The sequence below is a fragment of the Micromonospora sp. IBSANI012 genome (assembly GCF_052814045.1).
Genome location: NZ_CP199933.1, coordinates 5103259 through 5160165 on the forward strand (window position 1 = coordinate 5103259; position 56907 = coordinate 5160165).

General features: G+C 72.7%; 53 protein-coding genes and 1 riboswitch (2 of these 54 cut by a window edge). Of the genes, 24 read left to right on the forward strand and 29 right to left on the reverse strand.

Features of this window, described 5'->3' with window-relative positions; translation table 11 throughout:
* From ACTWM8_RS23505 to ACTWM8_RS23520, 4 genes are all read right to left on the reverse strand, one after another.
* A protein-coding gene (locus ACTWM8_RS23505; RefSeq protein WP_446210926.1) for an ABC transporter permease crosses the window boundary here: on the reverse strand, window positions 1-739 show its 5' portion. It extends 71 nt beyond the left edge of the window; 739 of the gene's 810 nt are visible here — the first part of the coding sequence; the start codon lies at window positions 737-739; the stop codon falls past the left edge of the window.
* Window positions 740-748: 9 nt separating this feature from the next.
* Window positions 749-1537, reverse strand: a complete 789-nt coding sequence (locus ACTWM8_RS23510; RefSeq protein WP_446210927.1) for an ABC transporter permease — start codon at window positions 1535-1537, stop codon at window positions 749-751.
* A gap of 136 nt (window positions 1538-1673) precedes the next feature.
* Window positions 1674-2210 (reverse strand): hypothetical protein, encoded by a 537-nt coding sequence (locus ACTWM8_RS23515; protein ID WP_446210928.1) that lies wholly within the window; start codon window positions 2208-2210, stop codon window positions 1674-1676.
* Between the two features lie 65 nt (window positions 2211-2275).
* A complete protein-coding gene (locus ACTWM8_RS23520; RefSeq protein ID WP_088960835.1) occupies window positions 2276-3208 on the reverse strand; it encodes an ABC transporter ATP-binding protein in 933 nt (310 codons plus the stop codon).
* A 362-nt stretch (window positions 3209-3570) separates the two neighbouring features.
* Between ACTWM8_RS23520 and ACTWM8_RS23525 the strand changes: the two genes are divergently transcribed.
* The 5 genes from ACTWM8_RS23525 (at window position 3571) to ACTWM8_RS23545 (ending at window position 10639) form a co-directional block, all read left to right on the forward strand.
* Window positions 3571-5910 (forward strand): TRAP transporter permease, encoded by a 2340-nt coding sequence (locus ACTWM8_RS23525; protein WP_446210929.1) that lies wholly within the window; start codon window positions 3571-3573, stop codon window positions 5908-5910.
* A complete protein-coding gene (locus tag ACTWM8_RS23530) occupies window positions 5804-6790 on the forward strand; it encodes a TAXI family TRAP transporter solute-binding subunit (protein WP_446214643.1) in 987 nt (328 codons plus the stop codon). The genes ACTWM8_RS23525 and ACTWM8_RS23530 overlap by 107 nt, the downstream gene beginning before the upstream one ends.
* A 65-nt stretch (window positions 6791-6855) precedes the next feature.
* Complete coding sequence (locus ACTWM8_RS23535) at window positions 6856-9285, forward strand: nitrate- and nitrite sensing domain-containing protein (RefSeq protein WP_446210930.1); 2430 nt, start codon at window positions 6856-6858, stop codon at window positions 9283-9285.
* Window positions 9282-9674: a roadblock/LC7 domain-containing protein gene (locus tag ACTWM8_RS23540; protein ID WP_154942541.1), complete on the forward strand. Its 393-nt coding sequence runs from the start codon at window positions 9282-9284 to the stop codon at window positions 9672-9674. The genes ACTWM8_RS23535 and ACTWM8_RS23540 overlap by 4 nt, the downstream gene beginning before the upstream one ends.
* Window positions 9671-10639 carry a TAXI family TRAP transporter solute-binding subunit gene (locus tag ACTWM8_RS23545; RefSeq protein ID WP_446210931.1) on the forward strand — a complete coding sequence of 323 codons (969 nt, stop codon included), beginning with the start codon at window positions 9671-9673 and terminating at the stop codon, window positions 10637-10639. The genes ACTWM8_RS23540 and ACTWM8_RS23545 overlap by 4 nt, the downstream gene beginning before the upstream one ends.
* A 7-nt stretch (window positions 10640-10646) precedes the next feature.
* Here the strand turns inward: ACTWM8_RS23545 and ACTWM8_RS23550 are convergent, their stop codons facing one another.
* The 5 genes from ACTWM8_RS23550 to ACTWM8_RS23570 form a co-directional block, all read right to left on the reverse strand.
* On the reverse strand, window positions 10647-11183 hold the full coding sequence (locus ACTWM8_RS23550) for a hypothetical protein (protein ID WP_446210932.1): 537 nt from the start codon (window positions 11181-11183) through the stop codon (window positions 10647-10649).
* Complete coding sequence (gene dnaG, locus ACTWM8_RS23555; protein WP_446210933.1) at window positions 11183-13057, reverse strand: DNA primase; 1875 nt, start codon at window positions 13055-13057, stop codon at window positions 11183-11185. Before dnaG ends, ACTWM8_RS23550 begins: the two co-directional genes overlap by 1 nt.
* 94 nt (window positions 13058-13151) lie before the next feature.
* Window positions 13152-14801, reverse strand: a complete 1650-nt coding sequence (locus ACTWM8_RS23560) for a BCCT family transporter (protein ID WP_446210934.1) — start codon at window positions 14799-14801, stop codon at window positions 13152-13154.
* A 153-nt stretch (window positions 14802-14954) separates the two neighbouring features.
* Window positions 14955-15788, reverse strand: coding sequence for a siderophore-interacting protein (locus ACTWM8_RS23565; RefSeq protein ID WP_446210935.1), 834 nt, complete (start codon window positions 15786-15788; stop codon window positions 14955-14957).
* 10 nt (window positions 15789-15798) lie between these two features.
* Entirely contained in the window at window positions 15799-19245 is a 3447-nt protein-coding gene (locus ACTWM8_RS23570) for a BTAD domain-containing putative transcriptional regulator (protein WP_446210936.1), read from the reverse strand.
* Window positions 19246-19481: 236 nt separating this feature from the next.
* Between ACTWM8_RS23570 and ACTWM8_RS23575 the strand changes: the two genes are divergently transcribed.
* The 3 genes from ACTWM8_RS23575 to ACTWM8_RS23585 all read left to right on the forward strand — a co-directional run bounded on the left by ACTWM8_RS23575 (window position 19482) and on the right by ACTWM8_RS23585 (window position 24235).
* Complete coding sequence (locus ACTWM8_RS23575) at window positions 19482-20903, forward strand: FG-GAP-like repeat-containing protein (RefSeq protein WP_446210937.1); 1422 nt, start codon at window positions 19482-19484, stop codon at window positions 20901-20903.
* Window positions 20904-21342: 439 nt separating this feature from the next.
* Window positions 21343-22770 carry an FG-GAP-like repeat-containing protein gene (locus ACTWM8_RS23580; RefSeq protein WP_446210938.1) on the forward strand — a complete coding sequence of 476 codons (1428 nt, stop codon included), beginning with the start codon at window positions 21343-21345 and terminating at the stop codon, window positions 22768-22770.
* 58 nt (window positions 22771-22828) lie between these two features.
* On the forward strand, window positions 22829-24235 hold the full coding sequence (locus ACTWM8_RS23585) for an FG-GAP-like repeat-containing protein (RefSeq protein ID WP_446210939.1): 1407 nt from the start codon (window positions 22829-22831) through the stop codon (window positions 24233-24235).
* A 91-nt stretch (window positions 24236-24326) separates the two neighbouring features.
* Here the strand turns inward: ACTWM8_RS23585 and ACTWM8_RS23590 are convergent, their stop codons facing one another.
* Both ACTWM8_RS23590 and ACTWM8_RS23595 read right to left on the reverse strand, forming a co-directional pair.
* Window positions 24327-25607, reverse strand: coding sequence for a deoxyguanosinetriphosphate triphosphohydrolase (locus ACTWM8_RS23590; protein WP_446210940.1), 1281 nt, complete (start codon window positions 25605-25607; stop codon window positions 24327-24329).
* A gap of 3 nt (window positions 25608-25610) precedes the next feature.
* Window positions 25611-25961 (reverse strand): VOC family protein, encoded by a 351-nt coding sequence (locus ACTWM8_RS23595; protein ID WP_210777301.1) that lies wholly within the window; start codon window positions 25959-25961, stop codon window positions 25611-25613.
* Between the two features lie 252 nt (window positions 25962-26213).
* Here ACTWM8_RS23595 and ACTWM8_RS23600 point away from each other — a divergent pair, with 252 nt between their 5' ends.
* A complete protein-coding gene (locus tag ACTWM8_RS23600; protein ID WP_446214644.1) occupies window positions 26214-26684 on the forward strand; it encodes a roadblock/LC7 domain-containing protein in 471 nt (156 codons plus the stop codon).
* A gap of 82 nt (window positions 26685-26766) precedes the next feature.
* Here ACTWM8_RS23600 and ppdK read toward each other — a convergent pair whose 3' ends face one another.
* A complete protein-coding gene (gene ppdK, locus ACTWM8_RS23605) occupies window positions 26767-29475 on the reverse strand; it encodes a pyruvate, phosphate dikinase (protein WP_446210941.1) in 2709 nt (902 codons plus the stop codon).
* A gap of 426 nt (window positions 29476-29901) precedes the next feature.
* Here ppdK and ACTWM8_RS23610 point away from each other — a divergent pair, with 426 nt between their 5' ends.
* Together ACTWM8_RS23610 and ACTWM8_RS23615 are read left to right on the forward strand one after the other, a co-directional pair.
* Window positions 29902-31707 carry a family 20 glycosylhydrolase gene (locus ACTWM8_RS23610; RefSeq protein WP_446214645.1) on the forward strand — a complete coding sequence of 602 codons (1806 nt, stop codon included), beginning with the start codon at window positions 29902-29904 and terminating at the stop codon, window positions 31705-31707.
* Window positions 31708-32401: 694 nt separating this feature from the next.
* A complete protein-coding gene (locus tag ACTWM8_RS23615) occupies window positions 32402-33064 on the forward strand; it encodes a C39 family peptidase (RefSeq protein ID WP_446210942.1) in 663 nt (220 codons plus the stop codon).
* A 90-nt stretch (window positions 33065-33154) separates the two neighbouring features.
* Here the strand turns inward: ACTWM8_RS23615 and dusB are convergent, their stop codons facing one another.
* The 7 genes from dusB to ACTWM8_RS23650 all read right to left on the reverse strand — a co-directional run bounded on the left by dusB (window position 33155) and on the right by ACTWM8_RS23650 (window position 39623).
* Window positions 33155-34246, reverse strand: coding sequence for a tRNA dihydrouridine synthase DusB (dusB, locus tag ACTWM8_RS23620; RefSeq protein WP_446214646.1), 1092 nt, complete (start codon window positions 34244-34246; stop codon window positions 33155-33157).
* Window positions 34247-34433: 187 nt separating this feature from the next.
* Complete coding sequence (locus ACTWM8_RS23625) at window positions 34434-34916, reverse strand: hypothetical protein (RefSeq protein ID WP_446210943.1); 483 nt, start codon at window positions 34914-34916, stop codon at window positions 34434-34436.
* Window positions 34917-35253: 337 nt separating this feature from the next.
* On the reverse strand, window positions 35254-36036 hold the full coding sequence (locus tag ACTWM8_RS23630; RefSeq protein ID WP_446210944.1) for a hypothetical protein: 783 nt from the start codon (window positions 36034-36036) through the stop codon (window positions 35254-35256).
* A gap of 198 nt (window positions 36037-36234) precedes the next feature.
* The gene (locus ACTWM8_RS23635; RefSeq protein ID WP_446210945.1) at window positions 36235-37062 is read right to left on the reverse strand and encodes a hypothetical protein; all 828 of its coding nucleotides are present in this window, start codon (window positions 37060-37062) and stop codon (window positions 36235-36237) included.
* Window positions 37063-37211: 149 nt separating this feature from the next.
* Complete coding sequence (locus ACTWM8_RS23640; protein WP_446210946.1) at window positions 37212-38591, reverse strand: glycine--tRNA ligase; 1380 nt, start codon at window positions 38589-38591, stop codon at window positions 37212-37214.
* A gap of 114 nt (window positions 38592-38705) precedes the next feature.
* Window positions 38706-39179: a hypothetical protein gene (locus ACTWM8_RS23645; protein ID WP_446214647.1), complete on the reverse strand. Its 474-nt coding sequence runs from the start codon at window positions 39177-39179 to the stop codon at window positions 38706-38708.
* 105 nt (window positions 39180-39284) lie between these two features.
* Window positions 39285-39623 (reverse strand): antibiotic biosynthesis monooxygenase family protein, encoded by a 339-nt coding sequence (locus ACTWM8_RS23650; protein WP_446210947.1) that lies wholly within the window; start codon window positions 39621-39623, stop codon window positions 39285-39287.
* 27 nt (window positions 39624-39650) lie between these two features.
* On the opposite strand from ACTWM8_RS23650, the gene ACTWM8_RS23655 reads away from it, so the two are divergent.
* The 8 genes from ACTWM8_RS23655 to ACTWM8_RS23690 are packed head-to-tail and all read left to right on the forward strand — an operon-like array spanning window position 39651 to window position 44099.
* Window positions 39651-39908 carry a DUF6703 family protein gene (locus tag ACTWM8_RS23655; RefSeq protein WP_446210948.1) on the forward strand — a complete coding sequence of 86 codons (258 nt, stop codon included), beginning with the start codon at window positions 39651-39653 and terminating at the stop codon, window positions 39906-39908.
* A 54-nt stretch (window positions 39909-39962) separates the two neighbouring features.
* On the forward strand, window positions 39963-40907 hold the full coding sequence (locus tag ACTWM8_RS23660; RefSeq protein WP_446210949.1) for a metal ABC transporter substrate-binding protein: 945 nt from the start codon (window positions 39963-39965) through the stop codon (window positions 40905-40907).
* On the forward strand, window positions 40904-41665 hold the full coding sequence (locus tag ACTWM8_RS23665) for a metal ABC transporter ATP-binding protein (RefSeq protein ID WP_446210950.1): 762 nt from the start codon (window positions 40904-40906) through the stop codon (window positions 41663-41665). Before ACTWM8_RS23660 ends, ACTWM8_RS23665 begins: the two co-directional genes overlap by 4 nt.
* A gap of 2 nt (window positions 41666-41667) precedes the next feature.
* Window positions 41668-42534 (forward strand): metal ABC transporter permease, encoded by an 867-nt coding sequence (locus tag ACTWM8_RS23670; protein ID WP_446210951.1) that lies wholly within the window; start codon window positions 41668-41670, stop codon window positions 42532-42534.
* A 43-nt stretch (window positions 42535-42577) separates the two neighbouring features.
* Window positions 42578-42877, forward strand: a complete 300-nt coding sequence (locus ACTWM8_RS23675) for an ArsR/SmtB family transcription factor (RefSeq protein WP_154942519.1) — start codon at window positions 42578-42580, stop codon at window positions 42875-42877.
* Window positions 42874-43266 carry a Fur family transcriptional regulator gene (locus tag ACTWM8_RS23680; RefSeq protein WP_088960811.1) on the forward strand — a complete coding sequence of 131 codons (393 nt, stop codon included), beginning with the start codon at window positions 42874-42876 and terminating at the stop codon, window positions 43264-43266. The genes ACTWM8_RS23675 and ACTWM8_RS23680 overlap by 4 nt, the downstream gene beginning before the upstream one ends.
* A gap of 50 nt (window positions 43267-43316) precedes the next feature.
* Window positions 43317-43922, forward strand: a complete 606-nt coding sequence (locus ACTWM8_RS23685; RefSeq protein WP_154942517.1) for a hypothetical protein — start codon at window positions 43317-43319, stop codon at window positions 43920-43922.
* A gap of 9 nt (window positions 43923-43931) precedes the next feature.
* Window positions 43932-44099, forward strand: coding sequence for a hypothetical protein (locus ACTWM8_RS23690; RefSeq protein ID WP_436679981.1), 168 nt, complete (start codon window positions 43932-43934; stop codon window positions 44097-44099).
* A gap of 24 nt (window positions 44100-44123) precedes the next feature.
* Here the strand turns inward: ACTWM8_RS23690 and ACTWM8_RS23695 are convergent, their stop codons facing one another.
* The 4 genes from ACTWM8_RS23695 to ACTWM8_RS23710 all read right to left on the reverse strand — a co-directional run bounded on the left by ACTWM8_RS23695 (window position 44124) and on the right by ACTWM8_RS23710 (window position 48505).
* A complete protein-coding gene (locus ACTWM8_RS23695) occupies window positions 44124-46097 on the reverse strand; it encodes an acyl-CoA dehydrogenase family protein (RefSeq protein WP_446210952.1) in 1974 nt (657 codons plus the stop codon).
* A 120-nt stretch (window positions 46098-46217) separates the two neighbouring features.
* Window positions 46218-46721 carry a DUF6328 family protein gene (locus tag ACTWM8_RS23700; RefSeq protein ID WP_446210953.1) on the reverse strand — a complete coding sequence of 168 codons (504 nt, stop codon included), beginning with the start codon at window positions 46719-46721 and terminating at the stop codon, window positions 46218-46220.
* A 150-nt stretch (window positions 46722-46871) separates the two neighbouring features.
* The gene (locus tag ACTWM8_RS23705) at window positions 46872-47621 is read right to left on the reverse strand and encodes an SIS domain-containing protein (RefSeq protein WP_334570237.1); all 750 of its coding nucleotides are present in this window, start codon (window positions 47619-47621) and stop codon (window positions 46872-46874) included.
* A 53-nt stretch (window positions 47622-47674) separates the two neighbouring features.
* Window positions 47675-48505, reverse strand: a complete 831-nt coding sequence (locus ACTWM8_RS23710) for an alpha/beta fold hydrolase (protein ID WP_446210954.1) — start codon at window positions 48503-48505, stop codon at window positions 47675-47677.
* 84 nt (window positions 48506-48589) lie between these two features.
* Window positions 48590-48695, forward strand: a riboswitch (TPP riboswitch).
* A gap of 75 nt (window positions 48696-48770) precedes the next feature.
* On the opposite strand from ACTWM8_RS23710, the gene ACTWM8_RS23715 reads away from it, so the two are divergent.
* The 3 genes from ACTWM8_RS23715 to ACTWM8_RS23725 all read left to right on the forward strand — a co-directional run bounded on the left by ACTWM8_RS23715 (window position 48771) and on the right by ACTWM8_RS23725 (window position 51717).
* Window positions 48771-49355, forward strand: coding sequence for an ECF transporter S component (locus ACTWM8_RS23715; protein WP_446210955.1), 585 nt, complete (start codon window positions 48771-48773; stop codon window positions 49353-49355).
* A gap of 113 nt (window positions 49356-49468) precedes the next feature.
* Window positions 49469-50920 (forward strand): ABC transporter ATP-binding protein, encoded by a 1452-nt coding sequence (locus tag ACTWM8_RS23720; RefSeq protein ID WP_446210956.1) that lies wholly within the window; start codon window positions 49469-49471, stop codon window positions 50918-50920.
* Window positions 50917-51717, forward strand: coding sequence for an energy-coupling factor transporter transmembrane component T family protein (locus ACTWM8_RS23725; RefSeq protein WP_446210957.1), 801 nt, complete (start codon window positions 50917-50919; stop codon window positions 51715-51717). The genes ACTWM8_RS23720 and ACTWM8_RS23725 overlap by 4 nt, the downstream gene beginning before the upstream one ends.
* Window positions 51718-52204: 487 nt before the next feature.
* Here the strand turns inward: ACTWM8_RS23725 and ACTWM8_RS23730 are convergent, their stop codons facing one another.
* Window positions 52205-52453, reverse strand: a complete 249-nt coding sequence (locus tag ACTWM8_RS23730) for a hypothetical protein (protein WP_446210958.1) — start codon at window positions 52451-52453, stop codon at window positions 52205-52207.
* A gap of 252 nt (window positions 52454-52705) precedes the next feature.
* Between ACTWM8_RS23730 and ACTWM8_RS23735 the strand changes: the two genes are divergently transcribed.
* Both ACTWM8_RS23735 and gndA read left to right on the forward strand, forming a co-directional pair.
* On the forward strand, window positions 52706-53002 hold the full coding sequence (locus tag ACTWM8_RS23735) for an MTH1187 family thiamine-binding protein (RefSeq protein WP_154942508.1): 297 nt from the start codon (window positions 52706-52708) through the stop codon (window positions 53000-53002).
* 141 nt (window positions 53003-53143) lie between these two features.
* The gene (gene gndA / locus ACTWM8_RS23740) at window positions 53144-54586 is read left to right on the forward strand and encodes an NADP-dependent phosphogluconate dehydrogenase (RefSeq protein WP_446210959.1); all 1443 of its coding nucleotides are present in this window, start codon (window positions 53144-53146) and stop codon (window positions 54584-54586) included.
* Window positions 54587-54636: 50 nt separating this feature from the next.
* Here the strand turns inward: gndA and ACTWM8_RS23745 are convergent, their stop codons facing one another.
* The 5 genes from ACTWM8_RS23745 to recO form a co-directional block, all read right to left on the reverse strand.
* Entirely contained in the window at window positions 54637-55404 is a 768-nt protein-coding gene (locus ACTWM8_RS23745) for a pirin family protein (RefSeq protein WP_446210960.1), read from the reverse strand.
* Window positions 55401-55622, reverse strand: coding sequence for a thioredoxin reductase (locus ACTWM8_RS23750; protein ID WP_446210961.1), 222 nt, complete (start codon window positions 55620-55622; stop codon window positions 55401-55403). The genes ACTWM8_RS23745 and ACTWM8_RS23750 overlap by 4 nt, the downstream gene beginning before the upstream one ends.
* 193 nt (window positions 55623-55815) lie before the next feature.
* On the reverse strand, window positions 55816-56001 hold the full coding sequence (locus tag ACTWM8_RS23755) for a hypothetical protein (RefSeq protein WP_088960799.1): 186 nt from the start codon (window positions 55999-56001) through the stop codon (window positions 55816-55818).
* An 80-nt stretch (window positions 56002-56081) separates the two neighbouring features.
* Window positions 56082-56858: an isoprenyl transferase gene (locus ACTWM8_RS23760; RefSeq protein WP_210778233.1), complete on the reverse strand. Its 777-nt coding sequence runs from the start codon at window positions 56856-56858 to the stop codon at window positions 56082-56084.
* A 32-nt stretch (window positions 56859-56890) separates the two neighbouring features.
* Window positions 56891-56907: the 3' portion of a DNA repair protein RecO gene (gene recO / locus ACTWM8_RS23765; RefSeq protein ID WP_377610522.1), read on the reverse strand. 859 nt of this gene lie beyond the right edge of the window; the window shows 17 of its 876 coding nt (coding positions 860-876); its start codon lies off the right edge, out of view; it ends in the stop codon at window positions 56891-56893.

The following is a 56907-nucleotide window of genomic DNA, read 5'->3' on the forward strand; positions in this document are numbered from 1 at the left end:
AGAGCAGGTCCAGCAACCACAGCCAACCGGACCCGCCGACACAGATGTCCCGGATCAGGTGCACCGAGCGGTAGAGCGGGGTCACCTCCACCACCCAGCGCAGCAGCGCCGGGTAGTCCTCGGCCGGCACGAAGGTGCCCGAGAAGAGGAAGAGGGTGAACTGCGCCGAGCCCATCAGGTCGAAGTCCTGCCAGCTGCGCATGAAGGTGGCCAGCGCCATGCCGATCGCGCCGAAGGTGAAGCCGACCAGCACCGCCGCCGGGAACGCCAGCAGCGCCCGCCCCACGGAGGTCAGCTCCATCGCCACCATCACCGCGAGGAAGGCCGCCGAGTAGGCCGAGCCGCGTACCATCGCCCACCCCAGCTCCCCGAGCGCGATCTCGAAGGGCCGCACCGGGGTGGCGATGATCCCGTCGTAGAGCTTGAGGTACTTCATCTTGCCGAAGAAGTTGAAGGTGGTCTCGGCCAGCGCCCCGGTCATCGCCGAGGAGGCGAGCATGGCCGGGGCGACGAACGCGGCGTACTCCACCACCCGGCCGTCGGGCAGGGTGAGCCCGTCGATCAACTGGCCCACCCCGACCCCGATGGAGAACAGGTAGAGCACCGGCTCGACGAACCCGGAGAGCAGCAACAGCCAGTAGACCGACTTGAGCGCCGCCACGTTGCGCTCGACCACCGAGGCCGACCGGCGCGACGTGCCGGAGACGTCGAGCAGCCGGGGCAGGACGAGAGTGACCACGCGAGCCTCCTAGACCACGAGCCGGCGACGGAAGAGCCGGGCGGCCAGCAGCCAGCCGCCCAGCGCCCAGGCCGCGAGGTAGAGCAGGTGGCCGACGACGGACCACTGCGGGGCCACGCCGAGCGTCGCCGCGCGGCACAGGTCGACGGCGTGCCAGAGCGGCGTCGCGTACGCCAGCCAGCGCAGCACGCCGGGCAGCGACTCGACCGGGAAGAAGATCCCGGCGAAGAGCGTCATCGGGATCACCGCGAACCGGAACAGCATGGCCAGCCAGCTGTCGCTGTCCACCACCGCCGCGTACGCGAAGGTCGGCGCGGCGACCGCCAGGCAGAGCAGCGCCACCACCGGCAGGGTGGCCACCGCCCAGCCCGAGCGCAGCGCCCCGAACAGCGCCGTCACCAGCAGGAACGCGACGCTGGCGGTGAGCGCCCGGAACAGCACGAAGGCCAGGTGGCCGGCGAGGATGTCGCGGATCCGCAGCGGCGCCGCGGTCTGCGCGGAGTAGGTCTTGATCCACTGGAAGTTGCTGAACACCGGCCAGGTCGATTCGCCGATGGTCACCTGGAGCGCGGTCGAGGCGAGCAGCCCGGGCACGATCCAGTCGAGGTAGCGCACCCCGTCGACGCCCTGGTCGACATACGCGCCCACGCCCAGGCCGAAGCCGACCACGGTCAGTGTCGGCAGCAGGAAGGACGAGAAGACCCCGGCCCGCCAGGTGCGGCGGTAGCCGGTCAGGTAGTGCGCCAGCACCGCCAGCGCCGGCACCCTGGGCAACGGGGGCCGTTGCGCCACGCTCACCCGGACCTCCTCTCACCCGCCGTCCACCACGGCCTTCCTACCCCGGGGGTACGACAGGCCGCGGCAACCCTACGGCCGGCCGCCCCGCGTGTCGCGCCCTTTACCCGGTGCGGCGGTGGAACGTCGTGGGCGCCGCTCAGGCGGTGCGGGTCCTGGCGAGCAACGCGAGCGCGGCGTAGCCCCAGAGCAGCAGCCCGGCGCCGGTGCCGACGACCAGGCCGGCCTGGACCGACGAGGTGAGCGCGACGACCAGCCCGGCCAGCGCCACCAGGCACAGCGCGCCGCCGAGCGGCACCAGCAGCCGGTCACGCAGCACCGGGGCCAGCGGCACGAAGTGCAGCCCGACCACCGCGCAGACCAGGACCGGAACGAACTCCGACCAGCCGAGCCCGACCAGGGCGAGGGCGCCGAGCACCGCCACGGCGAACTCGACGGCGACGATGACGCCGTACCGGCGGTCGGCGGCCCGGTCGCGGGGCAGGGCGGCGGCTGCGCGCCCGGTCCGGACCACGATGACCGCCCCGAGCAGCGCGGTGAGCAGGGCCAGGCCGCTGGCCACCACGAGCGCGGTGCGCAGCGGCGGGTCGGCCGCCGGCACGCTGAACCAGATTGTGGCGAACACGCCAAGGTAGAGCGCGGTCAACCCGGCCTGGCGTCTCGATCCGGCATCCATGGTGGACTCCTCCCCCGTCGACCGCCGATGCTACGCAGTGGCCGGGGCCGCCCCGGCCACGGCCGTCAGTCGACCAGGGTGCGGCCGGTGAGGTGCAGGAAGACGTCCTCCAGGCTGCTGCGCCGGACCAGGACGCTGGCCGGCGTCAGGCCCCGCGCCTCCACCTGGCCGACAGCGGCGTCCCCGTCGGTGACGTAGAGCAGGATCCGGTCGGGCAGCACCTCGACCCGCTCCCCCAGCCCGTCGAGCTTGCCGGCGAACGCCTCCTGCGACTCGGCCGCGAAGCGCAGCTCCACCACCTCGCGGGTGGAGTGCCGCTCGATCAGCGCCCGGGGCGAGCCCTCGGCGACGATCCGCCCGCCGTCCATCACCACGAGGCGGTCGCAGAGCTGCTCGGCCTCGTCCATGTAGTGGGTGGTCAGCACCAGCGTCACCCCCTGCTGCTTGAGCCGGAACAGCCGCTCCCAGACCAGGTGCCGGGCCTGCGGGTCGAGCCCGGTGGTCGGCTCGTCGAGCAGCACGATCTCGGGCTCGTTGACCAGCGCGCGGGCGATGGTCAGCCGGCGCTTCATGCCGCCGGAGAGCGGCTCGACCTTGCTGTCGGCCCGCTCGGTGAGTTGCACGAAGTCGAGCAGCTCGGCGGCGCGCGCCCGGGCCACCGCGCGGGGCACGCCGAAGTAGCGGGCGTAGGTGGTGAGGTTCTCCCGGACGGTCAGCTCGGGGTCGAGATTGTCGAGCTGGGGGCAGACGCCGAGCCGCGCCCGGATGGCGGGGCCGTCGCGCACCGGGTCCATGCCGAGGATGCGCAGCTCGCCGCCGCTGGGCGGGGAGATGCAGCCGATCATGCGCATGGTGGAGGACTTGCCGGCGCCGTTCGGCCCGAGGAAGCCGAACGCCTCGCCGGGGCGCACCTCGACGTCGATGCCGTCGACGGCGGTGAAGTCGCCGAACCGCTTCACCAGCCCCCGAGCCTGGATGAGTGGTTGAGCAGTGGTCACCGGCCGACCCTACCGGCGACGTCCGACACCCTCGACGGGTTTCCGGCCCCGCCACAGTCGGCTCGGAACCGGCAACGCAGAGTAGTTGACACTACGGACAGTCACCGCCCGGTACGCTCCCGTGCATCTGACCGTCGAGCCGTCGACGCGGCCCGCCAGCGGGGCGATGCGGGCCATAATGGACAGAATCCTTTTCGGACGCCCCCCACCCCCCGGCGCCTGTCAACAGTTCAGCTCCATCAATTTGTTAAATCCTTCTTTACTCAGATTCCGCTGCGTGATTGAAATAGATCGCCATTACCGACCGCAATGACAATAGGCAATGTTCCATGGCGTAGATAATTGGCGTATCGTGCCCCCTCGTGTCGTCCGTACGTTTCTCCGACAATCCCGCCCCACCGGTGCCGCACACCGGCTCCAGGGGTGCGGGAGCCGCCCTCAAGGACCCTCCGGCACCCCTGCCCCCGCAGGTCACGGCGGGTGCACCACCCCGCGGCACGGTGCCGGACACCCGCGAACTCGCCGCGCAATTCGAGGACGAGAAACCGGGGCGCTCGCTCACCGGCCCGGTCCGTCTTCTGGTCACCGGCACGACGGTGGGGATCGCGCTGCTGGCACTTGTCCAGGTCTTTCAACCACTTACGCAGGGCAGCAAGTACTACCTGATCCTTTTCCTGGCCGGCGTGCTGCCGACGGTGTTCCTGGCGTACCCGGCGGGCCTTTCGATCCCCTGGCGGCCGGGCCGCCCGCCCGTCGCCGGCGACGGGCCGGACCCGGCCGGGCCGACCCGGTCGGACTGGCTGCTGGCCGCCGCGGCCCTGGTCGCCTGCCTCTACCCGGTGCTGCCGTTCACCGTCGGCGGCGGGGGCGGCGGATACGACGCCTTCCTCGACCGGCAGGGCCTGCTCGTCGGGCTCGACGTCGCGATGGGCACCGTGCTGCTGCTCCTGCTGCTGGAGGCCTGCCGACGCACCACCGGCTGGATCCTGCCCGCCGTCTGCCTGCTGTTCCTGGCCTACGGCTACTACGGCGGGCTGCTGCCGCAGTCCTGGCCGGTGGCGCACGCCGGGCTCGACTTCGGCCAGCTCGTGGACGCGTTCTACAACTCCGACAGCGGGTTCTACGGCACCCCGCTCGACGTGGCGGCCTCGTACATCGTGCTGTTCACCATCTACGGCGCGGTGCTGGACCTCTCCGGGGCCGGGCGGTTCTTCGTGGAACTCTCCGCCGCCGCCTTCGGGCGCTCCCGGACGGCCGCCGGGCGCACGGCGGTCGCCTCCGGCTTCCTGCTCGGCACGGTCTCCGGATCGGGCGCGGCGACGACCGTCAGCATCGGCGCGGTGACCTGGCCGGTGCTGCGCCGGGCCGGCTACCCGGCCGAGCGTGCGGGCGGGATGCTCGCCGCCGCCGGCGTCGGGGCGATCCTGTCCCCGCCCACCCTCGGCGCGGCCGCCTTCATCATCGCCGAGTACCTGGGCGTGTCGTACCTGCAGGTGCTGGGCTGGGCGACCATCCCGACGGTGCTGTACTACCTCGGCATCCTGCTCGCGGTCGAGATCGACGCCCGGCGCTCGGGCGTGCGACCGGTGGTCGTCCACACCGACTCGCCCTGGCGGCTGCTGGGCCGCTTCGGCTACCACTTCCTGTCCCTGCTGGTGATCACCGGCCTGCTCGCCCTGGGCGTCTCGGCGACGAAGGCGGTGGTGGGGGCGACGGTGCTGGCCGCCGCGCTGTCGTTCCTGGACCGCCGGCACCGGCTCACCCCGGCCCGGCTGGTCGAGGCGCTGGGCACCGGCGCGCGCGGCGTGCTCGCGGTGAGCGCGGTCTGCGCCGCGGCCGGCATCATCACGGCGACCACCACCAAGACCGGGCTCGGCCCGCAGGCGGCGGCACTGCTGGTCTCCGGCGCGCAGGCGGTCTCGTCCGACCCGGCCGTGGTGCTGGCGCTCACCGCCGTGCTGGCCGCCGTCGCGCTCAGCCTGCTGGGGCTGGCCGTGCCGGTCACCGCCTCGTTCGTGATCGGCTGGGTGATCATCGGCCCGGCCCTGCTGGACCTGGGCGTCGCCGCGCCCGCCGCGGCGATGTTCGTCTTCTACTTCGCGGTCCTGTCCGAGGTCTCCCCGCCGACCGCGCTCGCCGCGGTGGCCGCCGCCGCGGTCACCGGCGGCCGGCTGGTGCCGACCATGTGGCAGACCCTGCGGTACGCCCTGCCGGCCTACCTGATCCCGATCGCCTTCGTGATCACCCCGACCGGTCTGGGGCTGCTCGGGATCGGCGGGCCGCAGCGGGTCGCCGTGGCCGCGGTGGTCTCCGCGCTCAGCGTCGCCGTGCTCGCCGTGGCGGCGGGCGGCTGGCTGCCCGGCGTCGGCCCGGCCGGCGTACCGGAGCGGATCCTCGGCGCGCTCGCCGGGCTGACGCTGCTCTGGCTCGAACCCGTACCGGTCACGGTCGGCGCGGTCCTGGCCGCCGCCGTGGTGGCGGGTGTCCTCGTACGACGCGGCTCCGCCAACCGGACCGGCGAGCCGTCGGCAACACCACCGGTGAACCATGGGGAGGAAAACAGTGAGACGGATCAACGTGCGGCTGGCCGCGGGAGTGGGGGCGCTCGCCCTCGTCGCGAGCGGCGCCGCCGGCTGCGGGGGCAAACAGGACGGCGCGACGAAGGACGACGCCGCCAGCGAGATCACCTGCAAGGTCACTGACAGCACCCGCGTCGGCATCGCCACCGGTAACGCCACCGGCGTGTACTACGTGGTCGGCAACGCCCTCGCCGGCCAGCTCTCCACGACGACCGACGGCAAACTGACCGGCACCGCCGCCGAGACCGGCGCCTCGGTGCAGAACATCGAGCAGCTCGTCGGGGGCCAGTACGACGTCGCCTTCTCGCTCTTCGACACCGCCGTCAACGCGGTGCAGGGCAAGGGCAGCTTCACCTCGCCGCAGCCGGTGGAGGCGCTGGCCCGGATCTACGACAACTACACCCAGGTGGTCGTGCGGGCCGACGCCGGCATCGGCTCGGTCGCCGACATGAAGGGCAAGAAGATCTCCACCGGCTCCCCCAAGTCCGGCACCGAGGTCATCGCCAACCGCCTGCTCACCGCCGCCGGTCTCGACCCGGCCAAGGACGTCCAGGCGCAGCGGCTCGACCTGGCCAAGACCGTGGAGGGGGTCAAGGACGGCAGCATCGACGGCTTCTTCTGGTCCGGCGGGGTACCGACCGGCGGGGTCACCGACCTGTTCACCACGGCCGGCGACAAGGTGAAGTTCCTCGACATCGCCCCGCTGCTGCCCAAGATGACCGAGCTGAACCCCGCGTACCAGGCCGGGACGATCCGCGCGGACGTCTACAAGACGGCGGCGGACACCCCGACCATCGTGGTGCCCAACGTGCTGCTGGTCCGCAAGGACCTCAACGCGAACGTCGCCTGCGCCGTCGCGCGGACCGTCTTCGAGAAGAAGGACGCGCTGGCCCAGGCCAGCCCGGCCGCCAAGGGCATCAATCTGGACAACGCCCGCAAGACCGACCCCGTACCGCTGCACCGCGGGGCGGCCAAGGCCCTGCAGGACCTCGGCGCGAGCTGACCGACGGCGCCGGGTCCGGGCCACCGCCCGGGCCCGGCGTCCCCGACCCTTCCCGGGAGACCCGCGTGCCGCTCCCCCGCCCTGCCCGCGTACGCCGGCACAACCGGCCGGCGGACCACACCGACCGGCTCTGGTCGGTCCGCACCCAACTGCTCGCACCGATCCTGGTCGCCACCGTCGGCCTGGTCGTGCTGGGCGCCACCCAGACCAGCACCGCGCTGGACGCCTCCGCCGACGCCGACCGGGCCCGGGTCCTCGCCGGCACCGCCACCGCGACCGTGCGCCTGGTGCACGAGCTGGAACGGGAACTCGGCGAGACGGCCGCCCTGCGCCAGCGGGGTGGCTCCACCGGCCGGCCGCTGGTGGACGCCCAGCGGCTGCGGGTGGATACCGCCGTCGACCGGTTCCGCACCGCCAGCCGGGAGGCCCGCCGGGCCGCACCGGACCTCGGGCGGGTGCTCGACACCGCCGACGACCAGCTCCACCAGCTCGACCCCGCCCGCCGGTCGGCGCCCACCTCAGAGGGGGCCGACCCCACCTACGTGGCACTGGTCGAGTCGCTGCTCACCGTCGCCGACGCGCTGCCCGCGCAGCTGCGCGACACCGAGCTGGCCAACGCCGCCCGGGAGGTGGCGGCGGTCGCCAGCCAGGAACACCTGGCCGCGCTGGAACGCGACCTGCTCCGGACGGTCTTCGTCCGCGGCGAGCTGGCCCAGGGCGAACTGGTCCGGCTCGGCCAGCTGCGGGGCGCCCGGGAGCAGCGTCAGGCCGAGTTCTCCCGGATCGCCGACGAGGACGCCGAGGACGCGTACGCCCGGCTGGTCGCCGGCGCCGACGTGGCGACCGCCCAGCGGATGCGGGACACCGCCGTCAAGGGCGAGACCCTGGCCGCCGCGCTGAAGGTCGACGGCGACGCCTGGTACGTGGCCCAGAGCGGCACGATCCGGCGCTACAACCTGCTCGGCCGGGAGCTCTCCGAGGACCTGGACCAGCAGGCCGGCAGCCTGGCCCGGGACGCCCGCCGGCGGGCCCTGGTCACCGGCGGGGCCACCACCGCCGTCGCCGCGGCCTCGCTGGTGGCCGCCGCGCTGCTCGCCGTACGCACCAGCCGCCGGCTGCGCCGGCTGCGGGTGGCGGCGCTCACCGTGGCCAACTCGGAGCTGCCCGAGCGGATCACCGCGATCGCGGCCGGCGAGGGCGCGCCGGCCGAGGGCGAGGCGACCCGGCTGACCGAGGACATCCGGCAGGGGCGGGACGAGGTCGCGCAGGTGGCCGAGGCGTTCGACACGGTCAACCGGGCGGCGCTGCGGCTCGCCGGCGAGCAGGCCGAGCTGCGGCTGGACGTGACCCGGATGGCCGAGGCGCTGGCCCGCCGGATCCGGACCCTGATCACCCGGCAGCTGCGCCTGCTCGACGACTTCGAACGCGACGAGACCGATCCGGACGCGCTGGCCCGGCTCTTCGCGCTGGACCATCTCGCCGCCCGGATGCGCCGCAACGGGGAGAACCTGCTGGTCCTCGCCGGTGGCGAGCCGGGGCGGGCGTACGAGGGGGACCACCTGCTCGCCGACGTGGTGCGCGCGGCCTCCTCGGAGATCGAGGACTACACCCGGGTGGAGATCGACGTGCCGGCGGCCGCGGTGCACGGGTCGACGGTGGGTTACCTGGTCCACCTCCTCGCCGAGCTGCTGGAGAACGCCACCAACTACTCGCCGCCGCACACCCTGGTGCAGGTCGACGGCCGGCGGACGGTCGACGGGCTCACGCTGCGCGTGCACGACCAGGGCATCGGCATCAGCGAAGGCCGCCTCGCCGCGATCAACAAGCGGCTGCTCGCCCCGGCGGTGCTCTCCAGCGCCGCCGCCGGCAGTATGGGCCTGCACGTGGTGGCCCACCTGGCCGCCCGGTACGGGATCCGGGTGCAGTTGCACAACACCGGCACCGGCACGGTGGCCCAGGTCGAGGTGCCCGAGTCGGCGCTCGTCCGGGTGGAGACGGTGTCCCGGCGTCCCGTTCCCGTCCGCCAGCCCGCCTCGACGGCGGCCTGGTTCCGGGCCGGGGCCGGCGCGCCGGCCCTGGCGACGACCGTGCCGAACCCGACGCCCGCGCCCCGGCTGACGCCGACGTACGGCGGCAGCCTGTTCCGGCCGGACCCGACCGACGTCCACCACGCGCCGACGGTGACGTTGCCGGTGGTCACCCCCGGTACCCGGGTCGCGGCCCCACCGCGGCCGCCGGTGCTCCGGGCCGCCGTGGCGCCCCCGCCCGGCGCCGCCCACCCGTCGACCGGGCCGGCGGCGGCCCCCGGCGCCGGCCTGCCCCGCCGGACCCGCGGCGGTCAGCTCCCGACGCTGCCGAACACCGCGCCGGCCCGGCCGGCGGAGGACCTGCTCGACCCGGAGGTGGTGCGGGCCCGACTGTCCGCGCTCGCCGAGGGGGTGGCCAGCGCGATGCGACGTAACCAGCAGACGAGACCCAACGGGAGACACCGATGACCACACCCGTGAGCGCCGGCCTGGACTGGCTCCTGGCGAATTTCGCCGAGCAGGTGCCGGACGTATCGCACGCCGTAGCCGTCTCCGAGGACGGGCTGCGCCTGGCCTCCTCACCGCACCTCTCCCCCGACCAGGTGGACCAGCTCGCCGCCGTGATCAGCGGCCTGGCCAGCCTGACCGTCGGCGCCGCGCGGCTGATGTCGGCCGGCCGGGTACGCCAGCAGATCGTCGACATGGACGGCGGGGTGATGCTGGTGATGGCGGTCGGCGAGCGGGCCCTGCTCGGGGTGCTCGCCGCGCCGGGCTGCGACCTGGGTCAGATCGGTTTCGAGACCGCGACCCTGGTGCAGCGGGTGGCAGAGGCGCTGGAACCGGCGGTCCGGGCGTGATCCGCCGGCCACCGCCCTGGCTGGCCGCCCTGGTGGTGACGCTGCTCGTGGCGGGCTGCGGGCAGCCGGCCGCGCCGCCGCAGGCCTGGCACGGCGGCCGGATCTTCCTCGCCACCGGCAACACCACCGGCGTGTACTACCAGCTCGGCGGCGGCTACGCCGACGTGATCAGCCGCCACCTGCCCGGGTACGAGGCGCGGGCCGAGCCGACCGGCGCCTCGGTGGAGAACGTCACCCGGCTGGCCAGCGGCGACATGGAGATCGCCTTCAGCCTCGCCGACACCGCCGCCGACGCGGTCACCGGCCAGGGCGCCTTCGTCGGGCAGCCGCAACCGGTCCGGGCGCTGGCCCGGGTCTACAGCAACTACACCCACGTGATCGTGCGGGCCGACGCCAAGGTGAAGGACTTCGCCGGGCTGCGCGGGAAGAGGGTCTCCACGGGTTCGCCGAAGTCCGGCACGGACATCATCGCCGGGCGACTGCTGACCGCCGCCGGGATGGACCCGGACCGGGACGTGGACCGGTTCACCCTGTCCCTGCCGGAGACGGTCAAGCGGATGCGGGCCGGCACGCTGGACGCGATGTTCTTCTCCGGCGGCCTGCCCACCCCGGGCATCGCCGACCTGCTCTCCAGCGCGCCGGGCACGTTCACGCTGCTGCCGATCGCCGACCTGATCGAGCCGCTCAACGCCCGATACGGCTCGGTGTACACCACCGCCGAGCTGCCGAAGGACGCCTACCGCACACCGTCGGGCACGCCGACGGTCACGGTGTCGAACATGATCCTGGTCAACGCCGACATGCCGGACGAGCTGGCGTACGACCTGACCCGACTGCTCTTCGCCTACCAGGGCGACCTGATCGGGGTGCACCCGGAGGCGGGCAACTTCACCCGGCAGAGCGCGTCCAGCACCGACCCGATCCCGCTACATCCGGGCGCGGCCCGGTTCTACCAGGGCGGATGAGCGGAGTTCAGGCGTCGGCGGGGGCGGTCGCGGCGCGGGCGGCGGCGACCAGCCGGTCGGCCTCCACCAGCACGGCCTCGTCGTCCGACGGGGTGCCCGGGTCGAAGCGCACGGTCCAGCTGAGCCCGTCCACACCGGCCACCCGCCGGGCCGCGACCCGCCCGGCGCCGCCGGGCACCGGGTGGTGCGCCGTGTACGCCACCGACCGGGTGACCCGGGCCCGCACCTGGTGCGGCAGCTCGCCCGGGTCGACCAGGAGGTAGGTCTCGGCCGGGCAGTCCGCCACCACCTGGTAGCCGTCACGCTCGGTGACCCGCTCGGCCGGGGTGACGGTCAGCTCGTGGCCGGACCACACCGCCTTGAGGATGTCGTGCCAGCCCAGCCGGTGCGCGCGGCCGGGCAGCCAGAGCCCGAGGTTGCTGGCCACCACCACGCCGTCGCCCTCGCCGTTGCCGGCGGCCGCCCAGGCGAGCACCCGTTCGTCGTCGGCGAGCGGGGGCCGGGCGGCGGGCGGCAGCTTCGGCTTGCGGTTGAACAGTCCCATCACAGTCCTCCCGCGGCCTGCTCGCGCAGCGCCCGCGCGTGCTGCTCCAGCGAGAGCAGTTCCCCGAAGAGGGCGAAGTACTCGTCCTTGTTGTTCACCGGGTTGACCCGCTGGATCTTGGATTTGAGGTCCCGGATCCGGGCGGTGACCGAGCCCCACTGCAACCGGGCCATGGTGATCGAGACGTACCGGGGGTCGGGTTCGCCGTCGATGCGCAGCGGCTCCACGGCCAGTTCGCCGACGAGCGCCCGGGCGGCCAGGTCCTCGCAGGCGTCGCGGACCGACTCGATCCAGACCGCGCCGCCGGTGGCCGCCGCGGCCCCGCCCGCCGCGGCGATCGCCGCGCGGACCGCCGCGTGCACCGGGTGCCGGTACTCCGGGGCCTCGACCGCGTCGAACATCGGCCCGGCCAGCACCGGCTCCTGCAGGGCCAGCTTCAACGCCTCGCGCTCGACCATCGACTGCGGGCTGTCCACCGCCGGCATGGGCGCCGCCGTCGACCGGGTCGGGGCGGGCGAGCGCCGCTCGGCGGTCGGGGTGGCGTCGGCGGCGAGCACCGCGCGCTGCACCGGCTCGATCTCCATGCCGAGGTCGCCGGCGAGCTTGCGGACGTACTCGGGACGCTTCTCCCGGTCCTTGATCTTGGCGACCAGCGGCGCGGCCCGGCGCATCGCCTCCACCCGGCCGTCGACGGTGTCCAGGTCGTACCGGTTGATCACGTGGCGCAGCGCGAAGTCGACCAGCGGTTCGCGGCGGGCGACCAGGTCGCGCACGGCCAGGTCGCCCTTGGCCAGGCGCAGCTCGCACGGGTCCATGTTGTCCGGGCTGACCGCGATGAAGGTACGCCCGACGAAGCGCTGGTCGTCCTCGAAGGCGCGCAGCGCGGCCTTCTGGCCGGCGGCGTCCCCGTCGAAGGTGAAGATGATCTCGCCGGCCACCGCGTCGGTGTCCAGCAGGAGCCGGCGCAGCACCGCGATGTGGTCGGCGCCGAACGCCGTGCCGCAGGTCGCCACGGCCGTCGGCACCTCGGCGAGGTGACAGGCCATCACGTCGGTGTAGCCCTCGACGACGACCACCTTGCCCTGCTTGGCGATCTCCCGCTTGGCCTGGTCGATGCCGTAGAGGACGTGCGACTTCTTGTAGATCGGCGTCTCGGGGGTGTTGAGGTATTTCGGGCCGTCGTCGTCGTCGAAGAGCTTGCGGGCGCCGAAGCCGATCACGTCGCCGGTGATGTCCCGGATCGGCCACATCAGCCGGCGGCGGAACCGGTCGATCAGCGTCCCGGAGCGCGACGGGCGGGACAGGCCGCCGGTGACCAGCTCGTCGTGGGTGAAGCCCTGCTGGCGCAGGTGCTTGGTGAGCAGGTCCCAGGCGTCCGGGGCGAAGCCGCAGCCGTACCGCTGGGCGGCGGCCCGGTCGAAGCCCCGCTGCGCCAGGAACTCCCGGGCCGGCCGGGCGGCGGCCGTGGTGAGCTGGGCCTGGTAGAACTCGACGGCGGCGGCGTGCGCGGCCACCAGCCGCTGCTTCTGCCCCTGCTGGGGGCGGGGGCGCGGGGCGGCGTTGTCGCCCTCGACGTAGCGCAGCTGGATGCCGGCGCGGGCGGCGAGCCGCTCGACGGACTCGACGAAGCTGAGGTGCTCGGCGTCCATCAGGAACTTGATGGCGTCACCGCCGGCCCCGCAGCCGAAGCAGTACCAGACGTTGCGGGCGGGCGAGACGTTGAACGACGGGCTCTTCTCGTCGTGGAACGGGCAGAGGCCCTTGAGGTTGCCGCCGCCGGCGGACTTGAGGGTCACCGTGTCGGAGATGACCTCGGCGATCGAGGTGCGTTCCCGGACCAGCGCGATGTCCTCGTCCCGGATCCGCCCAGCCATTCGCCACCCCCTCGGCGTACATCCTGCCCTGCCGGACCGACGATCCGCCGCCGGGGGCACGGGCGTGTGGCGAACGACGCCAGCAGGGGTGGTGTCACCGCGGGGGGCGGTGCAACCACCGGGTCACCGGCGGCGGATCCTCCTCCTCGTACGACCGGGCGGCCCGCATCGCGGCGACCAGGCCGTAGCGGCGTGGCCTGGCCACGGGCGGGTTGACCGCCGGGTCCCGCCCCAGGTCGCGCAGCAGGGCCACGGCGAGCCCGAGCATCACCACCACGAACGGCAGCGCGACCAGGATCGTCGCCTGTTGCAGGGCGGCCAGGCCACCGGCGAGCAGCAGCGCGGCGGCGACCGCGCCGATCAGCACGCCCCAGAGCACCACCACGCCCCGGTGCGGCCGCAGCGCGCCCCGCGAGCTGAGCGAGCCCAGCACCAGCGCGGCCGAGTCGGCGCCGGTGACGAAGAAGAGCGCGACCAGGACCATCGCCAGCACCGTGGTCAGCGCCGCCAGCGGCAGCGCCTGGAGCAGGCCGAAGAGGGCCTTCTCGGTACTCGCCGAGACATCGGCGACGAGGTCGCGGGTGCCGGTGGTCTGCACCCGCAGGGCGGTGCCGCCCATGATGGCGAACCAGATCACGCTGGCCCCGCTGGGCACCAGCAGCACCCCGGTGACGAACTGCCGGATGGTGCGCCCCTTGGAGATGCGGGCGATGAAGATGCCGACGAACGGCGCCCAGGAGATCCACCACGCCCAGTAGAAGATGGTCCACGCGCCGAGCCAGGCCGGGTCGGAGAAGGCCCCGGTCCGGGTGGACATGATCGTCAGGCCGCTGAGGTAGTCACCGACCGAGGCGGGCAGCACCTCCAGGGTGTAGATGGTCGGCCCGGCCACGAAGACGAAGACCATCAGCCCGACGGCGAGCACCACGTTGGTGGTCGAGAGCCACTTGATGCCCTTGTGCAGCCCGGTGAAGGCGGAGATCACGAAGGCGGCGGTGAGCGCGGCGATGACCACCAGCTCGATCGCGGTGCTGTCGGGCACCGCGGTCGCGCTCTCCAGGCCGGCGGCCACCTGGAGCGCCCCCAGGCCCAGGCTGGTCGCCGAGCCGAAGACGGTGGCGAAGACCGCCAGCAGGTCGACCGCCTGTCCGACCCGCCCGTACGACCGCGCGCCCAGCAGCGGTTCGAAGGCGGCGGAGATGCGGCTGCCCCGCTTCTTCCGAAACGTCGAGTACGCCAGCGCCAGCGCCGCGATGGCGTAGATCCCCCACGGGTGCAGGGTCCAGTGGAACAGGGTGTACTGCATGGCCACCTCGGCGGCGGCCGGGGTCTGCGGTTCGACGGCGGCGGCCGGTGGCGGTGCGGCGTAGTGCTGGATGGGCTCGGCCACGGCATAGAAGACCAGGCCGATGCCCATGCCGGTGCTGAACATCATCGACACCCAGGCCATCGTGCTGAACTCCGGCTCGTCGTCGTCCGCGCCGAGTCGGATCCGGCCGAAGCGGGACGCCGCGATCACCACCGAGAGCACCAGGAAGGCGTCCGCGGCGACCACGAAGAACCAGCCGAAGGTGTTGATCGCCCAGGCCAGCCCGGCGGCGCCGAACCCGGCCAGCGAGCCGCCCCCGAACACCCCCCAGCCGACCACCGCCAGCACCCCGGCGACGCCCAGCACCAGCACCACCGGGTCGATCCGCCCCGCCGGCCCGGCCTCCGGCGCCGACTCCCCCGCCTGCTCCGCCATGGTCACATGGTGTCGCCGACGAACCTCCTCAAAAGCCGCATACCATCACGGTTCACCCGTGCCGACCGGGTGATCCCGCGCTCCCGGGGCCGGCGAAGGCCGTCGCGGCCCCGAGAACGACCCGGGATACGAGGTCGGCGGGGCGCGGTCGGGTCAGCCGACCGGCGCGACCTCTTCGGCCTCGACCTGGCGGTTCCAGTCCGCCTTGGTGGACCGCCAGCCCTCGTCGTCCATGCCCCGACGCCAGTAGCCGGAGATGGAGAGCGCCTCGCGGGGCACCCCGCGCTCGACGCGCAGCAGGCGGCGCAGCTCCTTGACGAAGGTCGCCTCGCCGTGGACGAACGCGTGCACCCGGCCGGGCGGGAACTCCAGCGCCCGGACCGCCTCGACCAGCGCCTCGCCGACCGGCCGGGCGCCCCGGTGCAGCCAGGTCAGCGCCACCGTGCCGGGGCTGAGCAGCCGCTGCTCGTCGGCCGGCCCGTCGACCTCGACGAAGACGGCGGCCGGGGCGCCGAGCGGCAGCCGCTCCAGCGCCGCGCCGATCGCCGGCAGCGCGCTCTCGTCGCCGACCAGCAGGTGCCAGTCGGCCGTCGGGTCCGGCGCGTACGCCCCACCCGGACCGACGAAGAGCACCTCGTCGCCGGGGCGCAGCCGGGCCGCCCAGGGCCCGGCCAGCCCCTCGTCGCCGTGGTGCACCACGTCCACGGTGAGTTCGCCGGCCAGCGGGTCCCAGGCGCGCACGGTGTACGCGCGCAGCCGGGGCCACTGGTCGCGGGGCAGGTCACGACGGATCGCGGCCAGGTCCAGCGGCCTGGGGTGGTCGACCCCGGGCGCCGGGAAGACGATCTTGATGTAGTGGTCGGTGTACTCCCCGACCGGCAGCCCGACCAACTCCTCCCCGCCCAGGACCAGGCGGATCAGGTGCGGGGTGGGCCGCTCGGTCCGCAGGACCCGGGCGGACGTGACCTTCTTGGGGCGCTCCGTCATGTCACTTAGGCTATCCTAAGTAGGAAGGCTGCGGTCGGCCACCATGCTTGGCACCGGACCGCCTCGCTACCGCATCGACCGTCGTCAGATCGGCGACGACCCGGGGTGCCGGCGGGGCGGTTACTCGGGCGAGCAGGTCCGTCGCCTGCCGCATCAGGGACGACTCATGCGACGGATGCACGGCCAACGCCTCCCGGCAACAGGCCTCGGCCGCCTCGTCGCGGCCCGCGGCGACGTTCACCCGAGCGAGCGCGAGCAGAGCCTCGGCCTCCAACAACCGGTAACCCACCCGGCGGGCGGTGCCGAGCGCCCGGGTCGCGTCGTCCGCCGCCTCCTCGACCGCACCGCTCACCAGTCGTACCCTGGACAGCCCGATCCGCGCCTGCACCTCGAAGTACGGCAGGGAGAGCTGACCGGCCAGTTGGAGGGACATCTCGAACCGCGCCCCCGCGTCGACCACCCGGCCGGCGCAGAGCAGCGCTGAGCCGAGGGTGCTCAACAGCGCCGCCTCACTGCGCCGGTCCCCGAGCGTCCGGGTCAGTTCCAGCGCCCTGGTGGCGGCCGAGATCGCCGCCGACGGCTCGTCGCGCTGCGCGTGCAGCTGACTCAGCTCGTCGAGGACCGACAGCTCACCCTTGGGCGACCCGACTCGGCGGTAGTGCTCGAGGACCGTCTCCATGTGCTGTCGCGCGGCGTCGAACTCTCCGAGCTGACGCAGCACCATGCCGAGATTGCCCCTGTTCGCCATGGCCGACGGGCGGCGGGAGGCGCCCTGGTTGATCTGCAACGCCTCGGCGAAGTGGGCCGCCGCCTCGGTGAGCTCCCCCCGCTCGTGGCAGAGGGTTCCAAGATCGTTCAGCGTCACCGCCCGGACGTGGTCGAACTCGCCGCCCCGGCCGATCCGTAACGCGCGTCGGTACGACTCCTGTGCGTCGTCCAGCCGCCCCATCTGCGCCTGCACCAGACCGATGTTGTGCAGCTGGTACGCGAGCCCGACGGACCAACCGGCCGCGCGGGCCAGGGAGGCTGCCTGTTCGTACTCGGTCAACGCCAGGTCATGCTGCCCCACCGACAGGTACGCCTGGCCTATCGTCTGGTGCATCGCGGCAGTGGCGAGCTTGTTCCCCGCGCGCTGGGCGGCCGCCAGCCCCGCGCGGCCCGTGGCCAACCACGGCACCACCTGCTGCCGCACGAAGAAATAGCCGCGGAGCTGGTCGGCGAGCTGCCAGGATCGTTCCGGGTGCGGACCGTCGACGGCCGTCCGGACCGCGGCGGTCAGCCCGGCCAGTTCGGCGTCCAGCCAGGCCAGGGCAGCGGCCTCGTCGTCGAAGGGTGCGCCGACCTCGACGTCCGTCGTCAGACGCACCATCTCCGGGTAAACCAGCCGCACGGCGGCCATGCTGCGTGCCAGGTACCAGTCCAGCAGTCGCCGGATGCTGGCCGCGCGCTGTTCCGCCGGATCCTCCGCCTCAGCCCGCCGGACGGCGTAGAGACGTAGCAGATCGTGGTAGCGGTACCGCCCGGCGGTGAGCTGGAGGAGACTGCCGTCGACCAGGTCGTGCAGCGCGTCCTCGACCTCCACCTCGTCGATGTCCAGCAGCACCGACGCCGCGGCCACGCCGAAGTCGGTGCCGGGCAGGAGAGCCAGCAGCCGGAAGGCCCGTGCCGTGCCCTCAGGCAGCTCCTGGTAACTGAGGTCGAAGCTCGCGGCCACCGCCATGTCACCGATGCGGAGCTGACGCAGCCGGTGACGCTGATCCGCGAGGCGGGCCAACGCGGATCGCATGGTCCAGTCCGGCCGGCTCGCCAACCGGCCACCCGCGACCCGCAGCGCGATCGGCAACAGCCCGCACGCCTCGGCCAGCTCCACCGCGGCATCCGCGTCGGCGGCCACCCGCGCCGGCCCCGCCGAACTGGCGAGCATGTCCAGCGCCTCGCTGGTCGAGGGCAGACCCAACTCGACGGTGACCGCGCCGGCGAGGTCGGCCAGTCGGTTCCGACTCGTCACCAGAACCGCGTTGCCCCCCGTGCCGGGCAGCAGTGGACGGACGTGGGCGGCGTTGCGGGCGTTGTCGAGCACGAGGAGCACCCGTCGATCCGCCAGGACGCTGCGGAAGAGCGCCGCCGACTCCGCCTCGTTCTGCGGTATGCGGCGACCATCCACCCCGAGCGCGCGCAGGAAGCGGGCCAGGGCATCGACCGGAGGGACCGGTAGCGGGCCGAAGCCCTGCAGGTCGACGTAGAGCTGGCCGTCCGGGAACGCCGGACGCAGCAGCTGCGCCGCGCGCAGCGCCAGGCTCGTCTTGCCGACACCGGCCACCCCGGAGATCGCGCAGACGGTCACCAGCTGCGGAGCCGGCGACTCCGGATCACGCTCGACGAGCTGCTGGAGCTGCCGCAGGTGCTCCGCGCGGCCGGTGAAGTCGGCGGGCGGTGCGGGGGTCTGGTTCGGACGCACCGTCGCGTCGTCCCGTCGGGCGACCGGGGCCGGCCGGTGCCAGGTCTGCCTGAGCACCGAACGGTGCGCCTCCGCCAGTTCCGGGCCGGGATCGATGCCCAGCTCCTCCGCGAGGCGCCGGCGGACCTCCTCGTACGTCGTCAGCGCCGCGGCCTGCTGGCCGGCCGCCGCGAGTGCGGCGACGAGCCGGGCCTGAAGCGGTTCGTGCATCGGATGCCGGGCGGCCAGGTCCCGCAACAGCGGTAACGCCTCGTCGTCCCGGGACAGCGTGGCGGCCAGACGGGCGTGGAGAACGGTGGCGCGGATGCGCTCCTCCTCGAGCGCGGTCACGAGCGGCTCGCCATGGAGTTCGGGAACATCGGCGAGCGGTGCGCCCCGCCACAGACCCAACGCCTCGTCGAGGAGCGCCAGTGCCGGCCCCGGCTCGGCGGTGAGCTCACCGGCCCGGGCCAGCAGCTCGCGACACGCGAGCAGGTCGAGCTGCCCGGGGTCGGCGTTGAGCCGGTAGCCGCCCGCGACGAGGGTCAGCAGCTCGGTGCGGTGTCCGGACGGCCGTCGCGGCTCCAGGAGCCGGCGCAGTCGACTGACGTACGTCTGCACGAGGTTGACGGCGGAGGATGGAATCTCGTTCCGCCAGAGCAGGTCGATGAGTTCGTCCCGGCTGACACCGGTGTTGGGGGTCAGCGCCAGCCGGGCGAGCACCAGCCGGTGCCGCCCGGTGCCGAGCGGCACCTGTCTACCACCGCGGATGAGGCCGAGCGGCCCGAGCAGCAGCACCCTGACCTCGTCACCGTGTTCGTCCTCCCGCACCGGGGATCCCGCCGGCACCGCCGGCAGGACGGACGCGCGCAGGGTCGCCGCGTCCTCGGGCGACAGTCCCAGGACGGCGGCCAGCGACCGGACGGAACGCAGGCGCGGGACACGCGTGCGCCCCTGTTCGAGGTCACGGACCGCGGCCAGGCTGATGCCGGCGGCCTGCGCCAACTCCAGTTGAGTCAACCCGGCCTGTTGCCGACATCTTCGAAGTTGTCCTGCCAAGTCGCCCGACCCGACATCCGGTAAATCGACGATCTTAATCACCCCCGTGATCCAGCGAGCGCAGCGTAGTACGGGTTCGGTACGGGCGCTGCCCCTCCAGAGATCGGTCAGCGCACTGACACAGACTGATGCCTCCGAGATGGAGTCCCGTCCCGGTCCGATCAGCTCGACAGCTCAACCCCCTGAGGAGACGTACGATGAATCACCGACGGTCGAGCGGCGGCCCGGCCCGACTGCTGATGCTCGCCCTCGCCGTGCCGGTGGCACTGGCCGGCACCCTGGTCGTGGCGACACCGGCGCAAGCCGGGTCGATCACGCCGACACCCTGCGCCGACAACGGCGGGGACAGGCACGTCACCCGCGAGACCGCCCTCATCCGCGCCCGCAGCTGGCTCGATCCCAAGGTGCCGTACAGCCAGGAGCGGTGCTACCAGAACTCCTACGGCGACTACCGGACGGACTGTTCCGGCTTCGTGGCGATGGCGTGGGGCTTCGGTGGCCAGGGGAGCGACTGGTGGACCGGCAACCTGCACCTGAGGACCACCCCCATCCCCCGGGATTCGCTCCGGCAGGGGGATGCCCTGCTGCGGCACACGGGCGATCCCGACGAGAACCACGTCGCGCTCTTCGTGAAGTGGGCCGACTCCGCGCGGACGTCGCCGGTCGTCATCGAACAGACCGGTGACGACACCGTCGAGGGCACCATCCAGCGGACCTGGTCCAGCAGCAAGGCGTCCCTGTACACGCCGGTCCGCTACGACGGCATCGTCGACGCCGATGGCATCAGCGGGAGTATCAGTGACGTCAGCGGCGACGGTTACGCCGACATCCTGGCCACCAAGCCCGACAGCACGCTGCACTACTACTCGAACAACATCAACTCGAACCCTGACAACCTGCCCTACATCAGCAGCCGGCAGATCGGCAGCGGCTGGAACACCTTCAACCGCGTCATGTCCGGCGACGTCAGCGGCGACGGCTACGCCGACGTCATCGCCACCAAACCCGACGGCACCCTCTGGTACTACCCGAACAACATCAACAGCAACCCGGACAACAAGCCGTACAACACCGGCCGGGAAATCGGCGGTCCCGGCTGGAACACCTACAACCGGGTCCTGCTCGGCGACGTCAACGGGGACGGCTACGCCGACATCATCGCCACCAAACCCGACGGCACCCTGCACTACTACCCCAACAACATCAACTCGAGTCCGGACGGCAAGCCCTATGCGGGTGGTCGGGAGATCGGCGGGCCGGGGTGGAACGCCTACAACCGCCTGATGATCGGCGACGTCAGCGGCGACGGCTACGCCGACCTCATCGCCACCAAACCCGACGGCACCCTGCACTACTACTCGAACAACATCAACTCGAACCCCGACAACCTGCCGTACATCAGCAGCCGTGAGATCGGCGGTCCCGGCTGGAACGCCTACAACCGCGTCATGGCCGGCGACGTCAGCGGCGACGGCTACGCCGACCTCATCGCCACCAAACCCGACGGCACCCTGCACTACTACTCGAACAACATCAAGTCCAACCCGGACAACCTGCCCTACATCGGCAGCCGCGAAATCGGCGGCCCCGGCTGGAACAGCTACAACCGCGTCTTCTGACCCACCCCGCCCCACGCCGGGCCGGCTGCGACCTCCGCAGCCGGCCCGGCTTTCTGCCATGTCCAGGAGCGCCGTGCATGCAGGCCCACGCGACCGCCCGCCGAAGCGCGGCCACCGCGCGGCAACGGCCAGCTCACCGTCACGCTGACCGGCCGGGGAGCAGTCGACCGGCAGGCACTCCCCAGGCGGCAGCGCGGCAGCGCATCCACGCCGCCGGATCTCATGACGCCGCTGCGCTCGACCAACGTTCCGCCGGCCACACGTTGACCTCGCCGCATGGCCATCACCAGCGGTGCGGGTTCGGTACGGGAAGCGCCCAGCCAGAGGGAATTCAGCGCCGTCCATCAATCTGTGTGCCAGGTGGTCCGACACGCTCCGATCCGATCGGAGCAGCCCTCGTCGAGCCTGACAAATCTGTAACTCCCACCAGGAGGATTCCTTGCGACTTCCACTCAAGAGACAACTCATCGCCGTGCTGGCATTTCTGGTCACCGCCACCGGCACAGTGGTGGCGGGCGCCTCTCCCGCGGCCGCGGCACCCGTCACTCCGATCTTCAGCCAGGATATCGAGGACTACGCCGACTACGACGGCCAGGACACGTGCGACCCGACGGCCAAACCGGGCGTCGTGGATTTCATGAACCTGTTGAACAGCACCTACGGGGTTCATGCCACGTTGGAGAACATCGGGCGCGCATGCGGCGGCGCCACGAGTGAACACAAGGAGGGCCGGGCCCTCGACTACATCTTGGACGTCAACAACACGACTCAGCGCGGCTACGCCAACGACATTCTGAACTGGATCCAGGCGACCGATCAGTACGGCAATCGCCATGCCCTGATGCGCAGACTCGGCATCATGTACATGATCTGGAACAAGCAGATCATCAGTTCTCACCGGATCAGCGAGGGATGGCGGCCCTACTCCTGCGACGGGACCCCCGGGGACTGCCACACCAACCATATCCACTTCAGCTTCAGCTGGCCCGGCGCACGCATGGAGACGTCCTGGTGGACGAATCGACTCGCCAGCGGCGGCAGTATCAGTGATGTCAGCGGCGACGGTTACGCCGACATCCTGGCCACCAAGCCCGACAGCACGCTGCACTACTACTCGAACAACATCAACTCGAACCCTGACAACCTGCCCTACATCAGCAGCCGGCAGATCGGCAGCGGCTGGAACACCTTCAACCGCGTCATGTCCGGCGACGTCAGCGGCGACGGCTACGCCGACGTCATCGCCACCAAACCCGACGGCACCCTCTGGTACTACCCGAACAACATCAACAGCAACCCGGACAACAAGCCGTACAACACCGGCCGGGAAATCGGCGGTCCCGGCTGGAACACCTACAACCGGGTCCTGCTCGGCGACGTCAACGGGGACGGCTACGCCGACATCATCGCCACCAAACCCGACGGCACCCTGCACTACTACTCGAACAACATCAAGTCCAACCCGGACAACCTGCCCTACATCGGCAGCCGCGAAATCGGCGGCCCCGGCTGGAACGCCTACAACCGCGTCATGATCGGCGACGTCAGCGGCGACGGCTACGCCGACCTCCTGGCCACCAAGCCCGACGGCACCCTGCACTACTACTCGAACAACATCAACTCGAACCCCGACAACCTGCCGTACATCAGCAGCCGTGAGATCGGCGGCCCCGGCTGGAACGCCTACAACCGCGTCATGGCCGGCGACGTCAGCGGCGACGGCTACGCCGACCTCCTGGCCACCAAACCCGACGGCACCCTGCACTACTACTCGAACAACATCAAGTCCAACCCGAACAACCTGCCCTACATCGGCAGCCGTGAGATCGGCGGCCCCGGCTGGAACAGCTACAACCGCGTCTTCTGACCCATCCCTCACCGGGGCAGGCCGCGGTACCACGGCCTGCCCCTCCCTTGGAGATTCCATGCCACAGCTAGTGTCCGGCCGAACGGTCACGGCCCTTCTCACCCCCCTGATCGCGGCGGCATCGGTGCTGTTCGTCACCGGTCCGGCCCACGCCGCCAGCCCCCTGCCCTGCGTCTCCGGAGGACCATCCACGGCGGACGCCCAACTCGCCCAGCAACTCAACGGTCAACTGAGCGGCACGCTGACGAATGCCATGACCGCCTACCGGGTCTCCTGCGCTCGCGCCGTGGTGGATCAGGTGAAGCGGCGAGCCCTGCCGCCCCGTGCCGCGGCCATCGCCGTCACCACGACGATCGTCGAAACGACCATCCAGAACCTCGATGGTGGCGATCGCGACAGCGTCGGCCTCTTCCAGCAGCGGGAGAGTTGGGGGACGTTCGCCCAGCGGACCGATCCGGAGTGGGCGACCGACGCGTTCCTCAACAAGATGCTCAAGCTGTCGAACTGGGAGACCGACCCGATCGGCGAGGTGTGCCAGGACGTGCAGATCTCTGCCTACCCGGACCGGTACCAGGTGCAGGCGGGCGACGGGACGATCATCGCCAACGCGTTGTGGAGCGCCGATGGCATCGGCGGCAGTATCAGTGACGTCAGCGGCGACGGTTACGCCGACATCCTGGCCACCAAGCCCGACAGCACGCTGCACTACTACTCGAACAACATCAACTCGAACCCTGACAACCTGCCCTACATCAGCAGCCGGCAGATCGGCAGCGGCTGGAACACCTTCAACCGCGTCATGTCCGGCGACGTCAGCGGCGACGGCTACGCCGACGTCATCGCCACCAAACCCGACGGCACCCTCTGGTACTACCCGAACAACATCAACAGCAACCCGGACAACAAGCCGTACAACACCGGCCGGCAGATCGGCGGTCCCGGCTGGAACACCTACAACCGGGTCCTGCTCGGCGACGTCAGCGGCGACGGCTACGCCGACATCATCGCCACCAAACCCGACGGCACCCTGCACTACTACTCGAACAACATCAAGTCCAACCCGGACAACCTGCCCTACATCGGCAGCCGCGAAATCGGCGGCCCCGGCTGGAACGCCTACAACCGCGTCATGATCGGCGACGTCAGCGGCGACGGCTACGCCGACCTCCTGGCCACCAAGCCCGACGGCACCCTGCACTACTACTCGAACAACATCAACTCGAACCCCGACAACCTGCCGTACATCAGCAGCCGTGAGATCGGCGGCCCCGGCTGGAACGCCTACAACCGCGTCATGGCCGGCGACGTCAGCGGCGACGGCTACGCCGACCTCCTGGCCACCAAACCCGACGGCACCCTGCACTACTACTCGAACAACATCAAGTCCAACCCGAACAACCTGCCCTACATCGGCAGCCGTGAGATCGGCGGCCCCGGCTGGAACAGCTACAACCGCGTCTTCTGACCCACCACACCCGGACCGGGCCTGTCGCGGGTTCCCGCGACAGGCCCGGTCGCGCTCGGCCGTCGCCCTCACCGACGGAACGATGACCGGGTCAGGGGCCGACCAGGCGGTCGTGCCAGGCCACCGCCGCCGGGTCGGTGAGCGACGCCACCTGGTCGACCACCACCCGCAGCCGGGCGGCGTCGTCCGGGGCGGCCTGCCACAGCGGCGCGAAGACCGGGTCGAGCGCGTCCGGCGCCCGGTCGCCCAGCACGCCGACCAGCTCGGCCAGGATCGCCCGCTGCCGGTCGTACCGGGCGCCGGCGCCCGGGCGGTTCATCACGTAGCGCCAGGCGATCCCCTTCAGCAGCGCGCACTGGGCCCGGACCCGGCGCGGCACCACCAGGTCGGCGGCGTACCGGCGGTGCGGGCCCGGGCCGAACCGCTCCCGGGTGGCGGTCACCACGGCGGAGACGAACCGGCCGGTCAGCACGCTGGCGGTGGCCTTCAGCGCGACCTGCGCGCGGTGGCTGCCGTCGTACCCGGCGAGCGCGGCGAGCTCCGGCTCGTCGAGCAGGCCGACCAGCACCTCGCCGAGGTCGGCCGGGGACTCGCCGGAGTAGACGGCGGCCACGTCGACGCAGAGGGCGGCCCGCTCGTCCGGGTCGTCGAGGAGAGGCCGCAGCGAGAGGTACCCGCCGTGGATGCCGTCCTCCACGTCGTGCACCGAGTAGGCGACATCGTCGGCCCAGTCCATCACCTGGGCCTCCAGGCAGCGCCGCACGCCGCCGGGCGGGCCGCCGCCGTCCCCCGCGGGTACGCCCTCGCGCAGCCAGTCGAAGACCGGCCGGTCGTCGTCGTACACCCCGAACTTGCGCAGTCCCGGCTGCCGCGGCCACGGGTACTTGCCGACCGCGTCGAGCGAGGCCCGGGTGAGGTTGAGCCCGGCCGGTACGCCGTCCGGGCCGACCACCTTGGCCTCCAGCCGGGTCAGCACGCGCAGCGTCTGGGCGTTGCCCTCGAACCCGCCGCAGGGCGCGGCGAGCCGGTCGAGGGCGTCCTCGCCGTTGTGCCCGAAGGGCGGGTGGCCGAGGTCGTGCGCCAGCCCGGCGGTGTCCACCACGTCCGGGTCGCAGCCCAGCCGGGCGCCCATCTCCCGGGCGATCTGGGCCACCTCCAGCGAGTGCGTCAGCCGGGTACGCAGGAAGTCGTCGGTGCCGGCGACGTGCACCTGGGTCTTGGCGGCCAGCCGCCGGAAGGCGGCCGAGTGCAGCACCCGGGCCCGGTCCCGCTCGTACGGCGACCGGCCGTAGCCGGTGTCCTTGGGCGCCTCGTCGACCCGACGCCGCGCGTCGGCCGCGTCCCACGGCCCGGCCGGGTCGGCGTCACGCACCCCTCAGCCCTGCTGTCGCAGCACGCAGAACTCGTTGCCCTCCGGGTCGGCGAGCACCGTCCAGGAGGCGTCGCCCTGGCCGACGTCGACGTGCCGGGCCCCCATGTCGACCAGCCGCTCGACCTCGGCCTCCTGGTCGGCCGGACGCAGGTCGAGGTGGAGGCGGTTCTTGGTCTCCTTGCCGTCGGCGACCGGAACGAAGACGATGCCGGGCAGCCGGTCGCGCGACTGGCGGATCTCCACCTCGTCCGGCTTCTCCGCGATCACCTGGTAGCCCAGCGCCTCGGCCCACCAGTGGGCCAGCCGGGACGGGTCCCGGGCGTCGACGGTCAAGCTCTCCCAGACGCTGGTCATGCGGCCACCCTTCGCCGGTCGTATGCAACTGATCGCGGGAGCCCAGGTTACGCCCGGGTGGCCCCCGAGGCGCGCCGGCGAACGCCGCTTGGCGGGTCCGCAACCGCCGATCAGACGACAGTTGTCGACCGATTGCCGACCGTCACGGGATCGCGGGCACGGCGTGGCCTTCGGTAACGTGCCCGGAGCGGTACGTGACACCGACGACCGGAACGCGACGAACGGGGGACGCTCGTGCACGTTGACACGGTGATGGACGCGGAGCTGCGGAGGTTGCGCCGCCGCCGCCCCGAGGTGGCCGGCACGGTGCTGGGCGGGCGCGACGGGATGCTCATCTCCAGCGACCTGCCGACCACCGACGCGACCCACCTGGCCGCCCTCGCCGCGGTGAGTTTCGGGGTGGGGCACCAGGTCGCCCACACGGTGCGCGGCGGCGGCTTCCGCGAGTCGGTGGTGCACACGGCCACCGGCTCCGTGGTCACCTATCCGGCCGGGCGGCACGCGCTGCTCACCCTGATCACCGGCGCGGGTGCCGACCTGGAGGCGCTGCACACCGAGGCGCGGGCGGTGGCCGAGCGGGCCGGCTCGGCGTTCGACTCGCAGCGGGTGGCGGTGGGCGCGACGCCCCTGCCGCGGGTGCACGGCGCGCTCGCCGTGCGTACCCCGCTGCCGGCGCTGGCGCGGCGGCGGCCCGGATCGACCTGGCGGCGCCCGCCGCTGTAGGGCCGGGCCCGCCGCGACGCACCACACCCACCGACGACGACGGCGGCTCCGGGAGCACCCGGAGCCGCCGTCGGTCGTGCGGTCAGCGGCTGTCGGAACCGTCGGTCTCGACGGCTGCCCGGCCGGCCTCCAGCCGGGCCACCGGGACCCGGAACGGGGAGCAGGAGACGTAGTCCAGGCCCACCTCGTGGAAGAAGTGCACCGAGTCGGGGTCGCCGCCGTGCTCGCCGCAGACGCCGAGCTTCAGCTCCGGCCGGGCCGCCCGGCCCTCCTCCGCGGCGATCCGGACCAGCCGGCCCACCCCGTCCCGATCGATGGACTCGAACGGCGAGATGCCGAAGATGCCCAGCTCCAGGTAGCGCCAGAAGAACGCGCCCTCGACGTCGTCGCGGGAGAAGCCCCAGGCCATCTGGGTCAGGTCGTTGGTGCCGAAGGAGAAGAACTGCGCCGCCTCGGCGATCTGCCCGGCGGTCAGCGCCGCCCGGGGCACCTCGATCATGGTGCCGATCAGCACCTCGACGCCGCTGTCCCCGACCACCTCGGCGATGATCTTCTCGGCCTCGGCCCGTACCGTCTCCAGCTCCTGCACCGCGCCGACCAGCGGCACCATGATCTCCGGCTTGGCGACCGCGCCGGCGCGGGTGACCGCGACGGCGGCCTCCGCGATCGCCCGGACCTGCATCGCGAACAGGCCCGGGATGACCAGGCCGAGGCGCACGCCACGCAGGCCCAGCATCGGGTTCTCCTCGTGCATCCGCCGGACGGCGGCGAGCAGCGCCTCCTCCTTGGCGACGTCCTCGCCGCGCTCCTGGGCGACGGCGACGTTGACCGCGAGCTGCTCCAGCGGGGGCAGGAACTCGTGCAGCGGCGGGTCGATCAGCCGCACGGTGACCGGCAGGCCGTCCATCTCGCGGAAGATCTCCACGAAGTCGTCGCGCTGCAACGGCAGCAGCGCGGCGAGCGCCGAGTCCCGCTCGTCGTCGGTGCGGGCCAGGATCAGCCGCTCGACCAGCTCCCGCCGGTCGCCGAGGAACATGTGCTCGGTGCGGCACAGGCCGATGCCCTGGGCACCGAAGCGCCGCGCCCGGGCCGCGTCCGCCCCGGTGTCGGCGTTCGTCCGGACCGCCAGCCGCCGCTTGCCGTCGGCGTGCGTCATGATCCGGTGTACGGCCCGGACCAGCGGGTTGTCGATGTGCTCCGGCTCGATGCTGCCCTCGAAGTACTGCACCACCTCGGACGGCATGACCGGGACCTCGCCGAGGTAGACCTTGCCGGTGGTGCCGTCGATGGAGACGATGTCGCCCTCGTTGACGGTCTGCCCGGCCACGGTGAAGCGCTTGGCCGGCACGTTCACGTCGATCTCGTCGGCGCCGGAGACGCAGGTCTTGCCCATGCCCCGGGCCACCACGGCGGCGTGGCTGGTCTTGCCGCCCCGCGAGGTGAGGATGCCCTGGCTGGCGATCATGCCGTTCAGGTCGTCCGGGTTGGTCTCCCGGCGGACCAGGATCACCGACTCCCCCTCGGCGGCCAGCTCGACCGCCCGCGCGGAGGTGAAGACCACCTTGCCGGAGGCGGCGCCCGGTGAGGCGCCGATGCCCTTGGCGACCGGCTGGAACTCGTGGTCGAGGCGGAACCGGGGGAACATCAGCTGCGCCAGCTGCGCGCCGTTGACCCGGTGCAGCGCCTCGTCCAGGTCGATCAGGCCCTCGTCGACGAGCTGCCCGGCGATGACGAACGCGGCGGCGGCGGTGCGCTTGCCGACCCGGGTCTGCAGCATCCAGAGCTTGCCGCGCTCGATGGTGAACTCGATGTCGCAGAGGTCCTTGTAGTGCCCCTCCAGCCGGGCCATGAACGCGAGCAGCTCGTCGTAGGACTTCTTGTCGAGCTGCTCCAGCTCCTGCAGCGGCACGGTGTTGCGGATGCCGGCGACGACGTCCTCGCCCTGGGCGTTGGCCAGGTAGTCGCCGTAGATGCCCTGGGCGCCGCTGCCCGGGTCGCGGGTGAACGCGACGCCGGTGCCGGAGTCGGGGCCGAGGTTGCCGAAGACCATGGAGACCACGTTGACCGCGGTGCCGAGGTCGGCCGGGATGCGCTCCTGGCGGCGGTAGACCACGGCCCGCTCGGCGTTCCACGACTCGAAGACGGCACGGATGGCCAGGTCGAGCTGCTCGCGCGGCTCCTGCGGGAACTCCCGGCCGGTGTGCTTGACGAAGATCCTCTTGTACGCGTCGACCAGCCCGCGCAGGTCGTCGGCGTCGAGGTCGAGATCGTTGGTGGTGCCCTTGGCGCGCTTGGCCTCGTCCAGGGCGTGCTCGAACTCCTCGCCCGGCACCTCACAGACGGTCTTGCCGAACATCTGGATCAGCCGGCGGTACGAGTCCCAGGCGAACCGGTCGTTGCCGCCGGCCTGGGCGGAGAGCCCGACCACGCTGCGGTCGTTGAGGCCGACGTTGAGGACGGTCTCCATCATGCCGGGCATGGAGAACTTCGCGCCGGAGCGTACGGACACCAGCAGCGGGTCGTCCGGGTCGCCGAGGCGGCGGCCCATCTCGCGTTCCAGGGCCTCCAGGTGGGTGGCGATCTGACCGGCCAGCCCGGCGGGTTCCTCGCCGGTGGCCAGGTACGCCTTGCACGCCTCGGTGGTGATGATGAACCCGGGCGGGACCGGCAGCCCGAGATTGGTCATCTCGGCGAGGTTGGCCCCTTTGCCACCGAGCAGGTCCTTGAGGTCCTTGTTGCCCTCGGCGAAGTCGTAGACGTACTTGTGATCGACCGTCTCTTGCACTGCCACCAGAGCCCTCCCACGCGCGCCGGAATTGACACTTAACGAAGGTTCAGCTGCCTCATACCCCGGGGCAGGCCACCGGTAATCCCGCGCCAGCACCGATCGGTGGGCGAAGGTTAAGCGAACATTGGGGGGCCTGGGACCGTTCGGTGACAATAGGCACAGCCATCACGACTATCCGCGTTCACGGAGGTTTCTGGGAACGCTTCCACGCGCACGATCACGCAATTCCGAGTCTCCTCGTACTCTTGACGGCACCGGTTCTGCTGAACCTGACCTTTGCCATATCCGTCGCAAATACACCCCGGAGTCGCCGCCGTGCCGCCCACCCCCGCCACCACCCCGGAGACCGGTGCCGCCGCCAGCGCCGGGGCCGACCGGGAACCGCTGGGTCAGGTCGACCTGTCCGCCCACCAGCCGGCCGCCGCCGAACTGGCCCGGGCCGCCGAGCTGACCGCCGGGGAGCTGCTGGCCCCGCCCGCGCCGGTCCGACTGGGCGACGTGGTGCCGGCCCCGGAGCAGGTCCGGCCCGACCCGACGGCCGACTTCACCCTCCCCGCCGACGCGCCCGTCCGGGTGAGCCCGGACCCGGACGCCCGGGACGTCGCCGAACAGCTCGCCGAGCTGCTGCGACCGGCCACCGGGTACCCGCTGCCGGTCGTGGTCGAGGCCACCGCCACCGGCGGCCCGCTGGTGCTCACCCTGGCCGCCGCGACGCCGCCCGCCGGCGTACCCCGTCCCCGGACCGCGGCCGAGGACGCAGCGAGCGCGGGCGAGGACGCGGCGAGCGCGGCCGAGGACGCGGCGAGCGCGGGCGAGCCTGGCGGCGTCGCTGGGCCGGCCGGCGCGGCAAGCGCGGGCGGCGTCGCGGAGCTGGTGTCGCCGGGCGGCGCCGATGCTGCGCGGTCGGCCGCCGGGCCGGCCACCGTCGACGCGGATGAGCTGGGCGCCGAGGGCTACCGCCTGGACGTCACCCCCACCGGAGTGCGGATCAGCGCCGACACGGCAACGGGCCTGTTCCACGGGGTGCAGACGCTGCGGCAGCTCCTGCCGGCGGCGGTCGAGAGCCCGTCCCCGGTGGCCGCCCGCTGGGTGGTGCCCGGCGGCGTGCTCGTCGACCGGCCGCGCTTTCCGTACCGGGGCGCGATGCTCGACGTCTCCCGGCACTTCTTCGGCGTCGCCGACGTGCTGCGGGTGATCGACCACCTGGCCCGGTACAAGCTCAACCACCTGCACCTGCACCTCACCGACGACCAGGGCTGGCGGATCGCCGTCGACTCGTGGCCCACGCTGACCACCGTCGGCGGGGCCACCGAGGTCGGCGGCGGCCCGGGCGGTTTCTACACCGGCGCGGACTACCGGCGGATCGTCCGGTACGCCGCCCGCCGGCACGTCACCGTCGTCCCCGAGATCGACCTGCCCGGCCACACCAACGCGGCGCTGACCGCGTACCCGGAGCTGGCGCCGGACCGGGTCGCGCCGCCGCCGTACACCGGCACCGAGGTCGGCTTCAGCTACGTCGACCCGGCCAGCGAGCGGACGTACGACTTCGTCGCCGACGTGCTCGGCGAGGTGGCCGCCCTCACCCCCGGACCGTGGCTGCACATCGGCGGCGACGAGGCGTTCAAGGTCAAGGGTGCGGCGTACACCGGCTTCGTGGAGCGCACCCAGCGGATCGTCGCGGGCACCGGCAAGACGGTCATCGGGTGGCACCAGATCGCCCCGGCCGGGCACACCGAGGGACGGGTGCTCCAATGGTGGGGCACCGACGGCGCGGACCCGGTGGTCGCCGAGGCGGTACGCCGGGGCGCCCGGCTCATCCTCTCCCCCGGCAACCACGCCTACCTGGACATGAAGTACGCCCCGGACACCCCGATCGGGCACGACTGGGCCGGGCTGATCGACGTGCGACGCGCGTACGACTGGGATCCGGGCACCCACGTGGCCGACGTACCGGCCGACGCGGTGCTCGGCGTGGAGGCGCCGCTCTGGACCGAGTCGGTGACCACGCTGGCGGAGGTCGAGTTCATGTTCCTCCCCCGGCTGCCCGCCATCGCCGAGCTGGGCTGGTCGCCCCGCTCGGCGCACGACTGGGCCGGCTTCCGCGAGCGCCTCGCCGGCCACGGCCCGCGCTGGGCCACCGCCGGCATCGCCTTCCACCGCGCCCCGGAGATCCCCTGGCCGGCCGAGCGGGACGGCACCGCCACCCCGACCCCCACCCCGACCCCCACGGGCTGAGCCGCCCGCCGCAAACCGGCCTACCCGCACCCCAACGCCCTGCGGATCTTGGACAGTTACCGTTCCGCTCGAACGGAAACTGTCCAAGATCTCCGCGTTGACCTCCAACCAAGGCCCGCATCGCCCGTTGATCAAGAGGTTTGCGTCCGTCGGGCGGCGTGTCCCTGACGCAAACTTCTTGATCAACGAGGCGGAGGCGGCCCGGGCCGCTGGTTCGGGGCTGGATATCCGGGTTCCGGGTGGGCGGTATCTGCCCGGAACCAGAGGCGGCGGATGGGGCCCGGAGCCGCCGGTTCGGGGTTGGATGTCCGGTTCCGGCTGGGCGGCACCTGCCCGGAACCAGAGGCGAAGGAGGCCCGAGCCGCCGGTTCGGGGTTGGATGTCCGGTTCCGGGTGGGCGGTATCTGCCCGGAGCAGGCCGTCTGACCTGCGGTGTCGTGTGGGCGGGGCCGCCCCGGCGGTGGAATGGCCGGTGGGGTGGGGTCGTTGTACATGGCGTACTTCCGGCGCTCCCCCGGCCGGACGGATCCCGGGACCCGCCCCATGGAATGCGCGGCCGCACGGGCCGGTTACATCCCCCGGACACCCGAGCAGGTCGCGCCGATCGCCGGGTCGATCCCCCTTCTGACTTGTCCCGCGGCACCGCGCCCCTGTTGCGTGTGCCGCGCACCCCCGAACAGAGAGGCAACCGATCATGCGTACCGATCTGATCCGCAAGACCGCCCTGACCGCTGCCGGCCTCGCCTTCACCGGCGCCGTCGCCGGCCCGCTCGCCACCGTCAACACCGACTCGGCCACCACCGACAAGGGCGCCGCGTCGGCGAAGAACGACCGCAAGCCGCACGGCGAGCGTGAGCTGACCATGCGCTACGCGGCCCAGCCGAACTTCTACTACTGCGGCCCCGCGGCCACCCGCAACGCCCTGTCCGTGCAGGGCAAGGACATCGACGTGGACGCCATGGCCAAGGAGATGGGCACCACCGAGGCTGGCACCAACTCCATCAACGACATCACCCCGGTGCTGAACAAGGAGACCGGCAAGAAGGTCTACCGCAGCGTCGAGATCCGCGACAACAGTGCCGACCGCAAGCAGACCGAGAAGCTGCGCGCGGACGTCGTCCGCACCATCGACGACGGCCGGGCCGTGGTTGCGAACATCGCCGGCACCGCCACCGACACCGACGGCCTCACCCACTCCTTCGAGGGCGGCCACTACATCAGCGTCATCGGCTACCGCGACGGCGGCAACGTCGTCACGATCGCCGACTCGGCGAACTCCGACCAGATGTCCTACCGGATGAGCGTGGACAACCTGGCCGACTGGATCGCCACCCGCGGCTACTCCGCCGCCGCCTGATCCACGGCAACACCGACAAGGGCCGGCCCCCACCCGGGGGCCGGCCCTTCGTCGTGTGCGCGTCCGGGCGGCTCGGCGGACCAGCGGCGGTCAGCCGCCGGAGTCGGCCAGCTCGGCGCCCTCGGGCACGGTGTCGTCGTCCCGGCTGGCCAGCCAGCCGTCGGGCAGGAAGACCTTGCCCGGGGAGTTGGTGCGACCGCGCGGCTGACCGAGGGTGGCCACCGGGAAGGGCTCCGTCGGGTCCAGCTTGCCGAGCAGGTCGTCGAGCTGCGCCAGGCTCTCGATCATCGCCAGTTCGCGGCGCAGCTCGCTGCCGACCGGGAAGCCCTTGAGGTACCAGGCGACGTGCTTGCGGAAGTCGGTGCAGCCGTCCCGCTCGCCCCGGGCCGGGGTACGGCTGCCGGCGGTGAACTGGTCGACCAGCAGCTCGGCGTGGCGGCGCATGGTCTGCGCGACCTCGCCGAGGGTGGGCAGCCGCCGCTCGGGGCGGCCGTCGAACGCGGCCTCCAGGTCGGCGAAGAGCCAGGGCCGGCCCAGGCAGCCTCGGCCGATCACCACCCCGTCCACGCCGGTGTGCGCCACCATTCGCAGCGCGTCGTCGGCCTCCCAGATGTCGCCGTTGCCGAGCACCGGCACGTCGAGGGCCTGCTTCAAGGTGGCGATGGCGTCCCAGTCGGCGGTGCCCGAGTAGCGCTGCGCGGCCGTACGCCCGTGCAGGGCGACCGCCGCCACCCCGGCGTCCTGCGCGGCCAGCCCGGCCTCCACGTACGTCAGGTGGTCGTCGTCGATGCCCTTGCGCATCTTCACGGTGACCGGCACCCCGGCCGGTGCGGCGGCGTCCACCGCGGCCCTGACCAGGCGAGCGAAGAGCCGCCGCCGCCACGGCAGCGCGGAGCCGCCGCCCTTGCGGGTCACCTTGGGCACCGGGCAGCCGAAGTTCAGGTCGATGTGGTCGGCGAGGTTCTTCTCCACCACGATCCGCACCGCGGCGGCGGTGATCTCCGGATCGGTGCCGTAGAGCTGGAGGCTGCGGGGCCGCTCGTCGGCGCCGAAGGCGATCATGCGCAGCGTCTTCGGGTTTCGCTCGACCAGGGCGACGGTGGTGATCATCTCGCAGACATAGATACCGCCGCCCTGCTCCCGGCAGAGCTGCCGGAAGCCGACATTGGTGATGCCGGCCATCGGGGCGAGCACCACCGGCGGCCACACCTGGTGCGGCCCGAGGGTGAGCGGGCGGAGCGCGACGGACGGAGCGGGACTGGTCACGTACCCAAGAATCCCATGCCCGGCGCGGTGGCCCGGGGTCCGGTGGCCGGTCACCGCCGCGATGGTGAGCGAACTCGCACCGCGACGGCGACCGGCGTACGGGTCAGTACGTGCCGGGGCTGGACAGGATCAGGCCGGAGACGTCCACGATGACGGACGTGGCCGCGCTGACGTGGATCGCGAACGACAGCCCGTTGCCGTTGTAGCTGCCGAGCTGGACCTCGACCAGGTTGGAGAGGATCTGGTTCGGTCCCCACCAGTTCAGCGACGAGGTCTGCGGCTTGGCGATGGAGGAGCTGAACGCGGTCAGCACCCCGGAGGAGATCGTGTTGGCCACCGTGATGTTGACGTACGCGGCGGTCGCCTTCTCCGCCAGCGCCGGCGGCACGTTCTTGACCGTCAGGTGGATGATCTTGCCGGCGCCGAGCTTGCCGGAGGTCACGCCGGTGCTTCCGGCCAGGATGTTCGCGCCGTAGTTGGCGATCGACCGGGTGTCCAGGATCCGCTGCGGCGGGACGGCCATCGTCCGGTTCGCCCACCGCGACGTGTTGACGTACGCCTTCGCGCCGCCCTTGCCACCGATCACCACGTCACCCTCGGTCGTGACGGTGAGTGAACCGGTCGGTATTTCCTGGGGAATCTGCCGGTCAATGCTCGTGCCGAGGACCAGGGGCGGATAGCCGGGCCGCGCTTCCAGAGCCAACGTGGGCCCGGCAGCGGATCCGCCGACAAGTACGGTCTGCGCTTCCCCCGCGACATTGCCCCTGCCGAGTAGGACAGAGTCGCCGGTGGCCGCTTCGGCCGGGGAGCCGACGACGGCAGCCGCCCCCACACCGGCGCCCGCTGCAACACCGGCCTTGATCATCCGACGACGGGTGGCCGGCGATGTCTCGTCGGTGCTCACGCTGACGGTTTCCTCGGTCTCACGCACGGGGCTGCACCTCCCGGGAAGCGCGCTCGGCGCTGGCCTTGATCGCGTCGGCGCGGACGCCGCTGGTGCCTGTACGGGCGGTCAGGCCCTTCGGGTTGTTGATGACGGCAGACTCGGGGTGGAACACCAGCAGGCCGGTCACGTCGAGGATGATCGCGCTGGCGCTCTTCTGCACCCAGATGGCCACGGTGTCCGGGTAGTAGTCGCCGTTGGCGGTCGACCAGGCGCCGAGCTGGGTGATCACGCCGTTGGAGAGCAGCTGGCCGGCGCCCCACCAGTTGATGGTGGAGGCGTCCGGCGCGGCGCCCCGGCCGTAGACCGTGGCGAAGCCGCCCTTCTCGGTCTTGGCCACGGTGACGTTGCCGATCAGGCCGTCGCCGTAGTTGACGATGCCGTCGAGGTGGACCAGCAGCCAGGCGCCCGCGACCGCACGGCCCTGCGAGTCGATCTGGTTGCCCCCCTCTAGCAGCCGGGTCCGGCCGGCGGCGGAGCGGGTGTCCAGCACCCGGGTCGGCGGGATCGGCACCAGCATGGTGGCGTTCGCCGTGGTGAGCGCCCCATAGTGGTGCTCGGTTCCGGTGGAGTCGCTGCCGACGACGCTGAAACCCGTCTCCGTCGGGTAGAACGCCCCGGCCCGGTCCGATGTGACGGCCTTGCGCTTGAGGTGCAGTGCCGGGCCGGTGTCGTTCTTCAGGACCAGCGTGGCGGACCGGTCGGGTACGAAGGCGACGACCGCAGTCTCGTCGCTGCCGGTGTTGACGAGGCCGAGGGCCACTGGGTCACCCACGGCGGCGGCGGCCGGCGAGGCCTGACCGGTCGAAACGGCGGTGGCCGCGACGGCCGCGCCACCGGTTACCGCAGCGCGGCGCAGGAGTGTACGTCGAGAGGCAGGGCTGTCGGGTTCGGATGAAGTCATCTGGTTCCCCCGTTGGTTGGGTGGACGTTATGGCCGCCTGGCTGCTGACCCGGCGGGCTATGAGCCGAGCAGCACCTGGCTCGGGTGGCCGACCAGCAGGCTGGTCATGTCGACGATCACGTGCGTCGGCGACGAGGTGGCCTGAAGGGTGAGCACACTGCGGTACGCCCCGAAGGCGCCCAGCTCGGTGAAGAGGAAGTTCGACAGGATGGTGCCGGCGGTGGCCCAGTTGACCGTGGAGGCGGCGGGCTTGGTGCCGCTGCCCCAGACGGTGAGCACACCCGCGCCGGTCATCCCGACCACCGTGACGTTGCCCTTGATGGCGTAGCCGTCCCGCACGTACGAGTCGAGGGCGAGCACGATCGGTACGCCCGGCGTGAGCCGGTTGAGCGAATCCAGCGACCCGGAGACGATGTTGCGCCGCAGGTTGGCGTCGCGGGTGTCGAGTACCCGGGTCGGCGGAACGGCAACAGAGGTCGTCGCGTATTCGGTCGTCCACGCCCACCCGTTGGTCGGGGCGGCGTCGGTACCTGCCGAGACGAACAGGTCGCCCTGGTCGTCCACCGCGAACGTGCCGGGCGCGGCGTCCAGCACGGCAGGGTAGAGCCCAGAACTCGGCACCAACTGGAGCGCCATCCCGAAGCTTTGCTGGAGAACCAGGGTCGGCTGGAAGGCCTCGCTCGTGAGCGTCGTGGTGGCCGGGCCGGCGTCGTTCGTCGTACCCATGATGAGGTTGTCGCCCGGGGCCGCCTGGGCCGCGCCGGGCATGCCGACCGCGGCGGCGACACCGGCGCCGGCCGTGGTGGCGGCGACCGTGGCGGCGCGGCGCAGCAGGCGCCGCCGCTTCGGGTCGTGGTCGTTGTCCTGTTGCGACGCGCGCGTCATGCACACACCCCCGTGATGAGATTCAACGCCGGGAATGCTCGCACGAGATCATGCCCGGCTCAACCACCGGGTGGGCGCAACCGCCCGCCGATGGGCCACCGACGGCGACGGCCCCGCCCCTGGTCGGGGCGGGGCCGTCGGGTGCCGGATCAGCAGCCGGGCAGGCGCTCGATCAGGTAGCGCTCGACCTGGTCCAGGGCAATCCGCTCCTGGGCCATGGTGTCCCGGTTCCGCACGGTCACCGCGTCGTCATCGAGGGTGTCGAAGTCGACGGTCACGCAGAACGGGGTGCCGATCTCGTCCTGCCGGCGGTAGCGGCGGCCGATGGCCTGCGAGTCGTCGAACTCCACCACCCAGCGCTTGCGCAGCTGTGCGGCGAGGCCCTTGGCCTTCGGGGAGAGCGCCTCGTTGCGGGACAGCGGCAGCACCGCCACCTTGACCGGCGCCAGCCGCGGGTCGAAGCGCATCACCGTGCGCTTGTCCACGCCGCCCTTGGTGTTCGGCGCCTCGTCCTCGTCGTACGCCTCCAGCAGGAACGCCAGCACCGCGCGGGTGAGACCGGCGGCCGGCTCGATGACGTACGGCATCCACCGCTCCTGCTTCGTCTGGTCGAAGTAGGACAGGTCGACGCCGGAGTGCTTGCTGTGCGTGGAGAGGTCGAAGTCGGTCCGGTTGGCGATGCCCTCCAGCTCGGCGAACTCGCTGCCACCGAACTGGAACCGGTACTCGATGTCGACGGTGCGCTTCGAGTAGTGGGAGAGCTTCTCCTTGGGGTGCTCGTACAGCCGCAGGTTGTCGGCGGAGAGGCCCAGGTCGAGGTACCAGTTCCAGCGCTCCTGGAGCCAGTACTCGTGCCACTGCTCGTCGGTGCCCGGCTCGACGAAGAACTCCATCTCCATCTGCTCGAACTCGCGGGTACGGAAGATGAAGTTGCCCGGGGTGATCTCGTTGCGGAACGACTTGCCGGTCTGCGCGATGCCGAACGGCGGCTTCTTGCGGGCGACCGTCTCCACGTTCTTGTAGTTGACGAAGATGCCCTGGGCGGTCTCGGGCCGCAGGTAGTGCATGCCCTCTTCGCTCTCCACCGGGCCGAGGTAGGTCTTCATCAGGCCGTTGAACATCTTCGGCTCGGTGAAGGTGCCCTTGTTGCCGCAGTTCGGGCAGTTCAGCTCGGACAGCGAGGTCAGCGGCTTGCCGTGCTTCTCGGCGTACGCCTCCTCCAGGTGGTCGGCGCGGAACCGCTTGTGGCAGGACTGGCACTCGGTGAGCGGGTCGACGAACTCGGCGATGTGGCCGGAGGCCTCCCACACCTTGCGGGCCAGGATGACCGCGGAGTCCAGGCCGACAACGTCGTCGCGCTGCTGGACCATGGTCTTCCACCACTGCCGGCGGACGTTCTCCTTGAGCTCCACGCCGAGCGGACCGTAGTCCCACGCCGATCGGGTGCCCCCGTAGATCTCGCTGGAGGGGAAGACGAAGCCTCGGCGCTTGGCGAGGCTGACGACGGCGTCGATACGGTCGGCTGGCATGTTTCCTCCTACGCCGGCTGGCGGTCGGCGGGGACGTGATGTGGACGGAACGAACAGTTCGGGACAACGGTACGACCAGCGGCGTCCCGAGCCCAGCAGAATACTCCGGACCGCTCAGTTGACCCCGCAGACCTCCATGCCGCCGGTCTGCTGGTCCGGCGCGAGGGTGACCTGCTGGGTGTCCCGGAAGCCGCCGCTGAAGGTGACGTCCACCGGCACGGTGAGCGCGTTGGGGTCGACCTCGCCCACCCGGTAGGCGGCGACCGCCGGCTCGTCGGCCGCCCGCTGGGCGAACTCCGCCCGGGACTCGCGCCGCTGCTCCTCGTCGCAGAGCTTGTCGTAGGCCGCGCCGTACTCCTTGCGCACCAGCGCGCGGTAGTAGGCGTCGGTGACCGCGTGCCCCTGCTCCTCGATCGCCTGGGCGTTGCTGATGGTCAGGCCGACCACGGCCGCCCCGCCCCCGCCGCAGCAGATCAGCAGGGCGAGCGCCCCGACGCCGAGGCCCAGCCAGAGCCGCTTGCGGCCACCCTCGGTGGGCGGCGCGGCGAACGGCGGGGCCACTCCCGGGCCGGGCGGCGGGGCCGGCACCCCCGGGTCGGCCGGCGGGGCGCCGTCCCGGCCGGACGTCGCGGGGTACGGCGGTGGGGCTGCCGGGCCGGGTGCGGTCATGAGTGCAGGGTAGTGCCCGCCGGCTCAGCGGTGCGGACTCGCGGCCCGATCACTGCTGGCCACCACGACCCCGCCGTCCGGGGCGGCGCTGGCCAGCGTCTCGTACGCGGACGGCTCGTCGAGCGACTCGGCGAGCAGCGGCACCGCGGCGATCTTGACGTCGAACCCGCCCAGCGCCCGCCGGTACGCCCCGACCGACTCCCACTCGGTGACCAGGCACCAGTGGGCCGGGTCGTCGAGCGCCCGCAGCAGTTCGCCGCGCAGGTAGCCGGGGCGGGCGGCGAGCGCGGCGAGCGCGGCGTGCGCCCGGGCGACGAAGTCGTCGGACTCGATCTCGACCACGAACCGGTTGGTGACCAGCACCGGCGTCCTCCTCGTAGAGTCTGTGGGATGCAGCGTACGCAGAGCCCCCTGCTGGTCCGGCTCTCCCGGGCCAACCCGACGTCGGTGTTCCTCGCCACCCTGGTGGTGGTGCTGGTGGCGTTCTTCGCACCCGGGCCGGTGGGCGGCGTGCTGCTGCTCGCGCTCGCCGCCGGGCTGATCTGGCTGTTGGCGACCACCTGGCCGGTGCAGGCGCCGCAGACCCGGATGATCCGGCTGGTGATGTTGACCCTGCTGGTCGCGGTCGCGCTGGCCAAGCTGCTCTGACATGCACTCATGCGTTTTTGACAATCATTTCCGTTGTCACGGACAGTTGATGTCATGAACATCCGCTCCGCTCCGCGCGCCCTGGCCGCCGCCACCGCCCTGCTCGCCCTGGGCGGCGTCGCCGCCTGCTCGTCCAGCGGGGCGGGCGCCGATCCGCAGCGGGTCGACGTGGTGGCCGCGTTCTACCCGTTGCAGTTCCTCGCCGAGCGGATCGGCGGCGACGCGGTCGCCGTCAGCAACCTGGCCAAGCCGGGGGCCGAGCCGCACGACCTGGAGCTCAACCCGCGCCAGGTCGGGCAGGTCAGCGAGGCGGAGCTGGTCGTCTACCTCAAGGGCTTCCAGCCGAACGTGGACGAGGCGGTGGACCAGAACGCCGCCGACCGCGCCTTCGACGTGGCGACCGTGCAGCCCCTGCTGACCGCCGCGGCCGGCGGCCACGAGCACGAGGGTGAGGCCGGTCACGCCGAGGAGTCCTCCGGCGGCCTCGACCCGCATCTCTGGCTGGACCCGACCCGGCTGGCCACCGTCGGCGACCAGCTCGCCGAGCGGCTCGGCCGGGCCGACCCGGAGCGGGCCGCCGACTACACCGCCCGGGCCAGCACGCTCCGCGGCGAGCTGGAGCAGCTCGACGCCGAGTTCGCCGCCGGGCTGAAGACCTGCCAGCGCCGGGAGATCGTGGTCAGCCACACCGCCTTCGGCTACCTGACCGAGCGCTACCAGCTCGAACAGGTCGGCATCACCGGCCTCACCCCCGACACCGAGCCCTCCCCGCAGCGCCTGGCCGAGGTCGCCGCCGAGGCCCGCGAGCACCGGGCCACCACGATCTTCTTCGAGACCCTGGTCAGCCCGAAGGTCGCCGAGACCATCGCGGCGGAGGTCGGCGCGAAGACCGCGGTGCTGGACCCGATCGAAGGGCTGTCGACCGACTCCGGCGGGGACTACCTTTCGGTGATGCGCACCAACCTGCAGGCCCTGCGGACGGCGTTGAGCTGCTCGTGACCGCACCTGTCATCACCGTCACGCACGGGGCGGTCGGCTACGACGGCCGACCTGTGCTGCGTGACGTCTCGCTCACCGTCACCGCCGGCGAGGTGGTCGCCGTCCTGGGGGCCAACGGCTCCGGCAAGTCCACCCTGATCCGCGCCGTGCTCGGGCTGGTCCCGCTGGCCGCCGGCTCCGTCGAGCTCTTCGGCACCCCGCAGCGCCGGTTCCGGCAGTGGCGGCGCATCGGGTACGTCCCGCAGCGGCTCGGCGCCGGCGGCGGCGTACCGGCGACGGTGCGCGAGGTGGTCGCCTCCGGCCGGCTGGCCCGCCGGGGCGTGCTCCGCCCGCCGGGGCGGGCCGACCGGGAGGCGGTCGACGCGGCGCTGCGCGCCGTCGGGCTCGCCGACCGGGCCGCCGATCCGGTCGCCACCCTCTCCGGCGGTCAGCAGCAGCGCACCCTGATCGCCCGGGCCCTCGCCGGCCGGCCGGAGCTGCTGGTGCTCGACGAGCCGACCGCCGGGGTCGACGCGGCCAGCCAGGAGGCGTTCGCCACCGCGCTGCGCGACTTCGTCGCCGACGGCGGCACCGTGCTGCTCGTCGCCCACGAGCTGGGCCCGCTGCGACCGCTGATCAGCCGGGCGGTGGTGGTGCACCAGGGTGGGATCTGCCACGACGGCGCGGTGCCCGAGCCCGCCGGCCACCACGCGGAGCCCGACCACGACCACGTGCACCCGCACGGTCCCGACGAGCCCGCCGGGCTGTGGAGCAGCTGACCATGGAACTCTTCCAGTACCCCTACATGCAGCGCGCGCTGATCGGCGCCCTGGTCATCGGCCTGGCCGCCCCGGCGCTCGGCATCTACCTGGTGCAGCGGCGGCTGACCCTGATCGGCGACGGCATCGGCCACGTGGCGCTGACCGGTGTCGGCGCCGGGCTGCTGCTCAACCGCTCCCCGGTGCTGGTGGCGGTGGTCGTGGCGACCCTCGGCGCGATCACCATCGAGCTGGTCCGGGCGCGCGGACGCACCTCCGGCGACCTCGCGCTGGCACTGCTCTTCTACGGCGGCATCGCCGGCGGGGTGATGCTCGTCGGGCTCTCCGACGCCACCAGCGCGAACCTCAACGCGTACCTGTTCGGCTCGCTGACCACCATCTCGCCGCAGGACCTGATCACCATCGCGGTACTCGGCGCGGCCATCCTGGTCACCATGCTGGCGCTGCGCCCGGCGCTCTTCGCGGTCTGCCACGACGAGGAGTACGCCCGGGTCGCCGGGCTGCCGGTCCGGACGTTGAACCTGCTGCTGGCGGTGGCCACCGCGGTCACCGTCACCATCGCCATGCGGGCGGTCGGGGTGCTGCTGATCAGCGCCCTGATGGTGGTGCCGGTGGCGACCGCGCAGCAGGTCACCCGGGGTTTCCGCAGCACCATGACGGCGGCCATGGCGCTCGGCCTCTTCGCGGCCGGGGCCGGGGTCTGGGTGGCGGCCACCGCCGACACCGCCCCGGGCGCCTCGGTGGTGCTGCTGGCGATCGCCTCGTTCCTGGTGGTCGCGCTCGCCGCCGCCGGCTGGCGGACGCTGCGCCGGCGGTCCACCCCGGCGGGTACGCCGGCGGCCGAGCCGCACGAGGTCGTGCTCCGGTGACGCCGCCCCGGCACCTGTCGGTGGTATTGGTTAGCGTTGCAGGGTGACCGGCACGAACGGCTACGAGGCCTACGAGGGCGCAGGTGACCTGCTCCGCGCCCTGTCCGCCCCGATCCGGCTGGCGATCGTGAGCGAGCTGGCGCAGGGTGAACGGTGTGTGCACGAGCTGGTGGAGAAGCTCGGCGCCCCCCAGCCGCTGGTCTCCCAGCACCTGCGGGTGCTGCGCGGGGCGGGGGTGGTCCGCGGCTCGCGGCGCGGCCGCGAGATCGCGTACGCGCTGGTCGACGAGCACGTGGCGCACATCGTGGCGGACGCGGTGAGCCACGCCGGGGAGGGGTCATGAGCGAGGGGGCGCTGCGGAACACGCGGCAGCGCACGGCGGTGAGTTCCCTGCTCGCCGAGGTGGAGGGCTTCCACAGCGCGCAGGAACTGCACGCGATGCTCCGTGACCGGGGCGAGCGGGTCGGGCTGACCACCGTCTACCGCACGTTGCAGGGTCTCGCCGACGCGGGCGAGATCGACGTGATGCGCCCGCCCGGTGGGGAGCACCTCTACCGCCGGTGCAGCGAGGGGCACCACCACCACCTGGTCTGCCGGGCCTGCGGTCGCACCGTCGAGGTGGCCGGGCCGGCGGTGGAGACCTGGGCCGAGCGGGTCGCCGCCCAACACGGGTACGCCGACGTCAGCCACACCCTGGAGATCTTCGGCACCTGCCCGAAGTGCGCCGCCTGACGGCGATTCAGGGGGTGCCCGCCGCGCCGCGTCGTGGCACGCTGTCCGGCGTGAAGATCTACGCCGATCGCTTCCCCGTCGCCCTCCGTCAGCTCCTCACCGACCTGCTCGTCGTCGTCTGGGTGTACGCGGCAATCCGCTTCGCCCTGTGGGTGCACGACCTGGTGCAGAAACTCGCCGTACCCGGACAGAAGCTGGAGGGGGCCGGCGGTGGTCTCGCCGACAACCTGGCCGAGGCCGGCGGCAAGGTCGGCCGGGTGCCGCTGGTCGGCGACGAGCTGACCGCCCCCTTCGAGCGGGCGGCCGAGGCGGCCCGCGCGGTCGCCGACGCCGGCCGGGACCAGCAGGAACTGGTCGGCCAGCTCGCCCTGGCCCTCGCCATCGCCGTGCTGGTCTTCCCGCTCGCCCTGGTGCTCTTCGGCTGGCTGCCGCTGCGGGTGCGCTGGATGCGCCGGGCCGCCTCGGCGAAGGCGCTCGCCACCGCCCCGGCCGGGCGGGACCTGCTGGCGCTGCGTGCCCTCGTCGGGCAGCCGCTGCGCAAGCTGACCAGGATCGATCCGGACGTGGCGGAGGCGTGGCGGCGGGGCGACGACGCCACCGTCGACGCGCTCGCCGCACTGGAGCTGCGCCGACTCGGCCTGCGGGGCGGCCGCTAGGGTGTGGCGGTGCTGTACTTCCTGATCGTCGTCGCCGTGCTGCTGCTCGGGTACGCCGCCGTCCTGGTGAGCTTCGTCCGCAAGGGTCGCAAGATCCCGCCGCAGGCGTACCTGGTGCTCGCCCTGCTCAACGGGCTGATCCTCGCGGCGGTGCTGGCCTGGGCCATCGCCCGCTGACGCGAGCGACGGCCCAGCCCTTGCTCAGCCGCCCTGGCGCGGGATCCGGCGGCGGACGTCCGGCGTGGTCGACGGGCCGGGTGACCAGCGCGCCACCCAGGGGGTGTCGGCCGGCGGGGTGAGCACGCCGGACTCCAGCGCGGCGTACCGGCCGGCGAGGATCCGCTTCGCCGCCGCGACGTCGACGGAGTCGGTGTTCTCCCACAGCGCGATGAACAGCTGATCCACCCGGACCCGGGCCTGCCGGCAGAACAGGTCGGCCAGCTCGACGTTCTCCGGGCGGGTGTCCCGCTCCGCGTACGCCCGCACGCAGACCGCGGACATCGCGAACAGCTCCGCGCCGATGTCCACCACCCGGCCGAGGAACGCCTGCTTGCGTTCCATCTTTCCCTGCCAGCGGGACATCGCGTAGAAGGTCGAGCGGGCAAGCTTGCGGGAGTGCCGCTCCACCTGCCGCAGGTGGGCGGCGAGCGGGCCGAACTCGCCGTACGCGTTGGGAGTCTGTCCCCTGCCGACGGCGAGGGTGGGCAGCCACCTGGCGTAGAAGGCCCCGGCCCGCGCCCCCGCCCTGGCCTTGCGGCCGAGGCCGGCGTCCGGGTCGATGATGTCGCCGGCGACCGAGAGGTGCGCGTCGACCGCCTCCCGGGCGATGAGCAGGTGCATGATCTCGGTGGAGCCCTCGAAGATCCGGTTGATCCGCAGGTCCCGCAGCATCTGCTCGACCGCGGCCGGGCGTTCGCCCCGGGCGGCGAGCGAGTCGGCCGTCTCGTAGCCGCGCCCGCCCCGGATCTGGATCAGCTCGTCGGCGATCTTCCAGGCCATCTCGCTGGCGTAGAGCTTGACCAGGGCCGCCTCGATCCGGATGTCGTTGCGGTCGTCGTCGGCGAGCAGGCAGCAGAGGTCGAGCATGGTCTCCATGCCGTACGTGGTGGCGGCGGTGAAGGCGAGCTTCTGGGCGACCGCCTCGTGCTCGCCGACCGGCCGGCCCCACTGCACCCGGTCGGCGGCCCACTCCCGGGCCACGTTCAGCGACCACTTGCCCGCGCCGACGCACATCGCCGGCAGCGACAGCCGACCGGTGTTCAGCGTGGTCAGGGCGATCTTCAGCCCCTTGCCCTCGCCGCCGATGACGTTCTCCCGGGGCACGAAGACGTCGTGGAACCGGGTGAGGCTGTTCTCCAGGCCGCGCAGGCCGAGGAAGGCGTTGCGCCGCTCGACCGTGATGCCGTCGCTGTCGCCGTCGACCACGAACGCGGTGATGCCGCCGCGCCGCCCCTCGCCGGCCGGCACCCGGGCCATCACCACCAGCAGGGTGGCCACGGTGCCGTTGGTGGCCCAGAGCTTCACCCCGTTGAGCCGGTAGCCCGTGCCGTCGGCGGTCGGCTCGGCGATGGTGGCCAGGCGGGCCGGGTCGGAGCCGACGTCCGGCTCGGTGAGCAGGAACGCGGAGACCTCCCCGGCGGCCAGCCGGGGCAGGAAGCGCTGCTTCTGCTCGTCGGTGCCGAACATCTTCAGCGGCTGCGGCACGCCGATCGACTGGTGGGCGGAGAGCAGCGCGCCGATCGCCGGGCTGACCGAGCCGGCCAGCATCAGCGCCCGGCAGTAGTGCAGGTTGCTCAGGCCGAGACCACCGTACTTCCGGTCGATCTTCATGCCGAACGCGCCGAGTCGGGCCAGGCCCTGGAACACCTCGTCCGGGATGGACGCGTCGCGCTCGATGGCCCCGCCGTCCACCTCGGACCGCAGGTACGCCCCGAACTCGGTGAGGAACCGCTCGGCCCGCGCGTCGTCGTCCGGGTCGGACCGGGGCCAGGGGTGGATCAGGTCGAGCCGGAACCGGCCGAGGAAGAGCTCCTTGCCGAAGCTGGGCCGGTCCCAGGCGGTTTCCCGGGCCGCCTCGGCGACCTGTCGGGCCTCCTTCTCGGAGACCTGGCCCGCCTCGGCCGGCAGCGGCCCGGCGCCGTCCTCGGTGGGTCGGCTGTTGTGCGTCGTGGTCACGGCTGCCCCCTCGAACCTCGGTCCGGATGCGTCAACGTGCTCGACAAAAGCAACGCTACCCCCGGGTGTTACCCAGGGGTAGCGTTGCGCGCACGTCGATTTCCCGGCCCGGTGACCGGGTCAGTCGCCGGTCAGCACCTGCGGCTCGTCATCGTCGTCGTCTTCGACGTCCTCACCCCAGTTGCGCCGGGCGATCGGCAGGAAGACCCAGAAGGTCAGGAACCACAGCGCGGTGAGCGCGCTCAGCACCAGGGCCACGCCGCGGTGCAGCACGAAGTCAGTGATCAGCAGCACCGCGCTGACCATCGAGATCAGCATGAAGGCGAGGCCGGCGCTGGCCATCCGGTGGGCGAAGCGCACCAGCTCCGGCTTGCGCCCTTGGCGGAACAGCGCGCGATGGAAGGCGACCGGCGAGATGATCATCGCGGTGGCGGCCGCCGCCGACAGCAGCGAGACGATGTAGACGTCCTTCTGGAAGCCGCTGGTCCGGGTGAAGCCGTTGCTGAACGGCAGGGTCAGCAGAAAGGCGAAGAGGATCTGCACGCCGGTCTGCGCGACGCGCAACTCCTGGAGCAGGTCGGCGAAGTTGCGCTGCCAGCGCTGCTTCTCGGATTCCTTCGACACGCGCTACCTCCGGAAGAGACGGTACTGCCGACAGGGCTCACCCCGCCGGCAGCAACGCCAATGCCCCTACCAAAGCAGCGCGAAACCGGCTCACGATGCCTCCCCTCGTTTGCGACTGCGGGGCTCGCAAACCCGGCTCACTCCTCGCGCTCACGCCCCTCGGCGGATACGGCCGGCGTACCGGGCCTCCAGCGCGGCGTTGTGCTCGTCGCCGCCGGTGATGTTCGCCGACAGGTAGACCGGGGGCCGCTCCCCCGCCGCGATCAGCCGGGTCACCGTCTCGGCCACGATCTGCTGGGCCAGCAGGGCCGCGGTGATCGAGGAGACCGCGCCGACCGCGCCGCCGTCGGGCAGCGGCAGGGTCGCGTCACCGTACGGGGCGCCGTTGTCCAGCACCACGTCGGCGAAGTCGGCGAGCTTGCGCCCGGACGGGTGCCGCGAGGCCATCCGGCCCGAGTGCTGCGCCGAGGTGATCGCCACCAGCCGGTGCCCGCGCTCGACGACCAGCGACGCGAACTCCACCATCGCGCCGTTGACGCCGGAGTTGGAGGCCAGCACGAAGATGTCCGACGGGCGGACCGGGGCCAGCTCGTAGAGCCGGTGCGCCACGGCCGGATCGCGCTCCAGGTGCGGCCCGAGGATGCTCGCCGGCTCGCCGCCCAGCAGCACCAGGTCGCGCAGCGCGATCCGGTTGGTCGGCACCAGCCCGCCGGCCCGGCCGGCGATCTCCATCGCCAGCGCCTCGGAGTGGCCGGTGCCGAAGGCGTGCACCACCCCGTCGGCGCGCAGCGCCTCGGCGATCAGGTCGGCCGCCCGACCCACCGCCTCCCGCTGGCTCGCGGCCACCCGGCCGATCGTCTCGGTCACCACCGCCAGGTATGCCTCGGCGCTCACCGTCATGCGTTCCTCCGTCCGCTCGTCGGTCCTGTTCGTCGGGTCGGCCCGCGGCGGGCTCAGTCCAGGCCGCGTACCCGGGCCAGGATCGCCTCGGCCAGCGGGGCCGGCGCCTCGTCGGGAATCCAGTGGGTGACGCCGGGGAGCGCGACGAACCGGTACGGCCCGGTCACCTGGGCGGCGCAGGCCTCGGCGGCGGTCCGGCCGATCGCGACGTCCCCATCGCTCCAGACGAAGGTGGTGGGCACCGCGACCGGCCCGGTCCGCGCCAGGTCGGCCCGGGACATGGCCCGGTACCAGTTCAGCGCCCCGGTCAGCGCGCCCGGCTCCCGCATCGGCTCGGCGTACCGGGCCACCTGCCGAGCGGCGCCCACCCCGGAGAGCAGCCGGCGCAGGGCGGTCGCCTGCATGGCCAGCAGCACCTTCTCGGCCTTGCCCGGCTGGCGGAACAGCAGCATGTACGACGAGCGCGCCTTCTGCCGCGGGTCGTTCGCCAGCGCGTGCGCCATCGCAGCCGGATGCGGCACGGAGACGGCGGTCAGGGTGCGGACCCGCTCGGGATGACCCGCGGCGAGGCCCCAGGCGACGATGGCGCCCCAGTCGTGCCCCACCACGTGGGCCGCCTGGACACCCAGCGCGTCGAGCAGCGCCACCGCGTCCGCGACCAGCTCCGGCAGCCGGTAGGCGGCCACCTCGGTCGGGCGGGCGGCCGGCGAGTAGCCCCGCTGGTCCGGCGCGTACGTGCGCAGGCCGGCGGCGTGCAGCGCCGGCACCACGTCGTCCCACTCGCCGCCGTGCTGCGGGAAGCCGTGCAGCAGGAGGACGGGTTCGCCGCCCTCCGGGCCGCCGGTGCGTACCTCGAACGTCAGCCCTCGCGCCTCGACCCGCATGATCGGCAGCCTACCCAGCCCGGCGGTCGTCCACCCGGGCCGACCGTGGCGGGGTCGGAGCTGTTAGCGTCGACGAGACAACTTCACATCCGACAGGGGAGCGCACAGCGCTGAGAGTGCGGGCACCGCCCGCAGACCCTCGAACCTGATCTGGGTAATGCCAGCGCAGGGAGTTCGGTCGACCTCCAGCCGCGCCGCCGTCCGGTCCCACACCGGGCGCGGCGTGCGTCTTCTCCTGGTTCGATCATTTGGACTGGGAGCACACATGACCAACACCGACAGCAACCGGTGGCGCACCATCGACATCGTCATCGCGGCGGTGCTCGGGGTGGCCTTCGGCATCATCTTCTGGGCCTGGGGCCTGCTCTGGAACGGCCCCGCCGACGCGATCCCGCTGCCCGGCCGGGCGGCCATCTACGGCGTCTGGCTGGTCCCCGCCGTCCTCGGCGGTCTGATCATCCGCAAGCCGGGCGCCGCGTTCTTCACGCTCACCGTCGCCGCGCTGGTCTCGGTGGCGCTGGGCAGCAGCTGGGGCTGGACGTTGGTCATCCAGGGTCCGCTGGAGGCCGCCGCGGCGGAACTCGCCTTCGCGGCCTTCGGGTACCGCGTCTTCCGGCTGCCCATCGCCCTGCTGGCCGCCACGCTGGCCGGCCTGGCGGCGGCGATCTACGACGTCTTCGTCTGGTACCCGGACACCGCCTGGGGCAGCTTCCGCCTCCCCTACATCCTGATCACCGCCGCCAGCTCCCTGGTGGTCGCCGGCCTCGGCGGCATGGCCCTCACCCGGGCCCTCGCCCGCACCGGCGTCCTCGACCGGTTCCCCGCCGGCCGCGAGCGCGCCGCCATCTGACCGCCCCCCGCTTCGTTGATCAAGAGGTTTGCGTCAACGGGAGCCACCGTCGTGACGCAAACCTCTTGATCACCGGCCGGGAGCCGGGCGGGCCTGGGTAGGGAGGGGGTCAGGTGGGCGCGGTGGAGATGCGTGGGTTCGGGTGGCGGCACGCCGGGCGGAAGGCGTGGGCCGTGCGCGGGGTGGACCTGCGGATCGAGGCCGGGGAACGGGTCCTGCTGCTCGGGCCGTCCGGGGCGGGCAAGAGCACCCTGCTGGCGGCGCTGGCCGGGCTGCTGCCCGAGGACTCCGGCGAGCAGGAGGGCACCGTCGAGATCGACGGGCTCGACCCGCGCAAGGACCGGGAACGGGTCGGCATCGTCTTCCAGGACCCGGAGACCCAGCTCGTGATGGCCCGCAGCGGCGACGACGTCGCGTTCGGGCTGGAGAACCGGGGGGTGCCGGCCGGGGAGATCTGGCCGCGGGTGGACGAGGCGTTGCGCCGGGTCGGTTTCCCGTACCACCGGGACCGGCCCACCGCGGCGCTCTCCGGCGGCGAGCAGCAGCGCCTGGCCCTGGCCGGCGCGCTCGCCCTGCGCCCCGGCCTGCTGCTGCTCGACGAGCCGACCGCCAACCTCGACCCGGCCGGCGCGGACCTGGTCCGCCGGGCGGTCGCCGGCGCGCTGTCCGCCGACACCACCCTGATCCTGGTCGAACACCGGGTCGCCGAGGCCCTGCCGCTGGTCGACCGGGTGGTGGTGCTGGAGCCGGGCGGCGGCGTCCGCGCGGACGGCCCGCCGGAGGCGGTCTTCGCCGCGCACGGCGAGGCACTGGCCGCCGAGGGCGTCTGGGTGCCGGGCCGGACCATCCCGCCCCGGCACGCCACCACGCCGCCCGGCGAGGAGTTGCTCACCGCCGAGCGGCTCGGCCTGCCGCCCCGGCTGGCCCCCACCGACCTGCGGGTACGCGCCGGCGAGGCGCTCGCCGTGCTCGGGCCCAACGGCGTCGGCAAGTCCACCCTGGCCCTGCTCCTCGGCGGGCTGCTCCGCCCCGGCGTCGGCCGGGTCACCGCCACGGCAGCGCTGGCCGGGGCGGACGACCGTACTCCCCCGCACCGCTGGCGGGCGCCCGCGCTGGCCCGGCGGATCGGCTCGGTCTTCCAGGACCCGGAGCACCAGTTCGTCACCGCCACGGTCTTCGACGAGCTGGCGCTCGGCCCCCGCCGGACCGGCCAGTCCGAGCCGGCGGTACGCGCCACCGTGGACGCCCTGCTGGACCGCCTGCGGCTGACCCGGCTGGCCGGGGCGAACCCGTACACCCTCTCCGGCGGGGAGGCGCGGCGGCTGAGCGTGGCGACCGCGCTGGCCACCGCGCCCCGCCTGCTGATCTGCGACGAACCGACCTTCGGCCAGGACCGGCGCACCTGGCGGGAGCTGCTCGACCTCTTCGCCGAGCTGCGCGACGCCGGGCACGGCGTCGTCACCGTCACCCACGACGCGGACTTCGTCGCCGCGCTCGCCGACCGCACCGTCACCCTGCACCGGCGGCCCGACCCGGCCGGCGGCGACTCCGGGCGGCGCCCGTGATCAGCCTGGAACCGGTCGCGGCGCCCGGCGCGCCGCTGGCCCGGCGCAACCCGGTGGCGAAGCTGGCCGCCGCGTTGGTCTTCTCGGCCGTCCTGGTCGCCACCCTGGACCCGGTCGCCCCGGCCATCGCGATCGCCGTGGAGCTGGCCGTGCTGCCGCTGTTCGGGATCCGGTACCGGGTGCTGGCCCGGCGGGCCCTGCCGCTGCTGGCCGGCGCGGCCGGCATCGTGGTCACGCTGGTGCTCTTCGCCGCCGACCGGTCCGGCCGGGTGCTGCTGGACGCCGGGCCGCTGCTGGTCACCTCGGGCGTGCTGCTGACCGCGCTCGGGCTGGCGCTGCGGATGTTCGCGGTGGCCCTGCCGGGCGTGATCGTCTTCGCCACCACCGACCCGACCGACCTGGCCGACGCGCTGGTGCAGAACGCGAAGGCGCCGGCCCGCTTCGCCATCGGGACGCTGGCCGCGTTCCGGCTGGTCCCGCTGCTCGGCCAGGAGTGGCAGATGATCGAGATGGCCCGCCGGGCGCGCGGCGTGGACGCCGGGCGCAACCCGGTGGCGAAGCTACGGCTGTTCGTGTCGACCGCGTTCGCCCTGCTGGTCGGGGCGATCCGGCGGGGCACCCGGCTGGCGGTGGCGATGGACGCCCGGGGCTTCGACGCCGGCACCCCGCGCACCTTCGCCCGCCGGCAGCGGTTCGGCGTGGCCGACGGGCTGCTCGTCGCCGGAGCGGCCGTGCTGGGCGCTGCGGCGATCGCGGTCAGCGTCGCGCTCGGCACCTTCCGCCCGCTGATCGGCTGACCCGAGGCGACCGGGGCCGGACCGGGCGGCCCGGTGGTCGGGTCCGGACCGGAGGCCCGGTGGTCGGGTCCGGACCGGAGGCCCGGTGGTCGGGTCCGGACCGGAGGCCCGGTGGCCGGGTCCGGACCGGAGGCCCGGTGGCCGGGTCCAGACCGGCGGCCCGGTGGCCGGGTCCAGACCGGCGGCCCGGTGGTCGGGTCCAGCCGTGCGGCGCCGGCGACCCCTCCCGGCCGGCCACTGGTGGCGGGAAGGTGTCCGGTGAGCGTGATACCTCTGAGGCATCTTGATACCTCAGAGGTATCACGCTCGTCGCGGTCATACCTCCGCGCCGCGACACGCCGAACCGGCCCACCGGGCCGCTCCGGACCCGGTCCCGGTGCAGCAGAGGACGGATCGCCGCGCCGGGAGCGCGCTCCCGGCGCTCACGTGCGCCACCGGCCGCCGGATCAGGTACGCGACCGACCGGCATCCGTACCAGCAGCGCCGATCAGCTGCGGCGGAACGCGTACCGGCGGGTCTGGCCACGGGCGGCGGTGGAGCCGCCGCGCACCGACGGGCCGGTCCACGGCGGGGTCGCCGGGGCGGGTCGGGCGGCGGCGGGCGCGGAGCCCGTCTCCTCCGGCAGGGTGACCGGGGCGGCGGGCGCCACGGTGAGCGCGTCGAGATCCGGCGGGCTCACCGCCACCTTGGACGGCGCCGACGGGCGGGACTTCTTCGGACTGCGCTTGGCGGGCATACGCTGCCTCCTTCGGATGCGGGGACCGCGCCGCGAGGCGGGCGGTCGGCGGGCAGGGAACGGCCCGGGCGACCCGACCATGGAGACACCACCCGTACGAGACAAGGTGGGGATGCGGACGCCCGGCGCGGCCGGACCCCCGACGACGGCGGCGGGCCCGACTGGCTGAAGGTGAGGCGTCAGATACACATGCCGACAGGCTAACCCGCCGATGGCGGCGGCCGCAGCCGATTTACTGGCACCATCGGCGGCATGCTGATCGCGTTCTCGATTACCCCGCTGGGCGTCGGCGAGTCCGTCGGCGACCTGGTCGCCGAGGCGGTCCGGGTGGTCCGCGCCTCCGGCCTGCCCAACCACACCGACGCCATGTTCACCACCGTCGAGGGTGAGTGGGACGAGGTGATGGCGGTGGTCAAGCGGGCGGTCGACGTGGTGGCCGAACAGGCACCCCGGGTCAGCGTGGTGCTCAAGGCCGACGTGCGGCCCGGCGTCACCAACGCGCTCACCGGCAAGGTGGCCCATGTCGAGGCCCGCCTGGCCGAGGGCTGACCGCCCGGCGCCGCCGCTGGCGAGCCCGGCGTCCGCGACGGCCCGCACCGCGCCGCTCACCGAGCGTCGATGTCCGGACCCCGGCGGCGGGTGGCCGCGATACGGTCGCAGGACGGCAGGCCGACGAGAGGTGGCGGACGGATGGCTCAGCAGGCGACGGCGCAGATCGGGGTCACGGGGCTGGCGGTGATGGGCCGCAACCTGGCCCGGAACCTGGCCCGCAACGGCTTCACGGTGGCCCTGCACAACCGCTCCCCCGAGCGCACCCGCAGCCTCGTCGCCGAGCACGGCGGCGAGGGCACCTTCGTCGCGTCCGAGTCCCTCGCGGACTTCGTCGCCACTCTGGAGCGACCCCGCGCGGTGATCGTCATGGTGAAGGCCGGCGGCCCCACCGACGCGGTGATCGACGAGCTGGTCCCGCTGCTCGAGGAGGGCGACATCGTCGTCGACTGCGGCAACGCGCACTTCGCGGACACCCGCCGCCGGGAGGAGACGCTGCGCGGACACGGCCTGCACTTCGTCGGCACCGGGGTCTCCGGCGGGGAGGAGGGCGCGCTGCGCGGCCCGAGCATCATGCCCGGCGGCTCCGCCGAGTCGTACTCGAAGCTCGGGCCGATCTTCGAGAAGATCGCCGCCCAGGTGGACGGTACCCCGTGCTGCCGGCACATCGGCCCGGACGGCGCCGGCCACTTCGTCAAGATGGTGCACAACGGCATCGAGTACGCCGACATGCAGCTCATCGCCGAGGCGTACGACCTGCTGCGGGCGGGGTTGTCGGCGAGCCCGGCGGAGATCGCCGACATCTTCCGGGAGTGGAACACCGGCGAGCTGGAGTCCTTCCTCATCGAGATCACCGCCGACGTGCTGGCACACACCGACGCGGCGACCGGTCGGGCCTTCGTCGACGTGGTGCTCGACCAGGCCGAGCAGAAGGGCACCGGCCGGTGGACCGTGCAGAGCGCGCTCGACCTGGGCATCCCGATCACCGGCATCGCCGAGGCGACCTTCGCCCGGTCGCTCTCCGGCCACGCCGACCAGCGTGCCGCCGCCCGCCGGGCCTTCGCCGACGCCGGCGAGAAGTGGCAGGTCGAGGAGCGGGAGACCTTCGTCGAGGACGTCCGGCGCGCGCTGCTGGCCAGCAAGATCGTCGCGTACGCGCAGGGCTTCGACCACATCCGCGCCGGCAGCCGCGAGTACGACTGGGACATCGACCTCGGGGGCACCGCCACCATCTGGCGGGGCGGCTGCATCATCCGGGCCCGCTTCCTCGACCGCATCCGGGAGGCGTACGACGCCCAGCCGGACCTGCCGACGCTGCTGGTGGCGCCGTACTTCGCCGAGGCGGTCGGCGCCGGGGTGCCGAGCTGGCGGCGGGTGGTCGCCGATGCGGCCCGGGCCGGCGTGCCCACCCCGGCGTTCTCCTCGTCACTGGCCTACTTCGACGCGCTGCGCGCGGAGCGGCTGCCGGCGGCGCTGATCCAGGGCCTGCGGGACAACTTCGGCGCGCACACCTACCACCGGGTCGACCGGGAGGGCTCGTTCCACACCCTCTGGGCCGGCGACCGCTCCGAGGTGGCCGGCTGAGGCGGGACTGATCGACTCGGTTTGCGGCGCGGGCGGCGCGGGCGGGGGGCTCAGGCGAGGGTGGCGTGCATCTCCCAGACCAGAATCTCGGCGGCCTCGGTGGCGCTGACCCGGTGGCCGCCGGTCATCGTGATGCGGGCGGCGTCGCCCGCGCCGAGCCGGCCGGCGCCCTCCAGCGTCACCGCGCCGCTGGGAACGTAGAGGTGCAGGTAGGGCGCGTCGGGCAGGGTCACCTCGTCGCCGGGGGCGAGCCGGGCGGCGTGCAGGGTGGCGTACCGGTTGCGGATTCGGATCGCCGAGGCGCCGTCGTACCGGTCCATGCCGGAGGCGACCGGCACCAGGCCGCCGCGCAGCAGTTCGTCACCGATCTCCAGCTGCTCGTAGCCGGGGTCGACGCCGTCGGTGTCGGGCACCACCCACATCTGCACGAAGTGGACCGGGTCGCCGTGCGGCTCCCGGCCGTCCAGCCGCCAGGAGTCGTTCTTCTCCGAGTGCATGATGCCGGTGCCGGCGCTCATCCGCTGGGCCAGCCCGGGATAGATGACGCCGCTGTGGCCGGTGGAGTCCTGGTGCACCAGGGAGCCGCGCAGCACCCAGGTCACGATCTCCATGTCCTCGTGCGGGTGGGTCTCGAACCCGGTGCCCGGGTGGACGATGTCGTCGTTGTTGACCAGCAGCAGGCCGTGGTGGGTGTTGGCCGGGTCGTAGTGCCGGGAGAACGAGAACGAGTGCTTCGAGTCGAGCCAGGACAGTCGGGTCTTGAACCGGTCCTCGGCCCGGCGGACGTCCACCGCCGGGCTCGGCGCCAGCGCGCTCACCAGGCCCGCTGCCCGGTCTCGTTCGGCGCCCAGGTCAGCGCCGGTTCACCGGTTGCCAGCTCGGCGATCTCGCCGGAGCGCACGCTCGGGGCGTGCCCCAGCTCGGCGCAGTGCTGCTCGGCGATCTCGGCGCAGATCCCGGCCACCTGTTCGCAGATCGGGCTGCCCAGGTCGGCGGCGTTCAGCGCCATGATCATCTTGTACCGGAGATCCGCCATGCCCACCCCCGTGGCGGACGCGCCCGGGCGGCGCGCCCTGCGCCGATCGTACGCGCGCGGGCCGCGCCGACCGGCCGGAACGCGTCAGCGCCGCCCCCGAGGGAGCGGCGCCGACGGCGTGGTGCGGGTCGCTGGTGAGCGCGAGGAACGCAGCGCAGCGGAGTCCCGCAGTCGTGAACGAAAGGCTGGCCGGTCACCAGAACCGGCGACGCTTGGCCTTCTGCGGACGCAGCATGTCCGCGCCCTTGCTGAGCAGTCGGCTCACGCCGGTCGGGCCCCGGCGGGCCTCCAGCGTGTGGCTGAGCCGGCGCGCACCGGCCGCGGCCAGCGGCACGGCGACCGCCATGACCGCCCACTGGGCAATCCGCTTCTGAATCATGTGGGTTCACCTCCGCGTCTTGGCTGCTACCCCAAGAGGTACCCCACCCGAGGCTCGGATAAGCGCGAGCGTCTCGACGTCTACACCTGCGGGGCGACCGGGTTGGGCAGCGCGCCCCCGAACCGGCGGTCCCGCTGCGCGTACAGCTCGCAGGCGTACCAGAGGTGCCGGCGGTCGAAGTCCGGCCAGAGGGTGTCGAGGAACACCAGCTCCGCGTACGCCGTCTGCCAGAGCAGGAAGTTGGAGATCCGCTCCTCACCCGAGGGACGCAGGAACAGGTCCACCTCCGGGATCTCCGGGTGGTAGAGGTACTTCGCCACGGTCTTCTCGTTGACCTTCGCCGGGTCGAGCCGACCGGCAGCCACGTCGCGGGCGATCGCGGCGGCGGCGTCGGCGATCTCCGCCTGGCCGCCGTAGTTCACGCAGAACTGCAGGGTCAGCGTCGAGTTGCCCCGGGACATCTCCTCGGCGGTCTGCAACTCGGAGATGACGCTCTTCCACAGCCGCCCCGCCCGGCCCGACCAGACCACCCGCACGCCGAGGTCGACGAGCTGGTCGCGGCGGCGGCGGATGACGTCCCGGTTGAAGCCCATCAGGAACCGCACCTCGTCCGGCGAGCGCCGCCAGTTCTCGGTGGAGAACGCGTACGCCGACAGGTAGGGAATGCCCAGCTCGATCGCGCCCTCGATGGTGTCGAAGAGGCTGAACTCCCCCGCCTCGTGACCCTTGGTGCGGGGCAGGCCGCGCTCCTTGGCCCACCGGCCGTTGCCGTCCATCACCACCGCGACGTGCTTCGGCACCGCCTCGGCGGGCAGCGCCGGCGGCCGGGCGCCCGACGGGTGCGGTGTCGGCGGCACCGGCGCGCGCCGGCCGGCCCTCAACGATCGGATCACTCGGTCATCTCCC

Excerpts from the sequence above, each read along its gene's own strand:
- ACTWM8_RS23715 (WP_446210955.1), top strand. The coding sequence starts at position 48,771 with ATGACCAACACCGACAGCAACCGGTGGCGCACCATCGACATCGTCATC.
- ACTWM8_RS23655 (WP_446210948.1), top strand. The coding sequence starts at position 39,651 with ATGCAGCGTACGCAGAGCCCCCTGCTGGTCCGGCTCTCCCGGGCCAAC.
- ACTWM8_RS23600 (WP_446214644.1), top strand. The coding sequence starts at position 26,214 with ATGGACGCGGAGCTGCGGAGGTTGCGCCGCCGCCGCCCCGAGGTGGCC.
- ACTWM8_RS23540 (WP_154942541.1), top strand. The coding sequence starts at position 9,282 with ATGACCACACCCGTGAGCGCCGGCCTGGACTGGCTCCTGGCGAATTTC.
- gndA (WP_446210959.1), top strand. The coding sequence starts at position 53,144 with ATGGCTCAGCAGGCGACGGCGCAGATCGGGGTCACGGGGCTGGCGGTG.
- ACTWM8_RS23710 (WP_446210954.1), bottom strand. The coding sequence starts at position 48,505 with ATGCGGGTCGAGGCGCGAGGGCTGACGTTCGAGGTACGCACCGGCGGC.
- ACTWM8_RS23585 (WP_446210939.1), top strand. The coding sequence starts at position 22,829 with ATGCCACAGCTAGTGTCCGGCCGAACGGTCACGGCCCTTCTCACCCCC.
- ACTWM8_RS23550 (WP_446210932.1), bottom strand. The coding sequence starts at position 11,183 with ATGGGACTGTTCAACCGCAAGCCGAAGCTGCCGCCCGCCGCCCGGCCC.
- ACTWM8_RS23560 (WP_446210934.1), bottom strand. The coding sequence starts at position 14,801 with ATGGCGGAGCAGGCGGGGGAGTCGGCGCCGGAGGCCGGGCCGGCGGGG.
- ACTWM8_RS23670 (WP_446210951.1), top strand. The coding sequence starts at position 41,668 with ATGGAACTCTTCCAGTACCCCTACATGCAGCGCGCGCTGATCGGCGCC.
- ACTWM8_RS23565 (WP_446210935.1), bottom strand. The coding sequence starts at position 15,788 with ATGACGGAGCGCCCCAAGAAGGTCACGTCCGCCCGGGTCCTGCGGACC.
- ACTWM8_RS23705 (WP_334570237.1), bottom strand. The coding sequence starts at position 47,621 with ATGACGGTGAGCGCCGAGGCATACCTGGCGGTGGTGACCGAGACGATC.
- ACTWM8_RS23660 (WP_446210949.1), top strand. The coding sequence starts at position 39,963 with ATGAACATCCGCTCCGCTCCGCGCGCCCTGGCCGCCGCCACCGCCCTG.
- dnaG (WP_446210933.1), bottom strand. The coding sequence starts at position 13,057 with ATGGCTGGGCGGATCCGGGACGAGGACATCGCGCTGGTCCGGGAACGC.
- ACTWM8_RS23515 (WP_446210928.1), bottom strand. The coding sequence starts at position 2,210 with ATGGATGCCGGATCGAGACGCCAGGCCGGGTTGACCGCGCTCTACCTT.
- ACTWM8_RS23635 (WP_446210945.1), bottom strand. The coding sequence starts at position 37,062 with ATGACGCGCGCGTCGCAACAGGACAACGACCACGACCCGAAGCGGCGG.
- ACTWM8_RS23615 (WP_446210942.1), top strand. The coding sequence starts at position 32,402 with ATGCGTACCGATCTGATCCGCAAGACCGCCCTGACCGCTGCCGGCCTC.
- ACTWM8_RS23735 (WP_154942508.1), top strand. The coding sequence starts at position 52,706 with ATGCTGATCGCGTTCTCGATTACCCCGCTGGGCGTCGGCGAGTCCGTC.
- ACTWM8_RS23730 (WP_446210958.1), bottom strand. The coding sequence starts at position 52,453 with ATGCCCGCCAAGCGCAGTCCGAAGAAGTCCCGCCCGTCGGCGCCGTCC.
- ACTWM8_RS23640 (WP_446210946.1), bottom strand. The coding sequence starts at position 38,591 with ATGCCAGCCGACCGTATCGACGCCGTCGTCAGCCTCGCCAAGCGCCGA.
- ACTWM8_RS23750 (WP_446210961.1), bottom strand. The coding sequence starts at position 55,622 with ATGGCGGATCTCCGGTACAAGATGATCATGGCGCTGAACGCCGCCGAC.
- dusB (WP_446214646.1), bottom strand. The coding sequence starts at position 34,246 with ATGGCCGGCATCACCAATGTCGGCTTCCGGCAGCTCTGCCGGGAGCAG.
- ACTWM8_RS23680 (WP_088960811.1), top strand. The coding sequence starts at position 42,874 with ATGAGCGAGGGGGCGCTGCGGAACACGCGGCAGCGCACGGCGGTGAGT.
- ACTWM8_RS23595 (WP_210777301.1), bottom strand. The coding sequence starts at position 25,961 with ATGACCAGCGTCTGGGAGAGCTTGACCGTCGACGCCCGGGACCCGTCC.
- ACTWM8_RS23755 (WP_088960799.1), bottom strand. The coding sequence starts at position 56,001 with ATGATTCAGAAGCGGATTGCCCAGTGGGCGGTCATGGCGGTCGCCGTG.
- ACTWM8_RS23575 (WP_446210937.1), top strand. The coding sequence starts at position 19,482 with ATGAATCACCGACGGTCGAGCGGCGGCCCGGCCCGACTGCTGATGCTC.